The organism is Enterobacter sp. DVT3837 (assembly GCF_056238685.1).
Genome location: NZ_JBWDLA010000001.1, coordinates 2301125 through 2356975, shown reverse-complemented (window position 1 = coordinate 2356975; position 55851 = coordinate 2301125). Strand labels below are relative to the sequence as shown.

The following is a 55851-nucleotide window of genomic DNA, read 5'->3' as shown; positions in this document are numbered from 1 at the left end:
CCAGCAACAGCATTGGTCTGGTCGTCTCAACCTTCGATGGTTTTTACTTTGGTCGCCTTCTGCAACAGGCATCACGGCAGACCGAAACCCACGGGAAACAGCTGATCGTCACGGATGGACACGACGCACCAGAGCAGGAAGAACAGGCAGTGCAGATGCTGGCCGATCGCAAATGTGATGCCATTGTGCTGTACACGCGCTATATGAGCGAAAAAGCGATTATCAAACTGATGAATACCGTGCAAACCCCGCTGGTGGTCATCAACCGTGAAGTCAGCCAGGCGCCGGATCGCTGTGTGTTCTTCGAACAACAGGATGCTGCCTTTAAGGCAGTGGATTACCTGATCAATCAGGGTCACCGGGAGATCGCCTGTATCACCGTCCCGATCCATACCCCAACCGGGAAAGCGAGACTGATGGGCTACCGTAAGGCGCTGGAAAAGCACGGCATTCGTCTGGACGAACGCCGGGTAAAGTATGGCGATGCGGGAATGACGCGGGGATACGAGCTGTGTAAAGAGCTCATTGCCGATGGCGTGTCGTTTAGCGCCCTGTTTGCCTGTAACGATGATATGGCGCTGGGTGCATCCAAAGCGTTACACCAGGCGGGGCTTAAGATCCCGCAGGATATTTCGCTGTTCGGTTTTGACGATGCCCCAAGCGCGAAATGGCTGGAACCTGCACTTTCATCGGTTTATCTGCCTATCGACAATATGATTGTCACCGCTATCGATCAGGCCATCAGGCTGGCAAAAAACCAGCCTGTCGATGCGATCCCGCCGTTTACCGGCACGCTGGTACTTCGCGATTCGGTCACCACGGGGCCGTACTTTAATCAAATGAGTTCCAGTGCCAGCAGTTCCTGAATGGTCTGCCGACGGCGGATCAGCCGTGCCTTGCCGTGATCAAACAGCACTTCCGGCAGCAGCGGGCGACTATTGTAGTTAGATGACATAGAAGCCCCGTAGGCACCGGTATCATGCAGTACAAGATAATCGCCCGGTTTGACCTCTGGCAGTGCACGTGTTTCCACTTTGCCACCTTCCTGTTGAGTGAACACGTCACCCGATTCACACAGCGGCCCCGCAACGACCGTCTCACGGCGCGGAGCGTGCGTTAAATCGCGTCCATCGGCAGCCAGGGCCGTTATGTGATGATAGCTGCCGTACATGGACGGACGCATCAGGTCGTTAAAACCGGCATCAATCAACACGAAATGGCGTGAGCCCATCTCTTTCACACTGCGAACCTGCGCCACCAGCACGCCGGCTTCGGCAACCAGGAAACGCCCCGGCTCAATTTCCAGCTTCACAGCGTGGCCCAGATGCGCAGCGATTTGGTCACGCGCGGCGCTCCACAGACCGTAATAGTGATCGGTATCGATCGCCTCTTCACCTTCACGGTAAGGAATAGAAAGCCCGCCACCTGCGGAGATCGCCTCCAGGTCCTGACCAAAATCGACAACCTGACGCACCATCGCCCCGCAGACCTGCTCAAGATGCGCATAATCCACGCCAGAGCCAATGTGCATATGAATGCCGACCAGCTTCAGGTTATAACGCTGCAACACGTCAAGCGCGGCTGGCATATCGGCATACCAGATACCGTGTTTGCTGTTTTCGCCGCCGGTATTGGTTTTTTGGCTATGACCATGACCAAAACCCGGGTTCACGCGTAACCAGACGCGATGACCTGGTGAAACCTGGCCTAGCTGCTCAAGCATATCCACAGACCCGGCATTCACCGGTACCTGCAATTCATGTACGCGCGCAAGCGTCGCTTCATCGATCACATCGGCAGTGAAGACGATCGCATCTGGATCGGTTTTCGGATCAAACCCGGCCACCAGCGCACGCTCTATTTCGCCCAGTGAAACGGAATCCACTTTGACGCCCTGCTCACGCATCAGGCGCAGAATGTGAATATTGGAGCATGCCTTTTGAGCAAAGCGCACCACGTCAAACTTATGCAGAGCGGCGATCTTCTCGCGAACGATCTGTGCGTCGTAGACCCAAACCGGGCAGCCAAACTCGGCTGGCAAGCGCAGCAGGTTTTCAGCGTTCAAATCGGTATCAGTCTGGTTGAGTGGGCGTGGCATGGTCTTCTCCGGATAAATTCATTTTTTATGATTACGCCACAGCGGAAAAAGAATAAAAAATATCGTTTTATCGCAAGTCCATGCAAAAATGATATGGATACTTCTCTGCTTTCAGGTGCCCTATGCCCGCCGTCAACTTACGCCATATCGAGATTTTTCACGCTGTGATGACCACCGGCAATCTCACCGAAGCCGCGCAGATGCTGCATACCTCACAGCCGACGGTGAGCCGGGAACTGGCACGCTTCGAGCAGGTGCTTGGGTTGAAGCTGTTTGAACGCACCCGCGGCAGGTTACACCCAACGGTGCAAGGGTTGCGTCTGTTCGAGGAAGTTCAGCGCTCCTGGTACGGGCTGGACCGAATTGTCAGCGCGGCGGAGAGCTTACGTGAATTTCGCCAGGGCGAGTTGTCGATTGTCTGTCTGCCCGTGTTTTCGCAGTCGTTTCTGCCGATGCTGATACAGCCTTTTCTGGCCCGTTATCCCGAGGTGAATCTGACCATCGTCCCGCAGGAGTCACCGCTGCTTGAAGAGTGGCTTTCGGCGCAGCGTCATGACCTGGGATTAACCGAAACCCTCGCTACGCCGGCGGGAACGCAGCGCACAGAATTACTGGCGCTAGATGAGGTCTGCGTCCTGCCTGCTGGCCATCCCCTTGCCAAAAAAAGCGTACTGACCCCTGCGGATTTCCACGGCGAGAACTACATCAGCCTGTCACAGACGGACAGCTACCGGCAGCTGCTGGATACGCTCTTTACCGAGCATCAGGTGAAACGAAGAATGGTGGTCGAAACGCACAGTGCCGCATCTATTTGCGCAATGGTTCGTGCCGGCGTGGGCGTCGCGGTGGTTAATCCGCTCACGGCGCTGGATTATGCGGAAAGTGGAGTTGTGGTTCGACAGTTTAGCGTTTCAGTCCCCTTTACCGTCAGCCTGATCCGCCCGATGCATCGTCCGGCCTCTGCGCTGGTAGACGCGTTCAGCGGACATCTGCAAAGTGGGTTAAGCACGCTAACCGCACAACTGAAGAAGGTACTGGAAAAGACGCCCGACTAAGTCAGCGGGCGTCCTCTGACTCAGTTAAAACGCTTAGCCACAGCGGCAACACGCTCACCGAATTTTACTGCCGTTTGCAGATCGCCGCTGGCAATCGCGCCCGCATCCGCATCTGACGGAGACTGTACCAGCAGCCCGACAGAGCCACCGAGGTTGTTGATATCCTGACGCGTTGCAGCCTGCGTATTCGATGGCGGCAGACCCAGACTCACCCAAATCCCACCATGCTGCGATGCCAGCGTTTGCAGGTATTGCAGGGAAACTTGCTTGTCACCGTTCAGGCTCGCACTGTTACTGAAGCCCGCGAATACTTTGTCCTGCCAGCTGCGAACGAACCAGGCTTTAGAGGTGGCATCAGCAAATTTCTTAAACTGCCACGGCACACCGCCCATGTAAGTTGGCGCCCCAAAAATAATCGCCTTTGCCTCGTTCAATTTTTGCCAGTCGCTTTCCTGAATTTCACCATTGCTGTCGATGGCGATCAGTTCAGCCTGCGCGCCCTCTGCAACTGTTTCAGCAACACGTTGAGTGTGGCCGTAGCCTGAATAATAGATAACTACAACGCTCATAATAGATCTCCTGATGCAATATTGCCTTGTGAGTCAAAAGATTAAGACGGTTTTAAAATTGCTCTGCGAGCAGTTGCCATTTTCGGTTCCCTGGTATCAAATAGAAACCTTACGTCGTTTTATACACGCAAATATTCGCGGGCGTAAGAAGGCACTTTTACCTCACCTGGTTACCTCGAGGGAACCACCATGACTGAGTCTGTCGTACTGAAAGAGGAGATGCCTCCTTATAACGTGTTCGATGAGCGCTGCCCTACCCGCGACGTGCTGGCGCGTATCGCCGACAAATGGGCGCTGCTGATCCTCGCGCGTCTTGAAAACGGGCCAATGCGCTTTAACAAGCTGCAACGTGATATTCAGCGGATCACCAAAAAGGTACTGACCCAGGCATTACGCAAGCTGGAACGCGATGGGCTGGTTTCACGTGAGGTTTTCGCGACCGTTCCGGTGACGGTGGAGTACAGTCTGACGCCGCTGGGACAGGCGTTAACCGAAACAGTGACCGTGCTGGCACACTGGGTGGAAAGTAATATGGATGCGATTGTGGCGGCGCAATCCGCTTATGACGCCGCCAATGCACAGACCTGAGCCGGGACGTTCCCGGCGCAAGCCCGCTCAGGAGAGCATAAACTCCACGGCATCGGCAGCATGGATCGCTGTGGTATCAAACACCGGGATTGGACTGCGCGCTACCGGAACCAGTAAGCCGATCTCAGTACAGCCAAAGATCACACCTTCTGCCCCCTTCTGTGCAAGCTTCTCGATCACGCTGACGTAATACGCGCGGGAAGGTTCACTGAATGTCCCCAGGCAAAGCTCATCAAAGATAATCTGATTGATGCGTTTCCGGTCAGCCTCATCCGGGATCAGGCTTTCAATCCCAAACTCACTACTCAAGCGACCGCGATAGAAATCCTGCTCCATGGTATAGCGCGTACCCAGCAGTGCCACACGCGACATTCCGGATGCAGCAATTTTACGCCCGGTCGCATCGGCGATATGCAGGAAGGGTAACGAGCAACGCTCTTCTATCCGGGAAGCAACTTTATGCATGGTGTTCGTACAGAGCAAAATTCCCTCTGCTCCCGCACGCTCCAGCCCCAGCGCCGCCTGTGCCAGGATCTCCCCGGCTTTATCCCATTCACCGCTCGACTGGCAGGCCTCGATTTCATGGAAATCAACACTGTGCAGCAGCAGGCTTGCGGAGTGCAGGCCGCCCAGACGCTGCTTTACCCCTTCATTAATCAGGCGGTAATACGGGATTGTTGATTCCCAGCTCATTCCACCTAACAGACCGATTGTTTTCATCACCCCTCCTTATCTCTTGTCTCTCTTTTAACACAACCGACGCCAATAAAAAAAGGCGCTGTATTCAGCGCCTTGTTAACCTGCAGAGTTTATTCCGTCACCAGCTCCGGCAGCGGATTACGGGTGAGCATCGCTTCGCGCAATAAAACGCTACCGCAGGCAAACAGCCCCCCCAGAAGCGCCGCCAGAACGACAATCAATGCCTTACCCGGGCCATCTTTTTTCACCGGCATGGAGGGGGAAAGCTGGTATCTAAATGGCTCAAGTTTGACATCGGCAAAGGATAGTTTTTTCAGCTGCGCCAGGTGGTATTCGCGGTTCTGGAAATCCGCATTCAGCTCGGTCACGTCCTTCAGATTTTTTTCAATCTGCAGCTTTTGTGCGATCCCGTCAGCGCCGAGCGAAACAGAGTAGTCCGGGTCATCTTTTACCGCCTGTCCGTTGCTGTAGACCGGCTTCTTGATGCCTGCTGCATTCGCCACTTCCAGCGAATAATTCAGTCGCTGCAGGTTAGTATTGTGAATATTGGTCAGGCGGACGCGATCCAGTTCCAGCTGCTGCTCAACAACGTTCTTTTTGAGGGCGATCTGGTTACGGATATTCTGCACCGTCTCTTTCTCGACAATAGCCGTAATATAGTCGATATATCCCTCCAGGACGGATTGAGCATCACCCGCTGTCGGCGCGGTGAAGCTTAATGTCCAGGAGACAAATGGCGCTTTGTCCGCGTCTTTTCCCTGGGCGTCATTCACCGCTTTCATTCTATCTGAGATATTGACTATCGCCCGATGCAGTTCAAGCGGATCCACCTCGGAGTCTTTAAGCTGCGACATCACGTAAGGAGAGGATTTCAGATACTCTTCAAGCAATGACTGCGACTGAAACTTTTTAATGAACAGGTCAAAGACTTCCGGACGGGTAATCTTCACGTCTACATCAAGCACCTGTAATGCCACCATCATCTGGCGCAGCGGGTTCCACTGCGATTGTTCTGCCGGGGTAATCACCGCTTTACTGGTCCACTTCTGCGGCAGTAAAAATGAAACGGCCAACCCCACCAGTGCAAAAACAAGGGTAATGGTGACAATACGCTTTTTCGCTGCCACAAGAACTGCTACCAGGCCGAGAAGATCTATCTCTTTAGCGTGTACGGCCGGGGGGGCATAATGGGGAAAATCAAGATCGGTGCTTTTTTTGATATCCATCTCAGACATATGAAATATTTTTAGGATGCAGTGCATCTTTGCTCAAACGTTAGCGGTGGTCCGATGATACCGCAACTTAAGAATTATCTTAAAATGAAATCTTTTGATTTATCTGTCCCCTGCCAAAATTAGTAGTGAATTTCACCACCTGATTATTGTGATTAAGCGCCCCCTTTATGCCCTTCCGGCATACGTTGTAAGCGCTTAAACAGGCAATACGATCACACGCCTATATTACGCAGTTTCTCTCCCGCCATCAGCTTGCGTTCAATATGTTCCAGCGTGACGCCTTTTGTTTCTGGAATTAACCAGAACGTGACGCCAATAAACGCCACGTTCAGCACCGTATAGAGCCAGAACGTTCCCGCCGCGCCAATGGCGTCCAGCAGCGTCAGGAATGTCGCGCCGATGATCATATTCGATACCCAGTTGGTGGTCGTGGAACAGGTGATGCCAAAGTCACGGCATTTGAGCGGCTGAATTTCGGAGCACAAGATCCACACCACAGGCGCGGCACTCATCGCATACCCGGCAATACACATCATGGTCATACCGACAGAGAGCCAGGAAAGACCACTTGAGGCCGTACCGTTATCAAACTGCATCAGGCAGTATCCGAGGATCAGCGTACCGAGCGCCATTACGCTGAAACCAATTTTCAGCGCCGGCTTGCGTCCGGCTTTATCCACGGTGAACACCGCAATAAAAGTGGCGAACATAAAGGTAAGCCCCACCACCAGGGTGGCCATCATCTGCTGTTCCGTGGTAGTGAATCCCGCCATTTTGAATATGCGCGGCGCGTAGTACATGATGATATTCATCCCGGTGAACTGCTGCATTGCCTGCAGCAACATGCCGAGGAACACCGCGCGGCGCACGTTGCGGTTGATCTTAAATAACGCCCAGCCTCCCTGCTTCAGCTTCAGGCTTTCACGGATCTCGTTCAGCTCTTCCCGTGCTTTTTCCGAGGTATCGCGCAACATGCGCAGCACCTCTTCGGCCTCCACATGACGTCCTTTTTGCGCCAGCCAGCGCGGACTGTTTGGCAGGAAAACCACCAGTACAATCAGCACCAGTGCCGGTAAAGCCAGCACGCCGAGCATCGCGCGCCAGTTGCCGCTGTAGCTGAAGTAGGTATCGGACAGGAACGCCAAAACAATACCCAGCGTCACCATCAGTTGATACATGCTGATCATCCTGCCACGCACGTTTTCACTCGCCATTTCGGAGAGGTAGAGCGGTGCCGTATAAGAAGCAATCCCGACCGCCACACCGAGCAGCACACGGGAAAGCAGCAACACTTCAACGTTCGTGGCAAACGCGGAACCAATGGAGCCGGCAACAAACAGAATCGCCCCGACCATCAGGCTGTACTTACGCCCCAGGCGGAACGAGAGCCAGCCATTAAACAGTGCGCCGATGGCCGCGCCGAGCATCATGCTGCTCACCACCCACTCCTGCAGACGGCTACTCAGGGTAAAGTGATCGGTTATAAACGGTAATGCACCGGCAATCACGCCGATATCCAGTCCAAATAATAAGCCCGCTACCGCGGCCGCAATGGAAACAAACTGATTCATGCGGCGGGTATCACGCAGCGCAGCGGGCATAAGGGTAGAGTCATTTATAGATGTCATATTTTTCCTGCCTCAACAGCAAAATTCGTTAACTGAAATTACGAGAAAGCGAGGAAAAGTGTCAGGTCGGAAATCGCGAAGTTATGGATTATTCCGCTACGGCATACGGTTCTGTGATGGACATTACAATTTCAACTCGTGGCGAATAATCACGTATTTTTACTAATCAATTAATATCTAAGAAATAAAAGTGTGATTTCCGTCATTTATGATTTTTCAGTATGGATTTTTCATCTTTACCGATATGGACTAAGCCAATTTTACGTAAAAAAAACCTCCGCCCATGGGCAGAGGTGCTTAATACAGATGGAATTAACGCGCCAGCCAGCCACCGTCTACAGCCACGGTGTAACCGTTGATGTAATCTGATGCCGGGGAGGCCAGGAAGACAATCGGCCCCATAAGATCGCCCGGCAGCCCCCAACGGCCAGCAGGAATACGCTCAAGGATTTCCGCGCTACGCTGTTCATCCGCACGCAGCTGCTGCGTGTTGTTGGTCGCCATGTAGCCCGGTGCAATCGCATTGACGTTGATATTATGTTTCGCCCATTCGTTTGCAAGCAGGCGGGTCACGCCCATTACAGCGCTTTTGGACGCGGTGTAAGACGGCACGCGGATACCGCCCTGGAAAGAGAGCATCGAGGCAATATTAATGATCTTGCCGCCTTTCCCTTGTGCGATGAAGTGCTTCGCCGCTGCCTGGGACATAAAGAACACGCTCTTGATGTTCAGATCCATCACATCGTCCCAGTCGCGTTCAGTGAAGCTAATCGCATCTTCACGACGAATCAGTCCGGCATTGTTTACCAGAATGTCGATATGCCCGAATTCCGCGACAGCACGTTCCAGCAGTTCAGGAATGGCGTCGATTTTACGCAGATCGGCAGTCAGGCTCAGGAAACGGCGACCCAGTGCCGTCACGCGTTCAATGGTTTCAGTCGGTTCAACAATATTAATCCCCACAATATCGCAACCCGCTTCCGCCAGACCTAACGCCATCCCCTGACCCAGTCCGGTGTCACACCCGGAAACCACAGCCACTTTCCCCTGAAGAGAGAATGCATCCAGAATCATGTTTATTCCTTACTCTTTCAACGCCTGTCACTCACAGGCAGGTTTATGCTTCACTGCCTGCGACTAGCGCAGATCGCTGACCGCAATATGGTCCATATCATCGAAGACCTGGTTTTCGCCCACCATTCCCCAGATAAAGGTGTAGGCTTTCGTCCCTACGCCGGAGTGAATGGACCAGCTCGGTGAAATCACCGCCTGCTCGTTATGCATTACGATATGGCGCGTTTCCTGCGGCTGTCCCATCATGTGGAACACGCAGGCGTCCTCGTCCATGTTGAAATAGAAGTAGACTTCCATGCGGCGCTCGTGGGTGTGGCACGGCATGGTGTTCCACAGGTTACCCGGCGCGAGTTCGGTCAGCCCCATGCTGAGCTGGCAGGTCTCCAGCACATCCGGCACGAAGTATTTATTGATGGTGCGGCGGTTGCTGGTGAGATTGTCGCCAAGCGTCACAGGGGCAACGTCTGCCGGAGTGACCTTCCTGGTTGGGTAAGTGGAGTGAGCCGGGGCGCAGTTGTAGTAAAACTTCGCAGGCTTGCTGCCGTCGATGCTGGCGAAGATCACATCTTTCGCCCCTTTACCCACGTAAAGCGCCTCGCGATGGCCAATCTCATAGCACTGTCCGTCTACGGTGATGGTACCCGGCCCGCCGATGTTAATCACACCCAGCTCGCGACGCTCGAGGAAATAGCTCACGCCCAGCTGTTTACCGACCTCACCGCCCACGGAGACGCTGCTCGTGACGGGCATAATCCCGCCCACAATAATGCGGTCGATATGGCTGTAGACCAGGGTGTACTTGTCGGCCTCGAACACCTGCTCGACTAAAAACTCATTGCGCAGCCCTTGAGTGTCCAGCATTTTGGCGTGCGCACTGTGGATGCTTTGTCTGATGTCCACGATAACCTCCAGATGTGGTCATGCCCGAAGGCAGAAAATAAACGAAACAGCGTTCCGTTTTCTTGATGAGCACATACTATCGGCATAAAGTGGGCTTTTCAATTATATTTAAAACAACGTTTCATTTTTATTTTTGTTTGTATCGGAAATGACGTTCGGATCACGATAAATGGGGATTGAGAAACACAGCACCATAAAAAAACCTCCCGCAGGAGGTTTTTTAGAATGAGAAGAGGTTAACGTTCGATGGCCAGCGCCACCCCCTGCCCGCCACCTATACAGAGTGTGGCAATGCCTTTACGGGCGTTCCGCTTTTTCATTTCGTGGACCAGCGATACCAGGATCCGGCAGCCGGACGCACCAATAGGATGTCCCAGCGCGATCGCCCCGCCGTTGACGTTTACCCGCAGGGGATCCCACTCCAGCATTTTGCCGACCGAGATCGCCTGCGCGGCAAAGGCTTCGTTTACTTCGATCAGATCCACATCTGAGAGCTGCCACCCCGCACGATCCAGGCAGCGACGGGTAGCATACACTGGCGCGATCCCCATTAACGCAGGATCAACACCTACGCTGGCAAACGCCTTGATGCGGGCCATTACGGGGAGATCCAGCTCAAGGGCTTTGCTTTCGCTCATCATCATGACGGCCGCTGCGCCATCATTAATGGAGGAAGCATTTCCCGCCGTAACCGACCCCTGCATTTCAAAAGCAGGGTTAAGCCTCGCCAGACCTTCAGCGCTGGCGTCGGTACGCGGCTGCTCATCGGTATCCACCACGACAACCTCGCCGTTCTGACGCTGCGTGCTGACAGGGACAATTTCATCGCGAAAACGGCCGGAATCAATCGCCGCGCGCGCCTTTTGCTGCGAGCTTAAGGCATAAGCATCCTGCAGCTCACGACTGATGCCGTATTCGCGCGCCAGGTTTTCCGCCGTCACACCCATATGATAATCATTGAATGCATCCCAGAGCCCGTCATGCACCAGGCTATCAAGCAACTGGCTGTTGCCTAACTGTGCGCCGGTACGGCTGTCGGTCAATACGTGTGGCGCGCGGCTCATGTTCTCTTGTCCGCCCGCAATGACCACATCCGCTTCACCGCACTGAATGGCTTGCGTTGCAAGATGTAGCGCTTTTAGTCCTGATCCACAGACGTCGTTAATGGTGATTGCGGAGACGGTATTGGGCAACCCACCTTTCAGCGCCGCCTGTCGCGCAGGGTTTTGCCCGGCTCCGGCAGTCAGAACCTGTCCCAGGATCACCTCATCAATTTCATGGGCTGCGATCCCGCTACGTTCCACCAGCGCTTTTACTACCACGCTACCCAAGTCAACCGCCGAGTGACGCGCAAGCGCTCCCTGAAAACAGCCGATAGCTGTACGCAACGCACCCACTATTACGACATCTTTCATCACGACCTCTGTGTTAAATGACATGACGATAGTAGAGGATTGTTACTGGCAATTATCTTAATTGTTTAAAAATAGTGAGTTTAATCACAAGGATCAGCGCGCATCCTGCAGATACTGCCGCAGCCAGCTTCCGGCAATACCTGGTGGGGATCGTTTATTCCATAGCAGATCGATCCCTGTCGCCCGCGGCCAGCCGGGGACATTTAGCTGTACCAACGATTTCGCGGCGGCAAATTCATCCACTAGTGCGCACGGCAACACGCACCAGCCAAATCCCTGTACTGCCATACTCAAGAGTAACAGGTAATTCGGCGCTGACCAGACGGGCCCGCGCGCGAGCGCCGCCTCGCGCTCAAGATAGGTGCTGAGCCGCAACTCTCGCCAGCCGTGCAGTTCGTCGGCCTGAATTTCAGGTTGACCGGTCAGAGGATGCGTGGTCGCAACATATATTGCCATGCGGGTCTGCATCGGCAGCCGTGTGAAGCCGATATCCGTAGGATAACTGTCCCGCGCTTCCGTCAGGCCAATCTGCGCTCGCTCCTTTTGCAGCAGATCGATGACGTCCTCTTCTTCGCCAATCAGGCATTCGAATTCCGTATGAGGAAAGCGCCGGTCAAACTGGTTCATGAGATCTTCCAGCACATCCGGATTGAGGGTATCGGAAAGGACAAATGTCAGACGCGCCTCCGTTTGTGCCGTTAATGATACTGCCAGCTCATCAAGCCGCGTGCTGGCGGCGAGGATGGCCTGCACATAGCCCAGCACCTGCTCCCCTTGAGCCGTCAACACCGGCTGGCGCGCCGAGCGGTCAAAAAGCTCGAAACCCAGATCGGCTTCAAGATTGGCAATGGACGTGCTGATCGTCGACTGGCTTTTACGCAACCGGCGTGCGGCAGCAGAAAAAGAACCCGCCGCGACGGTTTCAACAAACGCAGTAAGGGCTTCGGGGGAATAGCGCATGATCTATCTACTTTTACGATGGATACCATCTTTAATATATCAGCTTTAACGATAAAAATAGGCCCCATCAACGCCCATACTGGCGAATTAACGAGGTCTATGACTATGCAACACCAGGATGCACTCCAACGTAAACTGCCGGAGCGGATCTTTCATGCTGTCTGTTTTGAAGGGATTGCCACGGCGATCCTCGCCCCTACGGCGGCGTGGCTCATGCAGCGTTCCGTAGTTGAGATGGGCGGGTTAACCATTATTCTGGCCACCACCGCCATGCTGTGGAACATTATTTATAACTTCGGCTTCGACCGTTTCTGGCCAGTTCAGCGCGTCAAACGTACGGCAAAAGTCCGTGCGCTGCATGCCCTGGGGTTCGAATGCGGGTTCATCGTGATCGGCCTGTCGATTGTCGCCGCCGTGCTGGGCGTCACGCTGCAAGAGGCATTCACGCTGGAAATAGGTTTCTTCCTGTTCTTCCTGCCTTACACCATGTTCTACAACTGGGCATATGACACGTTACGTGAAAAATTCATTAAGCGTCGTCAGCAAAGACGCGCCCTGGCAGGCTAACTCCCCCCTGGCCGGACGACTGGTCCGGCCAAACTCCGTCGAAGCAACTGCGCTCTCTACGCATAACTATGGTAAATTGCACTCCATTCCGATGGTTTGATAGTTGATACGTTGCTCTAATGTCGAAAATTTGGTCAAAAGATGAGACTCTCTGGAGTTTCGCTCTCTACGGCACGGCCGTGGGCGCAGGAACGCTGTTCTTGCCCATTCAGCTGGGCTCCGCAGGCGCTATCGTCCTGTTTATTACCGCCCTTGTGGCTTATCCGTTAACCTACTGGCCGCACCGAGCGCTGGCACAATTTATCCTGTCGTCGAAAACCAAAGGCAATGAAGGGATCACCGGCGCCGTATCGCACTATTACGGCAGGAAGATTGGCAACCTGATCACCACGCTCTATTTCATCGCCTTCTTTGTGGTGGTGCAGATTTATGCGGTGGCCATCACCAACTCGCTCACGGAGCAACTGGCAAAACACCTGACGGTGGATACCGCCGTTCGCGTACTGGTCAGCCTGGGGGTGGTACTGGTTCTTAATCTGATCTTCCTGATGGGACGACATATCACGATAAAAGTGATGGGCTTCCTGGTGTTTCCGTTGATTGCCTATTTCCTGTTTGTCTCGCTGTATCTGACGGGAAGCTGGCAGCCGTCGCTGCTCACCAGTCAGATGGCATTTGATCAACATACCCTGCATCAGGTATGGATTTCGATTCCGGTGATGGTTTTTGCTTTCAGCCATACCCCGATTATCTCAACGTTTGCCGTTGACCGTCGTGAGAAGTTTGCTGACGGTGCTATGGATAAATGCAAGAAAATCATGAAGGTGGCGTACCTCATTATCTGCCTGAGCGTGCTGTTCTTTGTCTTCAGCTGCCTGCTCTCTATTCCACCGTCTTATATTGTGACCGCCAAAGAGCAAGGGGTTACGATCCTGTCCGCGCTGTCGATGATGCCTTCCTCTCCGGCATGGCTGGGTATTTCCGGGATTATCGTGGCGATTATTGCGATGTCGAAATCGTTCCTCGGCACCTATTTTGGCGTAATTGAAGGGGCGACGGAGATCGTGAAGTCGTCGCTGAATCAGGTGGGCGTGAAAAAGAGCCGCGCCTTTAACCGTGCAGTTTCCATTATCGGGGTGTCGTTAATCACCTTTGCGGTCTGCTGCATTAACCCGAATGCCATTTCGATGATTTATGCCATCAGCGGTCCGCTTATCGCCATGATCCTGTTTATCATGCCGACGCTGTCGACGTATCTGATCCCGTCCCTGAAACAGTACCGTTCCATTGGCAACCTGCTGACGCTGATCGTCGGCGTGCTGTGCGTGTCGGTGATGTTTGTCGGCTAATCCCTTTCGTGCCCGGCGCACTGCCGGGCACGCCATTCAGTCTCGTCCTGTCGTATCCAGCGGAAAAGGCCTGTCCTGCACGACCGTTTTCATGACAAGCGTCGAGCGAAGATGCTGCACGCCCGGCATCGCTGAGAGTTTCTCGTCATAGAGTTTTTGAAATGCAGACAGGTCACGCGTCACAACGTGCATCAAATAATCGGGATCGCCAAATAAACGCTGTGCCAGCACGATTTGCGGTATCTCTTCCACCGCATCTTCAAAGGCGCTAACCGCTTTTCTGTCACCCTCTTTAAGCGTCGCAAATACTATCGCCAGGAAGTTAAATCCCATTTTGGCGGGATCGAGGCTGGCGCGGTATCCCGTTATGGCTCCGCTTTGCTCCAGCGCCCGCACGCGACGATGGCACGGCGAGAGGCTCAGATTCACCCGCTCTGCCAGCTCCGTAAGTGATAAACGACCGTCAGATTGCAGCTCCGCAAGAATTTTTCTATCAATGCTATCCATGTGGAAGATTTTCTCAGTTTTACCGTGTTATGAGCATAACATTGAAAGCCTATTTCGCAGGGTTAGCGATATTCTTTTTCTCAACGTTTGACGCACTGCGGGGGGCTTCAGGACGATGGAAATGAGTATTGTGGCCGGCTTTTGGGTGGTTTCTTTTCTGCTTATCATGACGCCGGGGGCGGACTGGGCCTATGCCATTAGCGCCGGGATTAACGGTCGACGCGTGGTCCCGGCTGTGATGGGGCTGATGTCCGGTCATCTGCTGGCTACGATGATAGTGGTTGCGGGCGTGGGCGTTTTAATTGCTCAACATCCACTGGCGTTAGCCGGGCTGACCGTGGCGGGAGCCCTGTATCTCCTGTGGCTTGGCATAACGTTATTGCGTCACCCAGCCGCACCGGAAAAGGACACCCGCCATACGGGAAACTGGACACAGTGGGCGGTGAAAGGACTCTGTATTAGCGGCCTAAACCCGAAAGTTTTTTTGCTGTTCCTGGCCCTGCTTCCGCAATTTACAGACCCAACCGGAAGTTGGTCGATAGCGATGCAGATGTCTGCGCTTGGGATGATGCATCTTATCACCTGTACGCTGGTCTACCTGCTGGTGGGGTATGGCTCGAAAGCCGTGCTGGCGACCCGGCCACAGGCGGCGCGTCTGGTGAGCAGAGCATCGGGAGGGTTGATGGTGCTGATAGCGATGGTATTGCTGTTTGAGCAGGTAAGATAAAAAACACCGGCCATCGCCGGTGTTACTTACGCCCGAATATCGTCATATTCCCGCGTATTATCAAACTCATGTTTAGCAAACGGGCACAGCGGAATAATTTTACGGTTCTCACCGCGCATCTTCTCCACCACTTTCGCCACCAGCTGTTTGCCAACGCCCTGCCCTTTCAGGCTCGGATCGACGTCGGTGTGCTCAATAATGCTCAGGTGCTCGCCGGTCGGTACGAAAACAATCTCCGCGACCTGATTTCCGTGAGCATCGTTCACGTAAAACTTGTTATGGCCTTCCAGAATATCCATGGTTCCTCGCTTATTTTTGGCGATACTTCAACGCACCGCTCGGGCAGGTATCAATCACACGTACAACCGTTTCAACGTCCACTTCATCGGGAATGATCCACGGTTTACGTTTCAGGTTAAACAGCTTAGCGCTTCCGCGTACGCAGTTACCTGAGTGTTTACAGATCCCGGTATTGAAGTAAACATCAATTTTCTCGCCGGTATAGGCCCGGTAACCTGCATCCAGTAGTTCTTTATCCATGACATTGCCTCTGTAATTATTCTGGTATGAAATGAAGCATAGCCTTACGCGATCCCGATGGCTATTACACCGAAAACGAAAATCCAGGTCACAACTCTTTTCATGCCGGATTGCGCGCCCCTGATGTGCATGTCAGGCTCCGCAAATCTCTCACTTTTAAATGGTTACCGCAGGTTGAATGAAACGCAGACTCTCTTTTCAGGTAAAGCTTTTTTTAGCGCTGGTGTGCTTCTCCTGCCTGCTGTTAGTTCTGCTGGGAACGATCCTGTTTCATTTTATTGACAGACAGCTCCATCACGATCTTGGCCAGCGCGCCAGGGTTCAGGCCAGTCAGATCGCGCTGATGCCGGGTCTGGCGGCAATGGTTGCGGCCAGAGATATCCCCGGCATTGCCCGGTTAATTCAGCCGCTGCGTGCCGAAAGCGATGCCAGCTATATTGTGATTGGCGATCCCCAGGAACAGCACCTTTATCATTCTGAATCCCCGGAGCGGATTAATTTACCGATGATCGGTGGGGATAATGCCGAGGTGTTAAAAGGCAAAACCATTATTTCCGTGCGCCGGGGCGGAATCGGGGTTTCACTGCGCAGCAAAGCCCCCATCTTTAACGCGCAGCACCAGGTGATTGGCATTGTCTCCGTCGGCTATCTGACCTCATATATCGCCAATATTAATGCCCGCATTCTCTGGCAATCCGGGTTGTACGGTGCAGGTCTTCTGCTGCTGCTGTTTATTTTCTCCTGGCTGTTTACCCGCAATCTTAAAAAGCAGATGTTCCGGCTTGAACCAAAGGATATTGCTCAACTGGTTTTGCAGCAAAGAGCGTTGCTGGAAGCCATGTATGAAGGGATATTCGCCATTAATAAAGAGAAGCAGTTGATTCTCATTAACCGTGCGGCACGAGAGATGCTGGATATTCGGCAAAGTGAGAAAGACCTTATCGGCAAACCGCTGGAAGATGTTCTGCAAACCTCCCCGGGATTCCTGTCTCAGCGCTACGCTTCGGTGAGCAGCGGCAACCACGACCAGATTGCGGTGCTTAATCAGCGAGAGGTGATCGTTAACCGCGTGGCGATCGAGGTTGAACCGGGTGTCGAGAGTGGTTGGGTATATAGCTTTCGCGACAAAAACGACATTAACACGCTTAGCAGCCAGCTCAGTCAGATCAAACGCTATGCGGATAACCTGCGCATTATGCGCCACGAACAGCTGAACTGGACCGCCACGCTGGTGGGGTTGCTGCAAATGAAACACTATGATGAGGCAATCCGTTACATCCAGGTGCAGTCAGAAGGGGCGCAGCGCGTGCTGGACTTTGTCTCTGCCCGTTTTGTTTCTCCGGCGTTGTGTGGGCTGCTGTTAGGAAAATATGTCAGCGCACGCGAAAAAGGCATTGAACTGCTGTTTGATCCCGCCTGTCAGCTCACCCGCATGCCAGCCACCCTCAATGAAACGGAGCTGATGTCCATTATTGGTAATCTGCTGGATAACGCCGTGGATGCAACCCTGAAAGCGCCGGTGCCTGCACCTGTTGAGCTCTACATTTCTGACCGCAATCAGGAGTTATTGATAGAGGTGGCTGACCGTGGCTGTGGGGTGGATGATACGATGAAACCGCATATCTTCCGCCAGGGGTTCAGCAGTAAACCAGACAGTGAGAACGACATTGTCGGCACCGAGCACGGTATTGGTCTGTTTCTGGTGGCAGGATATATCGATAAGGCTGGCGGCAGTATTGAGATTGCCGACAACACGCCACAGGGCACTATTTTTTCTGTGTTTATTCCGAATGGGCAACAGCATGACCCGACCACTTGATGTTGTGATAGTTGAAGGGCTTTGTTGAATAAATCGAACTTTTGCTGAGTTGAAGGATCAGATCACGCATCCTCCCGACAACACAGACCATTCCGTGGCAAAGCAAAAGTTCAGAATCACCAACTGGTCCACCTACAACAAAGCTCTCATCAACCGTGGCTCCCTCACTTTCTGGCTGGATGATGAGGCGATTCAGGCCTGGTATGAGTCGGCAACGCCTTCATCACGAGGAAGGCCCCAGCGCTATTCTGATCTCGCCATCACCACCGTTCTGGTGATTAAACGCGTATTCCGGCTGACCCTGCGGGCTGCGCAGGGTTTTATTGATTCCATTTTTGCCCTGATGAACGTTCCGTTGCGCTGCCCGGATTACACCAGTGTCAGTAAGCGGGCAAAGTCGGTTAATGTCAGTTTCAAAACGTCCACCCGGGGTGAAATCGCACACCTGGTGATTGATTCCACCGGGCTGAAGGTCTTTGGTGAAGGCGAATGGAAAGTCAGAAAGCACGGCAAAGAGCGCCGTCGTATCTGGCGAAAGTTGCATCTTGCTGTTGACAGCAACACACATGAAGTTGTCTGTGCAGACCTGTCGCTGAATAACGTCACGGACTCAGAAGCCTTCCCGGGCCTTATCCGGCAGACTCACAGAAAAATCAGGGCAGCCGCGGCAGACGGGGCTTACGATACCCGGCTCTGTCACGATGAACTGCGCCGCAAAAAAATCAGCGCGCTTATTCCTCCCCGAAAAGGAGCAGGTTACTGGCCCGGTGAGTACGCAGACCGCAACCGTGCCGTTGCTAATCAGCGGCTGAGCGGAAGCAATGCACGGTGGAAATGGACAACGGAATATAACCGTCGCTCGATAGCGGAAACGGCAATGTACAGAATGAAGCAGTTGTTGGGAGATTCACTGACGCTGCGTGACTACGATGGTCAGGTAGCGGAAGCTATGGCCATGGTGCGTGCGTTGAACAGGATGACAAAGGCTGGGATGCCAGAAAGCGTGCGTATTGCCTGAAAATCCAGCCAGCTACAGGGTCGTTCGCACGAAATCTTATTTATTCAACAAAGCCTAGTTGAAGATGAACCGCACCTGGCGGAGCTGCATCGCGAGTATATCGAGCAAAATTTCCTTTTGCGCGTGGTGGGCATCGCCGCGTCCATTGAGCAGGCCTGTAGCCTGATTCGTCAGCATCAGCCGCGGCTAATTTTGCTGGATAACTATCTTCCGGACGGTAAAGGCGTGGAGTTAATCGACAACCCACTGCTAAAAAGCTACGAATGCTCGGTGATCTTTATCACCGCCGCCAGCGATATGCAAACCTGCAGCCATGCCATGCGCAGCGGTGCGTTCGACTATCTGATTAAGCCCGTCTTTTTCCAGCGTCTGCACGCCTCTCTTGAGCGGTTTATGCGCTTCATCCATACCGTGCAGCAGGTGAAGGTGGTCGACCAGCATGCGCTGGATCGCCTGTTTAACCTGCCTGCCGCGGAATCGTCCGTTACACCGTCAACGAAAGGGATTGAGCCCCAAACGCTGGAACGGATGAAACAATTTTTCGCCGACAATCCCGACAGGGCGATGTCGGTGGAAGAGGTAGTGGAGAACGTCGGGATCAGTAAAACCACGGGGCGTCGCTATCTTGAATACTGCGTGGAGAGCGGGTTAATCAGCATCGAAATGCTGTATGGCAATATTGGTCATCCGCGAAGGTTGTACCGCAAAGCCGCCGATCAACCGTAATCCGAAACCGTTCACAGGCTAACGTTCGCGGATTTTATGGTGTTAATTGCTGAAACGACGGCAACAATCACACTTCGGAATCATTGCCCGCTTCACCCTATTGTGGGTGGAGCCCACTGCGCTATGTTGACAATTAGTTCCTCAAATGTAACTAAAAGGTTAACTATAATGTCGAACACGTTCCGAATTTCTCTGCTTACCGCTACTGTACTGTTCTCTGCTTCTGCACTGTCTGCCCTGCCGCAGGGCTATCCTGCTGAGTATCAAAAAGTTGTTGATGCCGCAACGAAAGAGGGCAAGGTTGTTATCTACTCCACCACCGACATCAAAGCTGCCGGGCCGCTGATCCAGGGCTTCGAAAAAACCTACCCGGGCATCAAAGTTGAATACAACGATATGAACAGCACCGAGCTGTACAACCGTTTCATCAGCGAACAGGCCTCAGGTGGTGTGAGCGGCGACGTGGTCTGGAGCTCATCCATGGACACCGGTCTGAAGCTCGCCACCGACTACGCCATGGAGTACAAATCTCCGGAGCAAAGCCAGCTGCCGAAATGGGCGGTCTGGAAAGATAAGGCATACGGTACCACCTATGAGCCGGTGGTCTTTATCTACAACAAGCGTCTGATCCCGCCCGGCGACGTGCCGGACTCTCACACCGCGCTGGCGAAGCTGATTGCCAGCCAGACGGACAAATTCAAGGGCAAAGTCACCACCTACGACATCGAAAAATCGGGTCTGGGCTTTATGCTTTCAGTCCAGGATCACAATGCCGACCCTAATTACTTCAAAACCCTGGCAGACGTTGCCAAAGGTGGTTTATCGGTACAGTCCTCTACCGGTACCATGATGGAGCGCGTCTCCTCCGGTGAAAACCTGATCGGCTTTAATATCCTCGGATCTTATGCGGAAGCACGTGCGAAGAACGATCCGTCGCTCGGCATTTCCTATCCAAAAGATTACACCCTGGTGCTGTCGCGCGTGTCGTTCATCAGCCAGCAATCGCAAAACAGCAATGCGGCAAAACTGTGGCTGGACTATGTGCTGTCTGAACAAGGGCAAAACATTCTGGCAAACCAGGCTGACATTCCGTCCATTCGTAACGATATCGAAGGGAAAAATGATATCGACGGCCTGACCAAAATCCTCGGCAACGCGCTGAAGCCGATCCCGGTTGATGAAACGCTTCTGGAATACCTGCAGCCGAAAAAACGCCTGGAGTACATCAAAGAGTGGCGTACCGCCGCCGGCAAATAAGCGTCTGAGCGCGGCGCAGGCCGCCGCGCTCCCTTATCGACTGAGTTCGTTTTTCTGGGCTGCAACACCAGGGATACCCCATGAATACATTACGCAGAAAGTGGCAAAGCCTGCCGCGAGGCATCGTCGTGCTGATAACCGCCCTGGTTATCTACACGCCGCTGTCGTTTATCGTGATACAGAGCTTCCTGTCCGCCCCGTTCTTTTCGCCGTCAAAAGAGTGGAGCTTTGAATCATTTGAGTTTATTTTCACCGACCCTGATTTTTATAAAGCCCTGAAAAGTGGTTTTATTCTTGCTTTCGGGCTGGTCTTTATCTCTATTCCGTTGGGCGGCGTGCTGGCGTTTCTGATGGTGCGTACCGACCTGCCCGGTCGCCGGCTGATTGAGCCGCTGATCCTGGTCCCGATTTTCGTTTCACCGATGGTACTGGGCTTCGGCTACGTGGTGGCCGCGGGTCCGGTAGGCTTTCTCTCCCAGTGGGCTGAGGCGCTGATTGGCTTTGTGCCGTGGAATATCTACGACATGTCGAGCATTGTGGTCATCGCCGGTCTGACGCACGTCCCGCATGCCTATCTGTATATCTCGTCAGCGCTGCGCAGCGTGGGTTCCGATGTGGAAGAGGCCGCGCGCACCGCGGGGGCGTCGCCCTGGCAGGTGATGACCTCCGTTAGCCTGCCGATGGTGCGCCCTTCCATTCTGTACGCCACCGTGCTGCTGTTCTTCCTGGGGCTGGAAGTGTTCGGCCTGATGCTGGTCCTCGGCGACCCGGAAGGCAACATGGTGCTGGCGACCTATCTCTATAAGCTGACGAACAAGATGGGTACCCCATCCTATAACCTGATGGCGGCGGTTGCGGTGGTGCTGATCTGCATCACCATCCCGCTGGTGATGCTCCAGCGTCGCCTGATGCGCACCGCCAACCGCTTCGTCACCATGAAGGGAAAAGCCTCTCAGGCCCGCGCGCTACCGTTGGGTAAATGGCGCTGGGTTGCTGGCGCGGTGATTGCCTTCTGGCTCACCGTCACCATCGGCGTTCCGCTGCTCGGCGTGGTATTGCGCGCGTTTATCTCCAACTGGGGCGTGGGCGTTTCGCTGTGGGATGAGCTCTCTCTGAACACCTTCCGCACAATCTGGGCGCAGCCCAACCTGCTGCGCGCCATCGTCAACTCCATGGCGATTGGCGTGATTGGCGGCGCGCTGGCGGTGGTCTGCTACCTGTTTGTCGGCATTGCCATGCACCGTAAACCGGACAACACCACGCGTTTCCTGGACTACAGCGTGCTGGTACCGCGCGCCGTGCCTGGCCTGCTGGCGGGTCTGGCATTCCTGTGGGTGTTCCTGTTCCTGCCGATGTGGCTGGATAACGCGCTGAAATCCGGCTGGCTTTCCGGGTTTGCCTGGACGGACTGGATGCGCGAAAACGTCATCGTCTGGCTGCGTTCGCTGCGCAGCACCATTTTCAGCGTCTGGCTGGCCTATACCGTGGTGTGGATGGCTTACGGGCTGAGGCTCATCTCTTCCACGCTGCTGCAGGTGGGGCCGGAGCTTGAAGAAGCGGCGCGCAGCACCGGGGCAACGCGTGGCCAGATCACCCGTCACGTTACCATTCCGCTTTCCCGCTACGGTCTTATTGGTTCGTGGCTGCTGATGTTCCTGATCTTTGAACGCGAATACTCAACGGGTGTGTACCTGCTTTCGCCCGGCACGGAAACCATCGGCTCGATGCTGGTTTCCCTCTGGGCTGCGGGTGCCATTGATATCGTGGCGGCGCTCTCTTTCATTAACATCCTGCTGGTCGTGGTAGGTCTGGGCATTGCCCTTCGTTTCGGAGTCAAAATACATGATTGAATTAGCGGTTGACGATCTGCACTTAACCTACGGCGACAATCCTGTTTTAAAAGGTGTCTCCATGAACCTCAAGCGCGGCGAAGTGGTCTCCCTGTTAGGCCCTTCCGGCAGCGGCAAAACCACCCTGCTTCGTGCAGTAGCGGGCCTGGAGAAACCCACCCAGGGTTCGATTATTATTGGCAAAAACAAAGTTTACGACGGCACGCCGCGCAGTGAGGTCCCTGCGGAAGAGCGTAACCTGGGGCTGGTGTTCCAGTCATATGCCCTGTGGCCGCACAAAACCGTTTTTGAAAACGTGGCTTACCCGCTCAAACTGCGTAAAGTCCCGGCCAAAGAGATCCAGCAGCGCGTGCAGGATGTGCTGGATCAGCTTGGTCTGGGGCATCTTGGCAAACGTCACCCGCACCAGCTCTCCGGCGGACAGCAGCAGCGCGTGGCGATTGGCCGGGCGCTGGTCTACAACCCACCGGTGATTTTGCTGGACGAGCCGCTTTCTAACCTCGACGCCAAGCTGCGCGAAGAGGCCCGCGTGTTCTTGCGCGAGCTGATTATCAAGCTCGGGTTATCGGCACTGATGGTGACGCACGACCAGAATGAAGCAATGTCCATTTCTGACCGCATCCTGCTGCTCAACAACGGTAAAATTGAGCAACAGGGCACGCCGCAGGAGATGTATGGCTCGCCGAAAACGCTGTTTACCGCCGAGTTTATGGGCAGTAACAACCGCCTGCACGGCAAGGTCACCGAAGTACGCGACGGCAAAGCGCGCATCGAGGGGAAAGGCTGGGTGCTATGGGGCCAGGCGGGCGAAGGGGTGCAAAGCGGTGATGAAGCCACGGCGGTGATCCGCGTCGAGCGCGTGGCGGTGGTCGAGGGACCTGGGGAAAATCAGCTTGAGCTACCGCTGCTCACCAGCATGTATCTTGGCGACCGCTGGGAGTACCTGTTCCGCACGGCGGGGGATGATTTTGTAATCCGCGCGTATGGACATGAGGTTCGCGACCCGCAGCACTGCCATCTTTCGCTGCCTGAGAAGCATGTTTGGGTGTTCCCGAAAGGGTGAATGGAAAAAGAAAAGGCTGCGGGATGCGGCCTTTTCTGTTTGTGTATGTGTCTTGGCTGTTGCGCCGTCGGGATAAGTTCCGCGCTGAGTATTCCGATAAGTTCTCAGGCAAGGATACCAATCGACCAGGGTTGGCAGCTTGCCTGGCATTTCTGCATAAAGGTGACACTCTCCACGTCCACAGCCTCGACCGCTTAGGTTGTAATACGCTGAACATTCTGGAGTTGGTCAAACAATTGAATGATCGAGGGGTGGCAGTTCGCTTTCATAAGGAGGGGATCACGGCAGACATTACCAGCACAATAGGAAAGATGATGCTCACTATGCTGTCAGCAGTTGCCACTTGTAAGCGTGAGTTGATGTTGGAACGTAAGCGAGAGGCGAAAGCAGTGAACCCTGCAAAGCGTGGTAAAGGTAAAGCAGTAGACCGTGCAGGTATTGTCTCAGCGCTTGCGGCTGGCGGCTCTGTGCGCAATGTAGCGAAGGATTTCAACGTCAACACATCCACTGTGAAGCGCATTAAAGCAGAGCAAGAGGCGTGATAATCCCTGATACTTGCCGTTTTCTGGCATCAGAATGGGGTGGCCTTCAATCAGGTCGTTCAATCCCTCTCGCAATGGCGCAAGTAAAAAACGAACATGCAAAAACAGCTTAGTGTTTACGCTGGCACTACTTCCAACCTTGGTCCAAGCAGGAAAATGAATTTTATTAATCACCGCCATAAGCCAACCATTCGTCATAAGTAAGTCTGAACGTTAAAGATGTTGGCTCGTTGTCGGTTTTCTCGGATCTCTCAACGAATCTCATCCCAACCTTTTCAAGTACTCTCTTAGACGCGAGATTATCCTCCCAAAGGAAAGCTGAAATGTCTTTTAAACCTACTTCATCAAACCCATAGCTAATAGCTCTTCTGGAAAGCTCAGTAGCATACCCTTTGCCCCATTCATTAGGCTCGAATCTGTAACCGAGATTGTTAATCAGCTTCCCATCGGTATCACTTACAAAAAAACCACCAAAACCAATGATTTTATTTGGGTTGTCTTTAGTCATTATCGCCCAATCATTAAAGCCGTAGAGAGTTGTATTTGTTATCCGTTTTTCCAGAGAATTTCTGGACTGCTGAATATCGCGATGTGGGCCAGCCGGGTTACAAACATTTGTTTCTGGATTGGCGTAAATACGAAACAAGTCCTCCAAATCTGACATCACAGCATGCCTGTATAGCAGCCTTTCCGATTCCCAGAACATTTTACCTCCTCAGTAGTCTTTTGAGGTGGCAGGGGTCGCCAACCACCAGGAAGCCAGCTTCATTTGCTTATGATGTGGTTACAGGCTTTGAGAGAATAATGCGAGGAGGCGCCCCCCCTTCCCTTAGTGTTGCTTAACTCAAATTTAACCACGCTTACACGCTGATTTTGTTACATTTGCTCATTTACTCGCCAGAGCCAAAAGACTACACTTTCCGCATGGACTTACAAGTAACATAAGGATAAGGATGAATGGCCGTTGGTCACTTTTTATTCAGAGGTGATAAGACAGTTTGCGGTGGTAGGATTCTCGAAGGATTCCCTGACCATCAATTTTTCGGTAAAGACATGGCATGTGAAGGCCATCAAGTAACCTGTGGTAAACATCCAGGCCGTTACCGTATCTGTGGCGGTCTTGATACCGATGATATACATGGAAAAAGGATAGCCGGAACACTGCACAGCCGTAGCTCCTGCCCCTGCAAATCACGTTTTATTCCTTCCATCTTTGACACTTACGAGTTATCTACGGGACAAACGGAAACCAACGCTGCTCAATCCCACAACGTTGAATTTCCCGTTCTCCCCGGCCCGATAGCAGGTCCTGAAACTGATAATTTTGCTGACACCTGCAAGCCAGAAGATAATCAGCTATTGAACGGCGTTTACATCTGGACTGAAACCACGGATGCAGGACACGCTTTCGTATCCGTACATCAGAATAATTCAATCTACGTTTACACCTACGGGCGCTTTGATCGAAAAGGCCCCGCCACACTTACAGGTGATGGGATTCTTAACTTCCTAACTGGTGATGATGCTCGCCTTTACTATCGTGAAGAACTCTACAAAGTTCGGGCAAGAGTATTCCAGATCGATGACGTTACACCCGAAGAAACCCGCAGAATTTTTGAATCTCTATGGAACTCAGGTACGACTCCCGTATTCACAAATTCAATGGGGGAACGCACCAAACGAAACGGAAAAGTGATAGACGTTTACGATCTCACCGGGAGCAACTGCACCACTCATACAGTGAAAGCTATCAGAAAGGCAGGGACCAATATCTTCGATACCAGCTACACATCAACAACGACACAGCTTCGTATCGACAATGAAGAAGATTTCACTATCCCTGTATCATTACAGCGTTACTTGACGGAGAAGAGCGACTCTCTGTCCTCAATGAACGTTATAGAAGTTACCAGCAAATTCAGGGAGCAGTATCCGAATATCGACCACTTCAAGCCAAATTCTGAGAGCCTGACAGGTCGAGTGGAGGAAGGGCTTGCTAATAGTGCATCAACGGTTGGATCATCTTCGGGTTATTCTGGCGGAACTATTGGCGGCGTTTTAGGTGGTTCGTATGGCATTGACGAATAGAGCAAAGGCTATCCTTCGATGGGGAGGCATTGCTTTAGTATTCGCCATCTACTCTATCACCTTGATGATACCAGTGCTTGATTTTGGGCTAACCCGGAAATACAACGGCCCCCCTTCAACTGGTCAGATGGAAGCTCGTTTATGTGAAGCGATCATAGATGACTTATCGCGGTCAGTGGATAACCTCTTAATTACTGCATTTGTCGGTAGTGCCATTTGTATTGTTTTGATCTTGCTCATCTTCAAGAAAGTAAGATGACCGCCAAAGGCTGGAAGTCTCCAGCCTTTCCCCTTCTCCCTGGTTATAGACAATAGAGGCCATAAAGCCCCGTTAGTGGTAAGAAGACAAGCGGAGCGTAGCGACTTCATCAGATTGTCAGAAGGATCACACCTTATCAGGGTGCTCGTGTACCGTTAGGAGCGTAAGCGAAGCGCTAGCAGAGCCGGATCTGTAGCTACCGGGGCATTACCACTATTCACCTGTTTACGTGGCTCATGGGGCCACGCATCGGGCTTAAAATGCGTGTGATCATTCTGTTCGGGAGTTATGCCAGGTATTGGGCTTTTTGTTCCATATTTTGCTGTCGTGGTAAGAACCAGGAACCACCGCCAGCGTGATGATATGCTCCCTTGTACCACAGACCAATTACGCGACAGGTGCGGGCGTAGAACAATGGGTAGTTTAAGTTGTACCTGCTTAAGCAGGGCAACGTAACTAACTGATAAATCATAACCAGTTGATTTATCATAAGATTGGAGCGGGCGAAGGGAATCGAACAAAAATCCATTCCACTTCTGTAACCTACTGACAGATAACGATATTGCGATCAGCATAGGTAACTGATTACGTGATAATAGAGGATCATTATCGTGTCAATCAAGGGCCAGGCTTACCTTTACAAGCGAAAAGATGGAATCTGGATGTTTCAGATCTTCGTCCCGAAGTACCTCAGATTTTTATACCCGTGCCGGATGTGGCGTAAAACCACCTCAACCCGCGATCTTAATGAGGCTCGACGGTTCAGAAACCACCTGTTATTAGAATGGGAAGAGCTTAAGCGGAAGTACAATCCGAGCAACCCCGATCAGTGGTTGCAGCAGTCAATAGCCGCCTTGCACACGGAAGGGAAAAAGAACAAGAGCCGCCCTCAGCCTGTAGCGCGATCCTGTTCTATTCCCACTCTGTGCCTCTTACGGGACGAATACGCCGAAAGCTATAAAGACCGCCGCTCTTATTCCACCTTGAGCAAATCGGCGCGAGCCGTTGAGCTATTTCTTGAGAGCGCCAATCAACCGGACATTGCCTTAGAAAGGATAGGTCGCCGCCTGGTGACTGAGTTCCTCGATACGCAAAAGGAGAAAGGAGCCGCCGATCAATCTCGTCAAAACTGGCTAACGTGTTTAGGGAGTCTCTACGAGTTTGCAAAGCGCCGCTACGATGGCATACCAGACCGCAACCCTTTTCACGGTCATAACCTCGAAGCACGTCGCACGATAGAGAGTTATCAGCCGTTTGAGCCTGACCAGATGCAAAAGCTACTGGATGCAGCAGAGCCGGAGATCAAGAACATCATACTTATGGGGCTGTTTTCAGGATGCCGCCTTGATGAACTGGCAAGCCTCAAGAAGTCAGAGATCCAAACGGTGGAAGGTGTACGCTGTTTCTACATTTCGAAATCAAAGACCAAGGCGGGGGTACGGTACGTCCCTATTCATTCCCGAATAGCTGAAATTGTCGATGAATACCTAAGCCACAGCTACGGAGAATACCTATTCCCACAGGCTAACAAGATTAACCGCGCTGACGGTAAGAAAGGCCCGTTCTATTCTCAAGCGTTCACCAGGCTTCGCCGTCGTGTTTTGCCTACAGCTACAGATCGCCAATGCTTCCACAGCTTACGAGGGATGTTCATAACCTGCCTGGACCGTACCAGATGCCCCGAACAACGCATAGGGGCTATCACCGGACACACAGAGCAAAAAGCCAAAACAGAAGCGTTCCGCACCTATTCCCAGGGGGCGAGCTTGGAAGAGTTAGCGGGGTATGTTGAGATGGTGGATTATGAACAAATACCGACCAACAAAACCAGTTTTATCCTCTACTCATAGCGTAAATGAACCCAAAAGAACAGCATAAAATACCGCACGAATTACCAACTGTGAATTTAACCAGTGAACTGGGTTTTCATCGTTGCAAAGCGAAGCGGTGAGGATTACCATAATACTATATGTTGTGTTTATTGATGTAGATAATACAACATGTGCAATAATTCACTTCATGAATAGGTGTTGATAATGGCTAATAATCCAAAGCAAACATCAAGCAAAGTCGCATCAGTGGCAGCACAAACCTTGAACAACCCTAACGCATCTGGAATCCAAAAGAGTCTTGCTGGTTCAGCACTGTCTCAAAAGGGTTCTTCAAACCAAACAAGCGGTGCAATGGAACATAAAGCATCTGCTGCCCTCAACAACCCTCGCTCAAGTGAATTGACCAAAGAACTTGCCGCCTCTGTTCTGGCTCAGTCCAACAAAGGGCGTAAATGAAAAAAGGGGCGCAAGCCCCTTATTTTTTAAACTCCGTAGTAACAGTGTCACCCTCGGTTTTCTTAGGTGCATTGTTCACTACCTTCTGTTTCACCGTACCGCCTACAGATTTATTTCCCTGCGTTTTAGTTGCAATCACATTAACTGTAGCTTTACTGACAAGCCTGATCTGTTCAAATTCAAGATCGAATTGCATCGCGTATTCAGATTTATAATCGTAGGAAATGCCGGAGAGAATAACATTCTCGTACACTTTGTGCTCTGTCACTAATGTGATGGGCTGGCGACTGTCAAACATCTTATCGAGGTATTCGATAGCTTGACTGATACGAGTGCCATTCACACCAGCGCTGTATAACAAATCCTTTTCCAGCCTCACCGGAGTTTCGGAAATAATCCCCGATAGCTTGAATATATTATTCTTAATCTGAACGTGATCGCTCACCTCTGCCCCGCTCTCAACGGGATAACTGGTAATGTCAGCCTGTCTACGGACTCCCGTGTCCGTCACAGCATCAAACACTATCGCCTGATAGTTCTGGATATAGCTATCTGAGGACGAATTATATACAGATGCAAGGATAGTGAATCCATTTTCACCTTTGGTGCGGGTAGCACTGCTGTTATTACTATTCGAGGTGGAATTCACACCTTCCGAGGTGTTTCCGATAGTTAAACTACCTGGTGTTGCCATTTAGCCCCCCGTCCCTTGTCCAGATGAAACAGCCAGCACCATACGCTGATTGTTGTCATTGATACGCTGATCAACGGTAGCATTGAGCATGTTTCCAAACGTTGGATCAGGAGAAATAGTTAGATGGATAAGCCCTTCCGGTAGCTGATTCTGCAACACTACAGGCTGCATGATCGGTGCATTGGCTGGCTTAACTGGCGCTGCTGCACTCTGTTTCAACATCGAAACAGGAGAGTAATCTCCGTTGGTGCTCTGCGCGTAGCTGCTCACGTCTTTAGCGTCGCTTGTCCCGTTCCACCAATCATGGAATGTATCGAACACATTAGGCTGGTGTGTGCCGTCTGCTTTCGGCTGGCTGGCTCCATAGGCGTTAGCCACAGGGTTACTTCCAGGCTGTGCAGGTGCTGACGTAGTGCCGTAGTGCTGGCTAACAGCTTCTTTAGAGGTGTTATCCCCATTGAGGAGGTTTAGCTTGCCTGTGATCCAGTTGGTTAGCTTCATCAGACCATCCACCACATCGCCCGCAGCCCGTCCGACACCCTGAAAGAAGGGTAACGCCTCCTGCATAGCGTCCTTAAACTCTCGCATGGTTTCAGGGTCAATCTCTGACATAAACCCTTCGAAGAATGCCAGCTTCTGGCTATCGGAGAGAATGCTAAGCTCCTGGTTAAACTTACGGTAGGCGACAAGCTGATCCTGCTGCTCCTGGTTCAACCATTGCCCGTTACGCTTGAGCACGTCCACCTGATCAGTGAGTGCCTTACCTTGATTGCGGAAAGCCCCCACATACAAACCCATGTCATCACCAAGCTGTTCCAAAGATGCGAGGATTTGCTCTGAGGATTTCCCTTGTTTTTCCAAGGTGTTAACATAAGCAGAGGTAAAGCCCATCGGGTTTGTTTGGTATCGGCGTAAATCGTCCATCGTGAATCCGGCAGTGTTCACTGCTGACAGAATCCCCTGATCGCCACCTTTCCACTCTCCAGATTTCTTATCGTATTTAGCCTCATTGAGAGTTTGACCGATGCGGTCCTGGATGTCTTTGTAGTTGTCCAATAGCTTACGCTGGCCTTGAATACCCATTCCCGAATCAATCCCGTTAGCGGTAGCGTATTGGCTCTGTGCGGCTAATGCGTGAACGTCAACGTTCCCTAATCTGGCACGTTGCACAATTTCGCTACGCTCTTCCTGTGCTGTAACAGCCTCTTTCCCCCATGAATAAGCGCCATAAGCCGCCGCCCCGATACCAGCGCCAGCCAGCGCACCAGTGCCTAAACCCATTAGAGAACCAGAGATTGCCCCTGTAGCCTTACCACCGCCACCAAGAGCGTTAGCCCCTCCCGCCTTTGCTGCTGCCCTACGCTCTGCGTTAATGCGTCTGTAGCTCTGCTGTAGTCGTTTGATCTCGCTGTTTTGGCGTTGTAATGAGATAGTACCTGCTGCATATGCTTTAGTGATCCGTGACGCTGCAAGCGCGGCCTGTGTAAGCTCAACATTGGTAAGGTGCTGCATACTCTTAAAGCTGCTGGCTGTATCTAAGAGCCGCAATTCAGCCCGTTCACGACGAGCCGCCGAACGTGCGGCCTCTTTCGCTGCCTGAGCCTCTACACGGGCTTGCGCCTTAGCTGCCCTTGCCTTTTCTCGTTCATCGCTATTACGTGGCTTAGAGGCTTTCTTATTCAGCTTGTCTAATTCTCTTTCAGCAGATTTAAGCCCTTGGCTGAATCTCTTCATGTTCAACGTAGGGTCTTTAATGCCTTTGGCTTTCTTCTGAATTTGATCGAAAGCGTCCATAGCTTCTTTCATTGAATTACGATCAACGCTAAATGTGACGGTAGATTTTATTTGTGCGACGTTGATATCAAGCATGATTATTCACACCCTTTCTTTTCGTTCACAAGATAATTAAGTGCATCTGATACACTCATTCCTTTGAAAATAAGTTGTCTTAAATGTGAATAGCTCACATCAAGTGCTCTCGATACGGCTGCTAAATTCAGTAGTTGCTCTGCATTTGTATCATTTAGTTGTAAATGCAAGCCTCGACTCTTTAGGATAAGTTCCAATTTCATCTTTCCTCTTATTCTGGAAATAAAAAAGGGCGGGAACACTGGGGAGATGTTCCCAACGTTCACACGCCCTATTCAAATAGTTCTTCTTTATTTCAGACGGTTAGAACTACCGTCTACGCTCGTTAAGCGCTCAAGCTACCGAATACAATCGACTGTGCCACCACTTGTGGGATGAACGGCAGGAATGAAGACTCGGAACAGATAGAAGGGAAACCAAATTGCTGATCAACCACAACGTATTGATGAACCAGATCAGCACCCTTGCCCTGTGTAGCGTGGCGAGTACCTACACCGCTATGCAGAGTGAAAGCATTGTTATCAAGCAGTGGGATCGCTACGAAACCATCAGCGCCAATGCGGGAGGCAATGGAAGGGATTCCGGTAACATCGATCACGGTAACGCCGTTTAACTGCCAGGACTCAAGCCCAGGGTTATCGGTCTGCACTTTGGTAAAGAAGTTATCAGGATTATTAACGCTCAGGGTGTAGGTCATAAACTGCGAAATGCTTGAATGGTAACGGAGGGCGCTTGCGGCCTTTCCTGCTGCCAGAATCACCATACCACGGCGTTGTTTTGCCAGCCCTTCACCCAGAGTTACCGACTGAATACGGTTAATCTGCGTTAGCTGTTCAAAGATATTCGCTGTGTCGCTTGCATCAAGCGTGAACTGCGTTTTAGCACCACCTGCAAGGAAATCTAAGTTTCCCTGATCGGCGTAGTCGCTGTCCTGTTTCAGATCCAACAGGGCTTCACAAAGTGCAAGCTCGATACTGTTTTGAATCTGACTGTATTGGGCGGCAGAGAAATCAGCCAGTGCCAGCGTAATCTGATCGCCTACATCTGGAATTTGACGGCTGCGGTACTGTTCCAGATCACGCGAGGTTACGGAGTTTAAAGAGTTCACGTAGCGAAGACCATAAAGCTGAGTGCTGAACTCTGGACGGCGTGCCGTACCCCAGGCGCTTTGTGCGTAGGCTGGCTGTTCCGGTGCAGTCAGATTATCAGAGATAATGCTGGTATCAATTGCAATGCGGTTTAGCTGGTGATGTTCAATCTTAAATAGATTTAAATTCGAGATGACATTATTGGGGGCAACGCTGATCTCGAAGGGAGAGGCGAAATCATACATTTTCCCAGAAAATAGATCGGTGTAAGACATTATGTTGTTATTCCTTATTATTCTTATGTGGTACGCAGTGCAACAGTGCCATAATCGGCAAAGACATAGCCTTTAGCTAAAAGGGTCGCCACGACAGAAGCGTGATCGAGAGATGTTTCCAGAGCTTCCGCATTCAGAACCACCATTACCGGATTGGCAACAATCAGATATTTATCCCCTGCTTTCGCTGGTTCTACGAGTACATACGCAATTGAGCCAGTGCTTGCGGCTGATTCGCCGTCTTCGTCCACCACAGCCCCGACAGGGAGATCGGTAGAGATACCAGCATCCAGTTTGATTAAAGAATCCTGCAAAATACCATCTGCTGCGTAGCAAACCACTGATGCTCGGATTAGGTCGTTAAATGACATTGTGTTATCAGTCCTTATTCTTTGCCGCTAATGCTGATAACTTGTCTTTCAATCCGTAGGATGTATCTTTATTAGCTGCTTTGGTTTTAAATAAACGTTCAGTTTCTTTGATTAGCTCTTCTTTAGAAATATTAAGTAGCTTAGAAACTGCCGTAATAGTTTCATCAGAGAGTGTCAAACTCTCACCTTTATTCATCAGAAACATTGTTGTTTCCTCGTATTTATAACGTTTTTGTTACTGTGGGTAAAAAGAAAGCGGCAATAAAGCCGCTTCTTTGGGATAGCTGGAAATCTTATAAACCAGCCTGGGGATCATTCCGTGTCGTTGCAAAACACGCTTAGGATGAATGTTCCCCTATTGGAATTTCTTATCACTACCAAGCCTTTCGGCTTAATAATTAATAAGGAGACAATACAACTCGACTAAAGAAAAAATGTTCCAGTGTCTGAATTCTCTGTATTGTCTGACAACCACGCTTATGATTAGAATGGTTATGAAGAGCCGGATTGCTCTTCTATAAAATCACTCGTTGTGAATGGCTACCTTTAGAATGAAGGGCGCACCTTAAAAAGGTGCTCTCCACCGGATATCCCCTATTCATTGAGAAGAGGCAATAAATAAGGCAGTGGAGATCCCTTGTTAGAAACAAACGAAACGTAGCAATAAAGGACACAACCAAAAATCACAGAAGGAATGATTTTAGAGAAGAGGGCTACCCTACAAGGGAGGAGTAGCCATCTATGGGAGAAGTGATTCGAATACTTACCCTATAACTTATATTAACATAAAAGTTATGCACCTGTCAAGGTATTTATGCAATAATGGTGAATATTTATTCACACTGAATCATGCCATAAACCTTGGCAATCTCGATGCTAAGCTCTCCGAGTTCAACGGTGAGATGTTGCATAGCGAGGGCAAGCTCCTCCATATCATTTGCAATGCGCCACGCCTGATCCACGGTGACGGTATCCCCGTTCAACTGCACCAGGTGCTCTACAGCAGCGTTCCAGTGTTCAAGCGCGGTGATTGCCTGTTCAATGTATTGTACCGCTTCCAGGAGCGCGGAGGGCGTTCTCTCACGCCACGCCTTATTAACAAGCTGTAAGGCTGGTAAATGCCAGATATCGTGGAAAGAGTTAATTAGGATGTTCACGGTGTCCATAGTTTTATTATTCATTGTTGTTTTCCTTGTCGTCAAAGAGAATGTCAAAATCTTGTATGTGGTGAGATAAGCCGTTAGTTTGGGAATACCCTACCCAGTCAATATAGTTTTCTGCGTATAGCTGCCACTTCTTGAGATTCGATGAATCAACACGGTATTCACGGCGGCGGCGTGGTTTATAGAAGACATTATCCGAAGATGCTAAAACATCCTGCAATAGTTCAAACTCTGCCCCTACAGGCACCGTTGCAGGGTGTTCTATTATTTCGGTGATCCATTCTCCTGGAATAGACTCTCGTGCGAGGTCTTGTAGAGAATTGGTGTATTTACGTTTGCTGGCGCGAGTGGCTTTTTCGATTCTAACAATGTTACTTCGTTCTTTTCGTCCCATTCATTCCTCGTAGAGGGGGAAACTCCGTGTTTTCTCGTTAATGTCCATACTGCGTAAAATGCAAATAACCAATACATAGCGATGATCATAAAAGTTTCCCGATTGTTGTTATTTAGTCGTTCGAATAAATGATCTCATAATCCGAGATCATAGATTTTATTGTTATGTCGAAATGTCCAGCTTCCTTAAAAGCGATCACACCGAAAGATTTAAGAGAATGTAGCCAGAACATCACACCACCTTGCGAACATCCAGAACGTTCGATAATGTCACCGTAGCTGATCTTTGTCGGTTTGGATTTATAGAAGTAATGCAGGGTTTCTAACACACGCTTTCCAGCGTCATTAATCTGAATACGGTCAACGCCGTATTTCACTAAGTATTGGATCATAATCCTCCTGGTTAAAATGGCTACAAGCGCCCTATTGTTTCGAAGAGATTCCTCTTCATTTTCAAATGTTCTATTGCGGCTGGGTTGGTTAGTTTCCCCTGACTTTCGAATAACACGAGGTATGGCAGATCGTAATCCTGGAAAACTAAGAAGCGATCAGATGCGTCGTTTAACCTTTCAAAGGCTAACCCATCAAAACGTTCGTCTCGTGGCGTTTTAAACTCGAATGGGGAAACGGTTTGCTGTTTGGCGGGTGCTTTCCTTGCCGCTGGTTTCTTCGTGGGCTTCACTTTTTCCGGCGCTGGCGCTTCTTCTTCCGGTGCTTCCTCAAGTTCGCACATCGGATCGGCTTTCGCCTCTTCGCGTTGCACCTCTAATTGCACCTCTGGAGTTACGTCTTCATTAGATTTGCCAAACACTGGATGTTTTAGACAATCTACCCACACTGGATCGGCTGTTGTTCCCGCGTTGCGTTCAAGCAAGAAAGAATCCGGTGTAATGTTGGCTACAGTCCATTGATTAGATCGGCCTGACAGAGTGGCAACCACTAAACCAACTTGTTTTAACACCCTCAAACATCGTAGCGCTGTACTCTTCGAGAGATTAGCACTATCTTTCAACTCTTCAATGTTGTCATGGTAAATCCCTTTATTGCCGCCAGCGCTGGACGTGGTAAAGAAGTGATAACGCTTGCGCATACGCGAGTATAAAATTTTTGCATCATTGGAGAGTTCCACGCGCTCGCCTGTTTTAAGGTTGGTAATGTGGCTTGCTTCGATTAATGCTTCTTCTGTACCAAAGTATCTGTAAATGTCTCCGTTTATAATGTCGGTCATGTTAGGGTGTATCCTTATTTGGTAGAACGTTCTCCGTTCTTAATTGATGTGGAAAGTGTGGTTGCAGCGTCAATTAACATCTCCTGCACTGTTACGCCTCTCGCTCGCGCCTCTTTGAACAAAGTGCTAAACACTTCATCAGGCAGTTTTACGAATGTTCCGGCTGGTTTCTTCTTCTGGATTTCGCTCATTTGGTTTCTCCTTCTGGTTTATTCGTTAGTTTCTTTCTGTTCTGCTCGGATTAGATCGAAACGGCGAAGCACTTCATTAAAGAACTCTTCACGATCTTTATAACCTTGTCTGCGGTTGGTGTTGCGGATTGCTTTAATCTGAAAGCGAGTGACCTCGCCATTTACAAGCTGTGACACCGTAGTGTCAATGTCAAAATACTTAATTTTGGTTCTCCTTGCGTGAGATAAAAGAAAACACCATCCAGGGAGAACGTTAATAACGTTGCCTGATAGTGCGGTGTAATTTAGATTGTTTAAGAGGCTGAACACCTCAGAGATAGAAGGTAAGAATCTTTTTCTTAGCTCTTAATACTACTCTAACACAAAAAAGCCATTCTGTCAATTATTATTTTTACCCATTTTAGATCATAACACGCTTTCCAGTTGGGATCAACCTCTACCATTCACCATAAAACGCGCTGTATCGCGTCATGCGAGGTTTGCATACACATGCACTACATCGGTATTCCCTGCACCGTTTAAAGCGCTCTATGGGCTTCCTGTTAAGCGTGGCGGCATACGGGCGCACCTCTGGCACTTACCGAAACCAATAGCACCACTACAGAGGGATAACGGTAGTTATCATGATAGTAGGTGATGGTATTGGATTGAGGCTGGCTGAACCGTAGCACGGTGAAGCCTTAGCCGTGGGCTAACTTTGCATGGATGAAATGCGGAGCATGGAAGACAGGCAGAAGTTATGCCGAAAGACATTGCGCACACGGCGCATAGCTTCTGTGCCTCGTTTCACGAGGGCGAAGCCCTGGCACAATCACAGACAGATGCGCTGATCGCTGCGTCGTGAGCGGCTGACCGAGTAGCCACCCAAAGGCGAATCAGGTCACTTGCCAGGCGACACACGCCAGCAAAGCGAATCTTTCACAAGATCTTCTAAAAGCTCTCTTTTAGAGATCGCTTTTTGAATCTCTTTGTATAGAGTGCCAAATTGACACCAATCACAGCTCAATCGGTGCCAAATTGACACCTGTTATTCCCGAATAGGTGCCATTTTGACACCTATCCATGAGTGCCATTATGTCAATCGGTGCCAAATTGACACCATTTAGGGTTATCCAAAGTGCCGTTTCGTTACTTCACCCAACGGTAGGCTGTCGCCCTGCTCACTACGAATCGTCCATGCTTCAACCCTAAGATTAATCTTAGATAATTCCCATCAAACAGGCGTCTAATCAGCAGGTAAATGGCAGGTAAAGAATGCCGTTGTTACAGTGGTAAAGTTGCCATAGCTATTAAGATAGTAACAATTGAAACTATCACTTACTTTGCGTAAAGCCTTGCGCCATGCGACTCACAGCGATCATTGTCCACAATGAGCACTTCCATATTCGGTGCAATGTGCTGAACGAGTTTTCTCATTTTATTGTTATAAAGTAACAATTCGATTTTTCCATGCCAAACCCGTCAATTAGTTAGCATTCTAATCATTTCATGATGCAATCAGTTTCAAGTGCATAAACTCCGCATAATCTGTGCATACAGGCAGGTTAGCGACGCCCTCGCCCAACGAACAGACATTCATCCCCATTAAATCAATGAGATAGGCAACAACCACACACAACCACCTGTAGTGTGATGTTCTGGTGTTCCCGCTCTTCTTCGAGCCGATCTGATGGTTTGGCAACGTTCAAACACATGTTTACAAATGCCAACACTATGATTTTGTTGAAGATATTTCAAAATCATGCAGATTTCGATCTGGGTGTGCCTGATCTTCGCGTTCAGCAGTGGACACAACCGCGCCATTTACCACACATAATCAAGATCAATTTTTGATCATTTTTATTGCAACCCACTGAAAATGATCATAATATTTATTTCATTAGTTTAGATATGTGTCCTTAAAGGAGGGTAAATTGAACAGAGCAGTCGTGTTAGACGAGCAGCAAGCAAAAGCGATCAGGGAGTGGCTAAACGCTCATAACAAAAGCCTGATAGCTGACGTTACGTTAATGATGCAAGCCGCCGTATTGCGTGTGGGGGATGCCGTAGCTTTGCGCTTCGACGAAGTGATCAACGGAGAGATAGACATAGAAGAACAGAAGACTGGGAAGCGTAAAGCCCTCACCCTTCCGGCTCCAGTGGTGCAGATGATAGCTCGTCGCCGTGCTGAGTATCCGCATGATGTGCATGTGTTCAGGAGCCAGCGTAACCGATCAATGAACAAGCAAGCGCCTGTACGACGCGAAGAAGTGAGCAAGCAGATCGCAGAGGCCGCTAAAGCTATCGGTATTCATGGCACTGTATCGGCTCACAGTTTCCGTAAAGCTGGCGGGAATGCCATCTACAAGCGTTCAGCAAACAACATCGCTTTAGCTATGACCGTGCTCAATCATAGCAACATCACCGACACCAGGCGCTATCTGGATTTAGACAAGCAAGCCGTTAGCCGGATTATCAATGAAATGGATTTATGAGAATCGAACACTCAATTTGCAGACACTACAGTACCAAGCGTTTTGACCCCTCGTGACAGCAAACTGTTGCATGTGTCTTTTGATATTGCCTGTTTCATAACAATGAGGACAAAATGGAACTTCATCTCCAGCTTTCCAATAAACATTATCCTTGAAGATAAATGTCGATTTATCTTTCAGCTGATCTTCAAGCTGCTTATTTTTCTGTTCCGCGTCGAAAAGTAGAGTTTGTGTTGTTACCGCTTCAATCTTGGCGTTAGCAAGTTCGACCATTAGATTGGCTAACTCAAGTTTGAGCGTAGCCTTGTCCAGTTCATCACTGTTATTTGCCAGCTTCTGAGTGATGCTTACTGCTTTATCAAGAATCCCTATAGCTGCCACCGTGCTTGATAATACTCCTGCCATACTGACTAACCTCCTATTATTAAAAATTCATACGGAATAATCGCACTCTTTACTGGCAATGCTTGTCAAACCACTGGCGGACTTCATCAGTGCTGATGCTCTCATCATGTTTGGCCACAGCCCAAGAAGCAAAGTTACTCTGGTACTTATCGTAAAAACCGCCGACAGGGTATTCGATCCTTTTTTTCAAGAAAGCCGTTACAAATTTTTGCTCTGCTACTTCCTTCTGACGGTTTGAAAAATCCACAGAGTAGCGAGGCGCGTTAGCAATAAAATGGCAATAAACCGCGCTAAGTATGTCAGTATCATTTAGCATTGGGGAAGTCTGACAAGCCCAAACTTCTTGAATAGTGGATGTGTTGCCAGCAGTCGTCTTATAGAGAGTCGCCTCCTTCCCTTTGCTCCTGCAAAAGTCTCCAACCAGTGACATAACGATTTCTGCATTTTCTGAATCCCGATAACGAGCAGTCACTAACCACCCCAGGGCTTGATCGTAGCTCTCCGAGTAAGTCGGCACATCTAAGTGCTCTTGCCGCTGCGAGTACCCACTACAACCAACGCAAACGGCACAGAAGAACAGAGATAATCCCTTAATACGCATGATCCACCGACAATAGTTTGTTTTTCAAGCTATCTTAGCGGTCAGATTGTTCCTGGACAAGGGTAGTTAACTATCGGCGTTCTCGTATTGGCAGCGCTGATTATGGAAACAATCTCACATCCGCTAAAAAAGAATCATAGGCTAAAGGTTTGAAGTATCGCTTGCCACCCTACTGTTTGGAATATACCGAACAATTGTCTGTGCCATAATCCCATTAATGACCATCTGACTTAACTCAACCGTTGTGTCAGGAAGTTTCCAGGTTACTTTACTTGGATCAGAAAATTCAGGCTTTCCATACTTCTGAGTTAGTAATTGATTTAATGTGCCAAATTGACGTGCTGCGATGCCTTCATTTTTCTTCTCATTGCTGGCTACGTTCGTTTGGACAAGACGATCAGCGCTGTCGAACAAAAATGTCACTGTATAGAGACCGCTACCAATCGATACATTATCAATCCGCACTTTCCCAAAGTTATCCTTATATTTTTCTGGTGAGATGAGATGTGCACCATTGCCCTGAGCAGCAACAACTTCTGATGGATTCATGTCCCATTTAGTGTTTCCGTAACCAATACCTTTAGCGAACGAGAGCAGAGGTAAAGTTAGAATCACGAAAGCCATTAGTAATTTTTTCATTCCATCCCCACGAATTGAGTTTATTAATTATGAACCAGTTTACAATGATCCCATTGCTCAGTGCTTCTTGCGATGCGGTCACTAATTGCAAAGTTTCCCAGCGACGGATCATAGGCGTACACCTTGCTTTTATCATCTGCCATCATCAACTTACCGTTAGCTTTCAGCTTTGGTGAGAGCAGGTACGTACCATTTAAACGGTTAGCTTTGAAGCTATCGACATACAACGTTACCTCGGCACTACCCAACACACGTAAAGCACCGATTCTTCCATTCTGTATCGCTGCAATAGCATACTGACAGAGATACGTTTTAGCAGTTGAAGACGTATTTTTTCCGTCAACCTTAGCTGATGAGGAAGGGGAAGAGGATTTAGGGATTGAACTATGAAGAGAAGATGACGGGTAAGAGTATGAATAATTTTTATACGTAGATGAGGTGCCTGATCCAATCCGGCACGTTTTTCCAACCGCAATGCACGAATTACCGCATGGAATACCTTTCTTGCAGTTCTTAGCGTGTGCAGAGAATGACAACCCAGCCAATAGAAATGTACCAATGGTTATCCTAACCAACGAAGACCAGCCCATAAACCACCCTTCTTTTAAGATTTCCTCTACATGATACCATATTTAAATTAAGGGAATAGAAGCCATAAAGCCCCATTAGTGGTACAAGCAACAAGCGGAGCGTAGCGACTTCATCAGATTGTCAGAGGGATCACACCTTATCAGGGTGCTCGTGTACCGTAAGGAGCGTGAGCGAAGCGCTGGCAGAGCCTGCATATCGTGTGCAGGTACGTTTACCACTATTCACCTGTTTACGCAGCCACAAGGCCGCACATCGGGCTTAAAATGCGTATGATCAGTCTGTCGATGACATAACGATGCCTGGGTGGGCTTTTTCTTCACGTTTTACTGTCGCGGTGTGAGGATGCAACTGCCGCCAACGCTGAGTTATACTGTCATCTCACCATGTAACTTAGCGTGACAGTTACCAGGGGCGGATCACAATGGTAGAACCCATAGGCGACTAAAATAGGTAACTATTTAAGTTGCTGATAGAGAAGGCTTTCAAGGCTTCTCCACAAGGGGAGAGATCTGGAGCGGGCGAAGGGAATCGAACCCTCGTATAGAGCTTGGGAAGCTCTCGTTCTACCATTGAACTACGCCCGCTTTGAGGTGCGTATGGCATTATAGACCTTACGCACCTTCATACAAGCCTCTTCACAACTAAATGGCGATAAAATAATCACTTAGCACTTCGGTTTGCTACCAGGAGCCGGAAGATAACGCTGCGGATCGATGGCCGTCGCCTTATAGCGGATCTGGAAGTGCAACTTAACCGAATCCGTACCGGTGCTGCCCATGGTGGCAATCTTCTGCCCTGCTTTGACGTTCTGCCCGTTGTTAACCAGCATCGTGTCGTTGTGAGCATAGGCCGTGATGTAATCTTCACCATGCTTAATCATGATCAGATTACCGTAACCGCGCAGTTGGTTACCGACGTAAACCACCTTCCCTGCCCCGGAGGCATAAACCGGCGTACCGCGTGTAGCGGCAATATCAATACCCTTGTTGCCACCTTCAGAGAGTGAGTAAGGGGCGACCACTTTACCGCTGGCAGGCCAAATCCAGCAGCGCTGTCCAACCGGTGGCCATGACGATTGAGGCACCTGATAGGATGGCGTCACTTTGGCAGTTTTGCCCTTCGACGAGGATTTTTTACCAGAAGACGTTCCACCGCTAACCTTCAGTTGCTGACCCACCTCGATGGTGTATGGCGGAGAGAGATTATTTAACCGCGCCAGATCCTTCACGCTGGTCCCCGTTGCGCGCGAAATTCGATACAGGGTGTCCCCGCGCTTAACGGTATAGACCGAACCGGAATAGCTACCCATATCCGAAGATTTGCTCCCTGAACAACCTGCCAGCAATAGCGTTAGCATCAGGTAAATAATGGCGGTGATGGGATTTCTCGTCAGGCTTCCTGCAAACAAAACAGATCCTCGGTCAGCGTGAATGGCGCTCTATGATAACAGTCCGGATAGATATGGGTCAGCCCTTTTCCGCTCTGTGGGATAAACCGTTCGTATAAGAATGCCGTATAATGCCCCGGCTGATGGTGCTGAACCACTCGGCATTTTGGCACTGGAGCATGAATGAGTATTCAAGAACACGTTATTTTGGTAAATGACCAGGGAATGGTGATTGGCACTCAGGAAAAGTACGCCGCTCACACCTCGCATACCCCGCTGCATCTGGCTTTCTCCACCTGGCTGTTTAATGCCAAAGGCGAATGTCTGGTGACCCGACGCGCGTTAAGCAAAAAAGCCTGGCCGGGTGTCTGGACTAACTCCGTGTGCGGACATCCGCAATCGGGTGAAGAGACGGAGCAGGCTATAATCCGACGCTGCCGCTATGAGGTAGGCGCCGAAATTACCGATATCACCCCTGTCGCATCAGATTTTCGCTACCGCGAAATCGACCCTTCCGGGATAGTAGAAAACGAAATTTGCCCGGTATTTGCTGCCCGCATCACCAATAAAGTGACGATAAACGAAGGTGAAGTGATGGAGTATCAGTGGGTTGAACTGGACACGTTATTCAGCGCGCTGGACGCGACGCCCTGGGCGTTTAGCCCGTGGATGGTCATGGAAGCGACGACCGCCCGCGAAAAACTCAAAGCCTTCGCAGCACAATAAAAAAGCCCCTTTCGGGGCTTTTTTTACATCTTAACGCCTTATTTCACCGGTCGCATCGCCGGGAACAGGATTACGTCACGGATGGTGTGGCTGTTAGTGAACAGCATCACCATACGGTCGATACCAATACCCAGACCTGCAGTTGGTGGCAGGCCGTGCTCCAGCGCAGTCACATAGTCTTCGTCGTAGAACATCGCTTCGTCATCGCCTGCCGCTTTCGCGTCAACCTGATCCTGGAAGCGCTGAGCCTGATCTTCCGCATCGTTCAGCTCGCTAAAGCCGTTGCCGATTTCACGGCCACCGATGAAGAACTCGAAACGGTCAGTGATTTCCGGGTTCACGTCATTACGACGCGCCAGCGGAGAAACTTCTGCCGGGTATTCGGTGATGAAGGTCGGCTGAATCAGGTGCGCTTCGGCCACTTCTTCGAAGATCTCGGTCACGATACGGCCCAGACCCCAGCTCTTCTCAACCTTGATACCGATGCTTTCAGCGATCGCTTTCGCAGAGTCGAAGTTATCCAGATCGGCCATGTTGGTTTCCGGACGGTATTTCTTGATCGCTTCGCGCATAGTCAGTTTTTCAAACGGCTTGCCGAAGTCGAACACTTCTTCACCGTAAGGGACCTGCGTGGTGCCCAGAATATCCTGTGCCAGGGTACGGAACAGAGATTCTGTCAGCTCGATCAGATCTTTGTAATCCGCATACGCCATATAGAGTTCCATCATGGTGAACTCTGGGTTATGACGAACGGAGATACCTTCGTTACGGAAGTTACGGTTGATTTCAAACACGCGGTCGAACCCCCCCACCACCAGACGCTTCAGGTACAGTTCCGGCGCGATACGCAGGTACATGTCCAGGTCCAGGGCGTTGTGATGGGTGATGAACGGACGTGCAGACGCACCGCCAGGGATCACCTGCATCATTGGGGTTTCCACTTCCATAAAGTCGCGGTTAACCATGAACTGGCGGATACCGGCCATGATCCGGGAGCGAATTTTGAAGGTATTGCGGGATTCATCGTTAGAGATGAGATCCAGGTAACGCTGACGATAACGCGCTTCCTGATCCTGCAGGCCGTGGAATTTGTCCGGCAGCGGGCGCAGGGCTTTGGTCAGCAGACGCAGTTCGGTGCAGTGGATAGACAGTTCACCGGTCTTAGTTTTGAACAGTTTACCTTTCGCGCCCAGGATATCGCCCAGGTCCCATTTCTTGAACTGCTCGTTGTAGATGCCTTCTGGCAGATCGTCACGGGAAACGTACAACTGAATACGGCCGCCAACGTCCTGCAAGGTCACGAAAGAGGCTTTACCCATGATACGACGGGTCATCATACGGCCTGCCACTGACACTTCTACGTTCAGAGCTTCCAGCTCTTCGTTCTCTTTACCGTCGAAATCAGCGTGCAGTTGGTCTGAGGTATGGTCACGACGAAAATCGTTCGGGAACGGCACGCCCTGCTCACGCAGTGCTGCCAGCTTCTCGCGGCGGGTTTTCAGTTCGTTGTTAAGATCGACTACCGCGTCAGCGCCCTGTGCTTGTTGTTCAGACATGTTGGTTCCTCATAACCCTGCTTTCAAACTTGCTTCGATAAATTGGTCCAGGCTGCCATCCAGCACCGCCTGCGTGTTGCGGGTTTCAACCCCGGTACGCAAGTCTTTGATGCGGGAGTCATCGAGGACATAAGAACGGATCTGGCTGCCCCAACCGATGTCAGACTTGTTATCTTCCATCGCCTGTTTCTCAGCATTTTTCTTCTGCATTTCCAGTTCATAAAGCTTCGCTTTCATCTGCTTCATGGCCTGGTCTTTGTTTTTATGCTGGGAACGGTCATTCTGGCATTGCGTTACCAGCCCGGTTGGAATGTGGGTGATACGCACCGCAGATTCTGTACGGTTAACGTGCTGACCACCCGCGCCAGATGCGCGGTAAACGTCAATACGCAGGTCAGCCGGGTTAATTTCGATATCAATATCTTCGTCAACTTCCGGGTAAACGAATGCAGAACTAAAGGAGGTATGACGACGTCCACCGGAGTCGAACGGGCTCTTACGTACCAGGCGGTGAACGCCGGTTTCAGTACGCAACCAGCCGTAGGCGTAATCGCCAATAATTTTGATGGTCACGGATTTCAGACCCGCAACTTCACCTTCAGATTCTTCGATAATTTCGGTTTTGAAGCCGCGTGCTTCTGCCCAACGCAGATACATACGCGTCAGCATACTGGCCCAGTCCTGCGCTTCAGTACCGCCAGAACCGGCCTGAATATCGAGATAGCAGTCAGCGCTGTCATATTCGCCGGAGAACATGCGACGGAACTCAAGCTGCGCCAGCTTCTCTTCCAGAACGTCGAGTTCTGCCACGGCTTCGTTAAAGGTTTCTTCGTCGTCGGCTTCAACAGCCAGCTCCAGTAAACCGGAAACATCTTCCAGCCCCTGAGCCATTTGATCCAGCGTATCTACGATAGCTTCGAGAGAGGAACGCTCTTTACCCAGCGCCTGTGCGCGCTCAGGTTCGTTCCAGACGTCAGGCTGTTCCAGCTCGGCGTTTACTTCTTCAAGACGCTCTTTCTTGGCATCGTAGTCAAAGATACCCCCTAAGAACGTCAGAGCGCTCCGTGAGGTCCTGAATACGGTTTTTTACCGGATTAATTTCAAACATGGTCTGTTTTCTTTTATGGACTTGTCAAAATGCGGTGATAAGAGCGGGATTGTACCGAATCCACGCCCTTTTTTATAGAGATTACTGCCGCTAAATTGGCCAGATATTGTCGATGATGATCTGGAGGCTGCGGTTACCGCGAAACTCGTTGATGTCCAGTTTGTACGCCAGCTCAACCTCGCGCACGCCGTTGTCCGGCCATATCGCCGTGTCAACATTGAAGGCAATACCATCCAGCAACGGACCACCGCCCACGGGTTCAACCATCACTTTCAGATGGCGTTCGCCGACAATACGCTGTTGCAACAGACGGAAACGGCCGTCAAACAACGGCTCCGGGAACATCTGCCCCCATGGACCGGCATCGCGGAGCATTTGTGCCACATCCATCGTCATCTCAGCGGGGGCAAGCTCGCCATCAGATACTACTTCCCCTTGCAACAGGGCCGGGTCGATCCAGTCGGTCACCAGCTCGCCAAACAGACGCTGGAACTCATCGAATTTCGCCTCTTCCAGCGACAAGCCTGCCGCCATCGCGTGGCCACCAAACTTGATCATGAGATTCGGGTAAAGCGTATCAAGACGCTCCAGCGCATCGCGCATGTGCAGGCCCTGAATCGATCGACCAGAGCCTTTCAGCGTGCCGTCACCTGCCGGGGCAAACGCGATCACCGGACGGTGGAAACGCTCTTTAATGCGCGACGCCAGAATCCCGACCACCCCCTGATGCCACTCGGGGTGATACATCGCCAGACCGCCAGGCAGCGTATCGCCACTCCGTTCAAGTTTTTCGCACAAGGTCAGCGCTTCTGCCTGCATTCCCTGCTCAATCTCTTTACGGGTCTGGTTCAGAGCGTCCAGTTCATTGGCAAGGACACGCGCTTCACCAATATTGTCGCAAAGCAGCAGAGCGACACCAACGGACATATCGTCCAGCCTTCCGGCTGCGTTCAGACGCGGTCCGATGGCAAAGCCCAAATCACTGGCCGCCAGTTTGAGCGGGTCACGGTTGGCAATCTCCAGCAAGGCCTTAATTCCCGGACGGCATTTGCCCGCCCGAATGCGGCTTAAACCCTGCCAGGTCAAAATACGATTATTGGCATCAAGCGGCACCACGTCCGCGACTGTTCCCAGCGCCACCAGGTCAAGATACTCGGCGAGATTGGGTACGGCAATCCCGCGGGAGTCGAACCAGCCTTTATCACGCAACAGCGTACGCAGCGCCAGCATCAGATAAAACGCCACCCCCACACCCGCCAGTGATTTCGACGGAAAATCGCAGTCGCGCAGGTTTGGGTTGATGATCGCTTCCGCCGCAGGGAGTGTGTCACCCGGCAGGTGGTGATCGGTGACCAGTACCGAGATCCCAAGCTTATGGGCATGATCGACGCCCGCATGGGAGGAGATTCCATTGTCCACGGTCATGATCATCTGTGCGCCGCGGGCATGAGCCTGATCGACTACTTCCGGGCTGAGGCCGTAGCCGTCTTCAAACCGGTTCGGCACCAGATAGGTCACGTTATCGCAGCCCAGCGCGCGCAGGCTGAGTACACTTAATGCAGTGCTGGTTGCTCCGTCTGCATCGAAATCCCCCACCACCACGATTCGCGTTCCTTCCAGAAACGCGTTGTAGAGCATTTCCACGGCTTTTTCGATGCCATTCAGCTGTTGCCAGGGCAGCATCCCTTTCACGCTCCGCTCAAGATCTTCAGCGGTACGCACGCCACGGCTGGCGTAGAGCCGTTTCAGCAGTGGTGGAAGATCGTCTGGCAAATCAATCTGCTCGGCCACCTCGCGGCGGCGCAATTTTATTGGGGCTTTCACGCGGATTATTTACCACCAAACTGTTTCTGGTGCGCGTCGAGGAACTCTTTCATCTCTTTTGGTCCCTGGTAACCTGGAACAACATAGCCGTTGCTCAGGACAATCGCTGGCGTACCGCTCACGCCAAATTGCACGCCCAGTGCATAGTGGTTGGCAATGTCAATGTCGCAGGATGCAGGTGTAACAGCTTTACCGTTCATCGCATCATCAAACGCTTTGTTGCGGTCTTTTGCACACCAAATAGCTTTCATATCCTGCTCTGGCTGGCTCTGCACGCCTGCACGTGGGAAAGCCAGGTAACGCACGGTAATGCCCAGCGCGTTGTAGTCTTTCATCTCTTCATGCAGTTTGTGGCAGTAGCCACAGGTGATGTCTGTGAAGACGGTAATAACATGTTTTTCCTGCGCCGCTTTGTAGACAATCATCTCTTTTTCGAGCGCGTTCAGGTTTTTCATCAGCAGCTGGTTGGTGACGTTTACCGGCTGCGCGCCGCTCACATCGTACATTGGCCCCTGAATAATGTGTTTGCCGTCTTCGGTGACATACAGCACGCCGCTGCTCGTCAGCACCGTTTTCATGCCAGCAACCGGTGCTGGCTGAATATCGCTACCCGTGACGCCAAGCTTAGCCAGCGACTGTTTGATTGCGGCGTCATCCGCATGGGCGAAACCGGTAAATGAGGCTGCCAGCAGGGTGAACAGCGCAAAAGACTTTTTCATATTTGATCCTGTTACAATTCGTCGGCACTCACGCACGAGGGTGGTGCTGTTGGTGTAGCTGCCGCAGGCGTTCCGTCGCGACATGAGTATAAATTTGCGTCGTGGAAAGGTCGCTATGCCCCAGCAACATCTGCACCACGCGTAAATCAGCGCCGTGGTTTAACAGATGCGTCGCGAAAGCATGACGCAATACGTGCGGCGAAAGCTTTTCACTGTCGATACCCGCCAGTGTGGCGTAATGCTTGATGCGATGCCAGAACGTTTGCCGTGTCATCTGCTGCGCGCGCTGGCTCGGGAACAGAACATCGATAGAAGCACCATTGAGCAACCACGGACGGCCATGCTCAAGATACGTTTCCAGCCAGTAAACCGCCTCTTCTCCCAGCGGTACCAGCCTTTCCTTGTTTCCTTTACCGATTACACGAACCACACCCTGACGCAGGCTTATGTCGCTCATCGTCAGGCCAACCAGTTCAGAAACGCGCAAGCCGGTAGCATACAATAGCTCAAGCATGGCTTTATCGCGTAACTCCAGCGGCAGGTCAACTGCGGGTGACTGTAATAATCTCTCAACTTGTGCTTCGCTAAGATCTTTCGGCAGCCGCTGCGGAAGTTTCGGGGATGCCAGCAGCGCGCTGGGATCGTCTTCGCGGATCTTCTCACGGTAGAGATGCTGGAACAGCCGACGCATGGCGCTGAGCAAGCGCGCAGAGCTGGTCGCTTTGTATCCCCCTTCCACGCGTTCACCGAGCAGTGCCTGAAGGTCGTCGCTTTGCGCGCTCGCCAGCGAGAGCTGCCGACGGGCCAGCCACTCAACCAGCATGGTGAGATCGCGCCGGTACGCACTGAGCGTATTCTCAGCCAGGTTTTTCTCCAGCCACAGCGCGTCGAGAAACTGTTCGATCAGTGCGAGATCCTTTTCCACATCAGCCCCTTTGATTCTGCAGTCAGGCCATTATGCCTGATTGCTACAGGTTTCTGGTACACTACGCGCAAAGTCAAAGCAAGAATTGAGATAGTTACGCGATGAATATTGGTCTGTTCTATGGTTCCAGCACCTGCTACACCGAAATGGCGGCAGAGAAAATTCGCGACATCATTGGCCCGGAACTGGTGACGTTGCATAACCTGAAAGACGACGCGCTCACACTGATGGAGCAGTACGACGTGTTGATCCTCGGTATCCCAACCTGGGATTTCGGTGAGATACAGGAAGACTGGGAAGCTATCTGGGACCAGCTTGATACGCTCAACCTCAGCGGCAAAATTATCGCCATGTACGGCATGGGTGATCAATTAGGTTACGGAGAATGGTTCCTGGATGCACTCGGTATGCTGCACGATAAACTGGTACCGAAAGGCGTTACGTTTATCGGCTACTGGCCAACCGAAGGGTATGAGTTCACCAGTAAAAAGCCGATTATTGCCGATGGCGAGCTGTTTGTTGGACTCGCGCTGGATGAAACCAACCAGTACGATCTCAGCGATGATCGCCTGCAAACCTGGTGCGAGCAGATTCTGGGCGAAATGGCAGAACAGTTTAGCTAACGCACTTTACTCCTGCGTCGACTGTTGCAATAACATCCGGCGCAGGTCTCGCCACTCTGAAGCATCCATACTGTCAGCCGCCAACCACAGATGCTGACAACGCCCACCGTCCACATTGCGTAACCGTAACATCATGCCGGAGTTGAGCATCCAGGGCATCCCGAGAATATCCCACTCTTTACCCTGCCAGCGCAGGCGAGAATCCATCAGGAGTTTAATTTCTCCCTGACGGGCATTAATGCGACGCTGGCTGCGTACGCTGTCAAAAACGACAAATGACAGTAACAGCAGCCACAGAGGCGTATAGCTCAACGGCCATGGCATCAGTAATACAATGGCCGCAACCAGGCCGTGGAGCAATAAAGACATCCACTGAGAACGCCACGAGACGCGAAGATCAGATTGCCACAGGACCACGTTCCCGATTCCGTGTTTGAATTAATTGCACCATCCGTTGCAACTCGGTGTCGGCGGGTTTGCCGTGGTTCATCAGCCAGTTGAATAAATCTGGATCGTCAGACTCAAGCAGGCGAACAAACAGACGCTTATCATCATCGCTTAAGCTGTCATACTCATATTCGAAGAAAGGCATGATGGAAATATCAAGTTCACGCATGCCCCGACGGCATGCCCAGTGAATACGGGCCTTGTTGTTAATATCCATGTTCTGTTTCCTGCATTACGTTTGGCACAGTCGGTACCCCGTTCAGTGTTCTTGATTTCGCTACGGGGACACCAGCTAGTGTAACGTGTTTTTGACCGTTTCTTTACTGGAATCTTGCGATCTACAAGCAGGCTTCCAGAATAAACCCCACGAAGACAGCGGATTACACTATTTTGCGTGGCGTTACGCAGAACCGGTTTATGGCACAAATGGTCTGCTGAAAGCGCTTGCATTGCCAGCAGGCTCTTTTACCATTAGGCATTATCAAAGCGTTAAGCAATTCAGGATATCGTTATGGCATTTACACCATTTTCTCCTCGCCAGCCCGCCGCCTCTGCGCGTCTGCCGCTGACGCTTATTTCTCTTGATGACTGGGCGCTGGCAACACTCACCGGTGCCGATGCCGAAAAATACCTGCAGGGTCAGGTGACCGCCGATGTCAGCCAGATGACTGAACACCAGCACCTGCTGGCCGCACATTGCGACCCTAAAGGCAAAATGTGGAGCAACCTGCGTCTCTTCCGCCGTCAGGACGGCTTTGCCTTTATTGAGCGCCGTAGCCTGCAAGACGCCCAACTCAAAGAGCTGAAAAAGTACGCCGTCTTTTCCAAAGTCACGATTGCCCCGGACGACGCACATATCCTGCTGGGTGTGGCGGGTTTTCAGGCGCGTGCCGCGCTGAAAAATCTGTTCAGCGAATTGCCCGATGCAGAAAAACAGGTGGTCAGCGAAGGTGCTAGCTCTATCCTGTGGTTCGAACACCCGGAGGAGCGTTTCCTGTTAGTGACGGATGCCGCCACAGCAGAGCGCGTGACTGAGGCGCTACGCGGTGAGGCCCAGTTCAACAACAGTCAGCAGTGGTTGGCACTGAACATTGAAGCAGGTCTGCCGGTGATTGACGCAGCAAACAGCGCGCAGTTTATTCCTCAGGCAACCAACCTCCAGGCTCTGGGTGGTATCAGCTTTAAGAAAGGCTGTTACACCGGCCAGGAAATGGTGGCTCGTGCAAAATTCCGCGGGGCAAACAAACGTGCGCTGTGGACACTGGCAGGTCATGCCAGCCGTGTACCTGAAGCGGGTGAAGATTTAGAGCTGAAGATGGGTGATAACTGGCGCCGCACCGGCACCGTGTTAGCAGCCGTACAGCTGGAAGATGGCCGTCTTCTTGTTCAGGCCGTTATGAATAATGACATGGAAGCCAATAGCGTGTTTCGCGTGCGTGACGATGCCAATACATTAAGTATTGAGCCACTACCGTATTCGCTGGAAGAGTAATTCTGTATCGCCCGGTGGCGCTGCTCTTACCGGGCCTACAGATCCCGTAGGTCGGGTAAGGCGCAGCCGCCACCCGACAAAAACTACACCTGCCCCACGTACAAATAAATCGCCAGGAAGTGACACACGCTGCCGCCCAGTACAAAACCGTGCCAGATAGCGTGGTTGTAAGGGATACGCTTGCAAACGTAGAAAATCACGCCCAGCGAATAAACCACCCCGCCAACAGCCAGCAATGTTACCCCACCCGCAGCCAGTTTGATTGCCAACTGATAAACCACAATCAGCGACAGCCAGCCCATCGTCAGATAGGTCACCAGTGACAATATCTTAAACCGGTGGGCAATCGTCAGCTTAAACAGGATCCCCAGCAGTGCCAGGCTCCAGATAACAATCATCAGGCCGCGGGCGAGCGGTGAATCGAGCCCCACCAGCAGAAAAGGCGTATAGGTACCGGCAATAAGAAGATAGATGGCACAGTGGTCAAATTTCTTAAGCCACATCTTGGCCCGTTGATGCGGAATTGCGTGATACAGCGTAGAGGCCAGAAACAGCAGGATCATACTCCCGCCATACAGGCTATAGCTGGTAATGGCCATCGCGCTGGCATTGGTGTCTACCGCCTGCACCAGCAATAATACTAAACCGACAATCCCAAACACCAGGCCAATGCCGTGGCTGATGCTGTTGGCTATTTCCTCAGCCAGCGAATATCCCTGTGCGATTAATGGTCTGCTCGCCATACAAAACTCCGGGAAAACAAAAGATGATTATGCATCGCAAGACTATGCTAACTGAGAATGATTCCAGTGAACACCTGTTAGCTAAAATATTTTCATCATGATTTTTTGTATATAAAAATCATATACATAAATAATTTATTCACCTAACATTTGTTCACATAAAAATTTAATCATTATGAATCAATAGCATAAAATTGGATCCTGCAATCTGGCTGCATGTTATGATGGACGGATGAGGTCTGAATGAGAGTTTTGCCATTGTGACTATGTTCACCCACACCGCCATTGCCAGTCTCAATAATCTGGAGATGATGGTCTACAACTATGTCATTAAAAATCGTGACAAAGTCATGTACATGACCATCCGCGAGCTGGCGGACGCGGCTGGTGTCTCAACCACTACGATCCTGCGCTTTTGCCGCAAGCTCAACTGCGAAGGTTATTCTGAATTTCGCGTACGCTTCAAACTCTATCTGGAGCAAAACGAGCCCCAGCAGGCAAACTTCGGTACCAGCGAAATTATCAGCTTCTTTAAAAGCGTGAATAATGAAGAGTTCGATGCGTTATTAGATAACGCGGTAGATATTATTTTGTCTTCTGAGCGAATTATATTTGTCGGCGCGGGTACGTCAGGCTCTCTGGCAAAATATGGCGCACGTTTCTTTTCAAATATTGGTAAATTCAGCAACCATATCGACGATCCTTATTTCCCGGTCACCAATGATATGGCGAAAAATGCGCTGGCGATTGTGCTTTCTGTCTCCGGTGAGACTGAGGAGATCCTGCGTTTCGCCAGCCAGTTCAGCCTGCATCACTGCAAGGTGCTCTCCATTACCAGCCACGAACACTCGCGTCTGGCAAAGCTGGCAGACTTTAATCTCTCATGGCATGTCCCCCAGACGCGTATTGGGGGCGTTTATGATATCACCACGCAAATCCCCGTTATCTATATTCTGGAATCTCTCGGCCGCAAACTGGCGAAGAAATTGACAGAATAAAACACCCTGTTTTTTTGATGTGACAAATCACATTTCACACAAATTGTTATATCGTGACATTTAATTTCACTTTGCTAGACTCGAAATCAATAAGCCATATATTGAGAATAGTAATGATGAAAAAATTGACCTTACCAAAAGATTTTTTATGGGGTGGCGCAGTTGCCGCTCACCAGGTTGAAGGCGGCTGGAACAAAGGCGGTAAAGGGCCAAGCATCTGCGACGTATTGACCGGTGGCGCACACGGCGTTCCGCGCGAAATCACCCGGGAAGTGGTGCCGGGTAAATACTACCCAAACCATGAAGCGATTGATTTCCACGGTCACTACAAAGAAGACATCAAGCTGTTTGCGGAAATGGGCTTCAAGTGCTTCCGTACCTCTATCGCCTGGACCCACATCTTCCCGAAAGGGGATGAGACACAGCCAAACGAAGAAGGACTGAAGTTCTACGACGACATGTTCGACGAGCTGCTCAAATACAACATCGAGCCGGTCATCACCCTCTCCCACTTCGAAATGCCGCTGCATCTGGTTCAGGAGTATGGCAGCTGGACTAACCGTAAAGTGGTCGATTTCTTTGTGCGCTTCGCGGAAGTGGTATTTGAGCGCTACAAAAACAAGGTCAAATACTGGATGACCTTTAACGAAATCAACAACCAGCGCAACTGGCGCGCGCCGCTGTTCGGCTACTGCTGCTCTGGGGTGGTCTATACCGAGCACGACAACCCGGAAGAAACCATGTATCAGGTGCTGCACCACCAGTTCGTGGCCAGCGCTCTGGCGGTAAAAGCCGCCCGTCGTATTAACCCAGAGATGAAAGTCGGCTGCATGCTGGCGATGGTTGCACTCTATCCATTCTCCTGCAAACCAGAAGATGTGATGTTTGCTCAGGAATCCATGCGCGAGCGCTATGTCTTTACCGACGTCCAGCTGCGTGGTTACTACCCATCTTATGTGCTGAACGAGTGGGAACGCCGTGGTTTCTCCATCAAAATGGAAGCGGGTGACGAAGAGATCCTGCGTGAAGGAACCTGTGACTATTTAGGTTTCAGCTATTACATGACCAACGCCGTGAAAGCAGAAGGCGGCACCGGTGATGCCATTTCCGGCTTTGAGGGCAGCGTACCGAACCCACATGTGAAAGCGTCTGACTGGGGCTGGCAGATTGATCCGGTTGGCCTGCGCTATTCCCTGTGTGAGCTGTACGAGCGTTATCAGAAACCGCTGTTTATCGTAGAAAACGGTTTTGGCGCATACGACAAAGTAGAAGAAGACGGCAGCATCAACGATGACTATCGCATCGACTATCTGCGTGCTCATGTGGAAGAAATGATGAAGGCGGTCACGCACGATGGTGTGGATCTTATGGGGTATACCCCGTGGGGCTGCATCGACTGCGTGTCGTTCACCACCGGCCAGTACAGCAAGCGCTACGGCTTTATCTATGTGAACAAACACGACGACGGTACTGGCGACATGTCGCGTTCCCGTAAGAAAAGCTTCGAGTGGTATAAAGGCGTGATTGCCAGCAACGGCGAGGCGCTGTAATTTTTTCCGGGTGGCATGACGCAACCCGGCATTTATTTTCCGCCAGCCAGCTCTATAAAACTGCCCGTGACGTACGACGCCTTCTCGCTCAGCAGCCAGACAATCGCCTGCGCCACCTCTTCCGGCTGGCCGCCGCGCTGCATCGGCAGCAACGATTTCACGCGATCCACGCGCCCCGGTTCCCCGCCTGAGGCGTGGATATCGGTATAGATCAGTCCCGGTCGCACGCAGTTTACGCGAATGCCCTGCGCCGCTACCTCGAGCGCTAACCCGGTTGTCAGCGAATCCACCGCCCCCTTGGACGCGGCATAATCCACATATTCTCCCGGCGCGCCCAGGCGCGACGCCGCGGAAGAGACATTCACGATCGCCCCACCCTTGCCGCCATGTTTGAAGGACATGCGCTTCACCGCTTCCCGGCAGCAGAGGAAGTAGCCCGTGACGTTGGTCGCCAGGACGCGGTTAATGCGCTCAGCGGAGAGATTCTCGATAGTGGATTGCTCAAACAGAATCCCCGCATTATTGACCAGCGCACAAAGCGGCTCACCTTCACGATCGAGGCTGTCGAACATCGCCATCACCTGGGCTTCATCGCTGATATCTGCGCGGACGGCAAAGGCTTTACCGCCCGCTTCAACGATCTGCCTGATGACGTCCGTCGCGGCTTTAATGTTGTGATGATAATTCACCGCTACGGTATAGCCTTCGCATGCCAGCTGCAGCGCGGTGGCTTTCCCGATGCCGCGGCTGGCGCCTGTTACAAGTGCAATGCCCATACGCTTCTCCCAATAAAAAAGCCGGGTGGCGGCTACGCCTTACCCGGCCTGGGTTACTACACCAACGCGATTACTGGTATTCGCTCATCGGCACGCAGGAGCAGAACAGGTTACGGTCGCCGTAGACGTCATCAAGACGCTTCACGGTCGGCCAGTATTTGTTAGCCACACCTG

The 55851-nt window shown here is 51.2% G+C and carries 62 protein-coding genes and 1 tRNA gene (2 of these 63 only partly in view); 23 read left to right on the top strand and 40 right to left on the bottom strand.

The features are described 5' to 3' along the window. A protein-coding gene (locus tag AC0XWG_RS11590) for a LacI family DNA-binding transcriptional regulator (RefSeq protein WP_049006174.1) crosses the window boundary here: on the top strand, positions 1-866 show its 3' portion. Its footprint begins 172 nt before the window's first position; the window shows 866 of its 1038 coding nt (coding positions 173-1038); its start codon lies beyond the left edge, outside the window; its stop codon occupies positions 864-866. On the opposite strand, the gene lysA is transcribed toward AC0XWG_RS11590, so the two are convergent. Beyond that, complete coding sequence (gene lysA, locus AC0XWG_RS11585) at positions 836-2098, bottom strand: diaminopimelate decarboxylase (RefSeq protein ID WP_128347301.1); 1263 nt, start codon at positions 2096-2098, stop codon at positions 836-838. The genes AC0XWG_RS11590 and lysA overlap by 31 nt on opposite strands. 122 nt (positions 2099-2220) lie before the next feature. Between lysA and AC0XWG_RS11580 the strand changes: the two genes are divergently transcribed. Continuing rightward, positions 2221-3153 (top strand): LysR family transcriptional regulator, encoded by a 933-nt coding sequence (locus AC0XWG_RS11580; protein ID WP_128347300.1) that lies wholly within the window; start codon positions 2221-2223, stop codon positions 3151-3153. Between the two features lie 20 nt (positions 3154-3173). Here the strand turns inward: AC0XWG_RS11580 and AC0XWG_RS11575 are convergent, their stop codons facing one another. Further along, positions 3174-3722: a flavodoxin family protein gene (locus AC0XWG_RS11575; protein WP_028016925.1), complete on the bottom strand. Its 549-nt coding sequence runs from the start codon at positions 3720-3722 to the stop codon at positions 3174-3176. Between the two features lie 189 nt (positions 3723-3911). On the opposite strand from AC0XWG_RS11575, the gene AC0XWG_RS11570 reads away from it, so the two are divergent. Beyond that, positions 3912-4310 carry a winged helix-turn-helix transcriptional regulator gene (locus AC0XWG_RS11570; RefSeq protein ID WP_080282775.1) on the top strand — a complete coding sequence of 133 codons (399 nt, stop codon included), beginning with the start codon at positions 3912-3914 and terminating at the stop codon, positions 4308-4310. Between the two features lie 27 nt (positions 4311-4337). Here AC0XWG_RS11570 and AC0XWG_RS11565 read toward each other — a convergent pair whose 3' ends face one another. The 7 genes from AC0XWG_RS11565 to AC0XWG_RS11535 all read right to left on the bottom strand — a co-directional run bounded on the left by AC0XWG_RS11565 (position 4338) and on the right by AC0XWG_RS11535 (position 12221). Further along, a complete protein-coding gene (locus AC0XWG_RS11565) occupies positions 4338-5030 on the bottom strand; it encodes an aspartate/glutamate racemase (RefSeq protein ID WP_028016927.1) in 693 nt (230 codons plus the stop codon). 89 nt (positions 5031-5119) lie between these two features. Then, positions 5120-6244, bottom strand: coding sequence for an LPS O-antigen length regulator Wzz(fepE) (wzz(fepE), locus tag AC0XWG_RS11560; RefSeq protein WP_128347299.1), 1125 nt, complete (start codon positions 6242-6244; stop codon positions 5120-5122). Between the two features lie 212 nt (positions 6245-6456). Continuing rightward, the gene (araE, locus tag AC0XWG_RS11555) at positions 6457-7872 is read right to left on the bottom strand and encodes an arabinose-proton symporter AraE (protein WP_108090399.1); all 1416 of its coding nucleotides are present in this window, start codon (positions 7870-7872) and stop codon (positions 6457-6459) included. Between the two features lie 312 nt (positions 7873-8184). After that, a complete protein-coding gene (gene kduD / locus AC0XWG_RS11550; RefSeq protein ID WP_028016930.1) occupies positions 8185-8946 on the bottom strand; it encodes a 2-dehydro-3-deoxy-D-gluconate 5-dehydrogenase KduD in 762 nt (253 codons plus the stop codon). Positions 8947-9009: 63 nt separating this feature from the next. Next, positions 9010-9846, bottom strand: coding sequence for a 5-dehydro-4-deoxy-D-glucuronate isomerase (gene kduI, locus AC0XWG_RS11545; RefSeq protein ID WP_128347298.1), 837 nt, complete (start codon positions 9844-9846; stop codon positions 9010-9012). 236 nt (positions 9847-10082) lie between these two features. Then, entirely contained in the window at positions 10083-11261 is a 1179-nt protein-coding gene (locus AC0XWG_RS11540) for an acetyl-CoA C-acetyltransferase (protein ID WP_028016932.1), read from the bottom strand. Between the two features lie 93 nt (positions 11262-11354). Then, on the bottom strand, positions 11355-12221 hold the full coding sequence (locus tag AC0XWG_RS11535) for a LysR family transcriptional regulator (RefSeq protein ID WP_049006162.1): 867 nt from the start codon (positions 12219-12221) through the stop codon (positions 11355-11357). A 105-nt stretch (positions 12222-12326) separates the two neighbouring features. On the opposite strand from AC0XWG_RS11535, the gene AC0XWG_RS11530 reads away from it, so the two are divergent. Continuing rightward, entirely contained in the window at positions 12327-12788 is a 462-nt protein-coding gene (locus tag AC0XWG_RS11530) for a multidrug/biocide efflux PACE transporter (RefSeq protein WP_049006161.1), read from the top strand. Positions 12789-12907: 119 nt separating this feature from the next. Further along, on the top strand, positions 12908-14137 hold the full coding sequence (locus AC0XWG_RS11525; protein ID WP_028016935.1) for an amino acid permease: 1230 nt from the start codon (positions 12908-12910) through the stop codon (positions 14135-14137). Positions 14138-14173: 36 nt separating this feature from the next. On the opposite strand, the gene AC0XWG_RS11520 is transcribed toward AC0XWG_RS11525, so the two are convergent. Next, a complete protein-coding gene (locus AC0XWG_RS11520) occupies positions 14174-14644 on the bottom strand; it encodes an Lrp/AsnC family transcriptional regulator (protein WP_028016936.1) in 471 nt (156 codons plus the stop codon). A gap of 115 nt (positions 14645-14759) precedes the next feature. Here AC0XWG_RS11520 and AC0XWG_RS11515 point away from each other — a divergent pair, with 115 nt between their 5' ends. Next, positions 14760-15371 (top strand): LysE family translocator, encoded by a 612-nt coding sequence (locus AC0XWG_RS11515; RefSeq protein WP_128347297.1) that lies wholly within the window; start codon positions 14760-14762, stop codon positions 15369-15371. A gap of 26 nt (positions 15372-15397) precedes the next feature. Here AC0XWG_RS11515 and AC0XWG_RS11510 read toward each other — a convergent pair whose 3' ends face one another. Then, complete coding sequence (locus AC0XWG_RS11510) at positions 15398-15670, bottom strand: GNAT family N-acetyltransferase (protein ID WP_028016938.1); 273 nt, start codon at positions 15668-15670, stop codon at positions 15398-15400. A 10-nt stretch (positions 15671-15680) separates the two neighbouring features. After that, positions 15681-15911 carry a 4Fe-4S mono-cluster protein YjdI gene (gene yjdI, locus AC0XWG_RS11505; protein ID WP_008499689.1) on the bottom strand — a complete coding sequence of 77 codons (231 nt, stop codon included), beginning with the start codon at positions 15909-15911 and terminating at the stop codon, positions 15681-15683. A gap of 178 nt (positions 15912-16089) precedes the next feature. Here yjdI and AC0XWG_RS11500 point away from each other — a divergent pair, with 178 nt between their 5' ends. The 7 genes from AC0XWG_RS11500 (at position 16090) to AC0XWG_RS11470 (ending at position 24186) form a co-directional block, all read left to right on the top strand. Next, the gene (locus AC0XWG_RS11500; protein WP_475680598.1) at positions 16090-17730 is read left to right on the top strand and encodes an ATP-binding protein; all 1641 of its coding nucleotides are present in this window, start codon (positions 16090-16092) and stop codon (positions 17728-17730) included. A 49-nt stretch (positions 17731-17779) separates the two neighbouring features. Beyond that, positions 17780-18748 carry an IS5 family transposase gene (locus tag AC0XWG_RS11495; protein WP_000654811.1) on the top strand — a complete coding sequence of 323 codons (969 nt, stop codon included), beginning with the start codon at positions 17780-17782 and terminating at the stop codon, positions 18746-18748. A 33-nt stretch (positions 18749-18781) separates the two neighbouring features. Next, positions 18782-19474: a response regulator gene (locus AC0XWG_RS11490; protein WP_475680777.1), complete on the top strand. Its 693-nt coding sequence runs from the start codon at positions 18782-18784 to the stop codon at positions 19472-19474. Positions 19475-19642: 168 nt separating this feature from the next. After that, positions 19643-20731, top strand: a complete 1089-nt coding sequence (locus AC0XWG_RS11485; protein ID WP_475680597.1) for an ABC transporter substrate-binding protein — start codon at positions 19643-19645, stop codon at positions 20729-20731. A gap of 80 nt (positions 20732-20811) precedes the next feature. Then, positions 20812-22581, top strand: coding sequence for an ABC transporter permease (locus tag AC0XWG_RS11480; RefSeq protein WP_028016942.1), 1770 nt, complete (start codon positions 20812-20814; stop codon positions 22579-22581). Next, the gene (locus AC0XWG_RS11475) at positions 22574-23644 is read left to right on the top strand and encodes an ABC transporter ATP-binding protein (RefSeq protein ID WP_128347295.1); all 1071 of its coding nucleotides are present in this window, start codon (positions 22574-22576) and stop codon (positions 23642-23644) included. Before AC0XWG_RS11480 ends, AC0XWG_RS11475 begins: the two co-directional genes overlap by 8 nt. Beyond that, positions 23623-24186: a recombinase family protein gene (locus AC0XWG_RS11470; RefSeq protein ID WP_241659965.1), complete on the top strand. Its 564-nt coding sequence runs from the start codon at positions 23623-23625 to the stop codon at positions 24184-24186. Before AC0XWG_RS11475 ends, AC0XWG_RS11470 begins: the two co-directional genes overlap by 22 nt. A 166-nt stretch (positions 24187-24352) precedes the next feature. Here AC0XWG_RS11470 and AC0XWG_RS11465 read toward each other — a convergent pair whose 3' ends face one another. Continuing rightward, positions 24353-24892, bottom strand: a complete 540-nt coding sequence (locus AC0XWG_RS11465; protein WP_108090407.1) for a GNAT family N-acetyltransferase — start codon at positions 24890-24892, stop codon at positions 24353-24355. 251 nt (positions 24893-25143) lie between these two features. Here AC0XWG_RS11465 and AC0XWG_RS11460 point away from each other — a divergent pair, with 251 nt between their 5' ends. From AC0XWG_RS11460 to AC0XWG_RS11445, 4 genes are all read left to right on the top strand, one after another. Continuing rightward, the gene (locus tag AC0XWG_RS11460) at positions 25144-26274 is read left to right on the top strand and encodes a PAAR domain-containing protein (RefSeq protein WP_475680596.1); all 1131 of its coding nucleotides are present in this window, start codon (positions 25144-25146) and stop codon (positions 26272-26274) included. Further along, positions 26258-26533 carry a hypothetical protein gene (locus AC0XWG_RS11455; RefSeq protein ID WP_475680595.1) on the top strand — a complete coding sequence of 92 codons (276 nt, stop codon included), beginning with the start codon at positions 26258-26260 and terminating at the stop codon, positions 26531-26533. Before AC0XWG_RS11460 ends, AC0XWG_RS11455 begins: the two co-directional genes overlap by 17 nt. A 611-nt stretch (positions 26534-27144) precedes the next feature. After that, on the top strand, positions 27145-28383 hold the full coding sequence (locus AC0XWG_RS11450) for a tyrosine-type recombinase/integrase (protein WP_475680594.1): 1239 nt from the start codon (positions 27145-27147) through the stop codon (positions 28381-28383). Between the two features lie 186 nt (positions 28384-28569). Then, positions 28570-28821, top strand: coding sequence for a hypothetical protein (locus AC0XWG_RS11445; protein WP_114506843.1), 252 nt, complete (start codon positions 28570-28572; stop codon positions 28819-28821). Positions 28822-28840: 19 nt separating this feature from the next. On the opposite strand, the gene AC0XWG_RS11440 is transcribed toward AC0XWG_RS11445, so the two are convergent. From AC0XWG_RS11440 to AC0XWG_RS11390, 11 genes are all read right to left on the bottom strand, one after another. Further along, entirely contained in the window at positions 28841-29515 is a 675-nt protein-coding gene (locus tag AC0XWG_RS11440) for a phage baseplate protein (RefSeq protein ID WP_475680593.1), read from the bottom strand. Beyond that, positions 29516-31384, bottom strand: a complete 1869-nt coding sequence (locus tag AC0XWG_RS11435; RefSeq protein ID WP_475680592.1) for a hypothetical protein — start codon at positions 31382-31384, stop codon at positions 29516-29518. It abuts the gene before it with no gap. A 2-nt stretch (positions 31385-31386) separates the two neighbouring features. Beyond that, complete coding sequence (locus AC0XWG_RS11430; protein ID WP_225561446.1) at positions 31387-31587, bottom strand: uL22 family ribosomal protein; 201 nt, start codon at positions 31585-31587, stop codon at positions 31387-31389. A 122-nt stretch (positions 31588-31709) separates the two neighbouring features. After that, positions 31710-32747 carry a major capsid protein E gene (locus AC0XWG_RS11425; RefSeq protein WP_058671553.1) on the bottom strand — a complete coding sequence of 346 codons (1038 nt, stop codon included), beginning with the start codon at positions 32745-32747 and terminating at the stop codon, positions 31710-31712. Positions 32748-32770: 23 nt separating this feature from the next. After that, entirely contained in the window at positions 32771-33118 is a 348-nt protein-coding gene (locus tag AC0XWG_RS11420; RefSeq protein ID WP_032625268.1) for a hypothetical protein, read from the bottom strand. 7 nt (positions 33119-33125) lie between these two features. Continuing rightward, positions 33126-33323, bottom strand: coding sequence for a hypothetical protein (locus AC0XWG_RS11415; protein ID WP_032625265.1), 198 nt, complete (start codon positions 33321-33323; stop codon positions 33126-33128). Positions 33324-33951: 628 nt separating this feature from the next. After that, on the bottom strand, positions 33952-34299 hold the full coding sequence (locus tag AC0XWG_RS11410; protein WP_475680591.1) for a hypothetical protein: 348 nt from the start codon (positions 34297-34299) through the stop codon (positions 33952-33954). Further along, complete coding sequence (locus tag AC0XWG_RS11405) at positions 34292-34675, bottom strand: hypothetical protein (protein ID WP_475680590.1); 384 nt, start codon at positions 34673-34675, stop codon at positions 34292-34294. The genes AC0XWG_RS11410 and AC0XWG_RS11405 overlap by 8 nt, the downstream gene beginning before the upstream one ends. 112 nt (positions 34676-34787) lie before the next feature. Beyond that, positions 34788-35066, bottom strand: a complete 279-nt coding sequence (locus AC0XWG_RS11400) for a hypothetical protein (protein ID WP_332934085.1) — start codon at positions 35064-35066, stop codon at positions 34788-34790. A 20-nt stretch (positions 35067-35086) separates the two neighbouring features. Then, positions 35087-35902, bottom strand: coding sequence for a DUF6945 domain-containing protein (locus tag AC0XWG_RS11395; protein WP_475680589.1), 816 nt, complete (start codon positions 35900-35902; stop codon positions 35087-35089). Between the two features lie 14 nt (positions 35903-35916). Next, positions 35917-36093 carry a hypothetical protein gene (locus AC0XWG_RS11390; RefSeq protein ID WP_023309089.1) on the bottom strand — a complete coding sequence of 59 codons (177 nt, stop codon included), beginning with the start codon at positions 36091-36093 and terminating at the stop codon, positions 35917-35919. A gap of 1913 nt (positions 36094-38006) precedes the next feature. On the opposite strand from AC0XWG_RS11390, the gene AC0XWG_RS11385 reads away from it, so the two are divergent. Beyond that, a complete protein-coding gene (locus AC0XWG_RS11385) occupies positions 38007-38567 on the top strand; it encodes a tyrosine-type recombinase/integrase (RefSeq protein WP_045148753.1) in 561 nt (186 codons plus the stop codon). Here the strand turns inward: AC0XWG_RS11385 and AC0XWG_RS11380 are convergent. From AC0XWG_RS11380 to actS, 6 genes are all read right to left on the bottom strand, one after another. Beyond that, complete coding sequence (locus tag AC0XWG_RS11380; RefSeq protein ID WP_114506849.1) at positions 38562-38972, bottom strand: hypothetical protein; 411 nt, start codon at positions 38970-38972, stop codon at positions 38562-38564. The genes AC0XWG_RS11385 and AC0XWG_RS11380 overlap by 6 nt on opposite strands. 49 nt (positions 38973-39021) lie before the next feature. Further along, positions 39022-39444 (bottom strand): hypothetical protein, encoded by a 423-nt coding sequence (locus tag AC0XWG_RS11375; protein WP_475680588.1) that lies wholly within the window; start codon positions 39442-39444, stop codon positions 39022-39024. Positions 39445-39714: 270 nt separating this feature from the next. Further along, on the bottom strand, positions 39715-40212 hold the full coding sequence (locus tag AC0XWG_RS11370; RefSeq protein ID WP_114506851.1) for a hypothetical protein: 498 nt from the start codon (positions 40210-40212) through the stop codon (positions 39715-39717). Between the two features lie 23 nt (positions 40213-40235). Continuing rightward, complete coding sequence (locus AC0XWG_RS11365) at positions 40236-40802, bottom strand: hypothetical protein (protein WP_114506852.1); 567 nt, start codon at positions 40800-40802, stop codon at positions 40236-40238. 511 nt (positions 40803-41313) lie between these two features. Beyond that, positions 41314-41387, bottom strand: a tRNA-Gly gene (locus AC0XWG_RS11360). Between the two features lie 80 nt (positions 41388-41467). After that, positions 41468-42211, bottom strand: a complete 744-nt coding sequence (gene actS / locus AC0XWG_RS11355) for an amidase activator ActS (RefSeq protein ID WP_108090410.1) — start codon at positions 42209-42211, stop codon at positions 41468-41470. Positions 42212-42373: 162 nt separating this feature from the next. Here actS and idi point away from each other — a divergent pair, with 162 nt between their 5' ends. After that, positions 42374-42916 (top strand): isopentenyl-diphosphate Delta-isomerase, encoded by a 543-nt coding sequence (gene idi / locus AC0XWG_RS11350; protein WP_128347292.1) that lies wholly within the window; start codon positions 42374-42376, stop codon positions 42914-42916. Positions 42917-42954: 38 nt separating this feature from the next. Here idi and lysS read toward each other — a convergent pair whose 3' ends face one another. From lysS to xerD, 5 genes are all read right to left on the bottom strand, one after another. After that, entirely contained in the window at positions 42955-44472 is a 1518-nt protein-coding gene (lysS, locus tag AC0XWG_RS11345; RefSeq protein WP_028016946.1) for a lysine--tRNA ligase, read from the bottom strand. Between the two features lie 9 nt (positions 44473-44481). Beyond that, positions 44482-45580, bottom strand: a protein-coding gene (gene prfB / locus AC0XWG_RS11340) for a peptide chain release factor 2 (RefSeq protein ID WP_096151315.1) whose coding sequence is annotated in 2 segments (ribosomal slippage) — positions 44482-45504 and positions 45506-45580 — 1098 coding nt in all. Because the reading frame shifts where the segments join, the coding sequence is not laid out codon by codon here. A 90-nt stretch (positions 45581-45670) separates the two neighbouring features. After that, entirely contained in the window at positions 45671-47404 is a 1734-nt protein-coding gene (gene recJ, locus AC0XWG_RS11335) for a single-stranded-DNA-specific exonuclease RecJ (RefSeq protein ID WP_475680587.1), read from the bottom strand. Between the two features lie 5 nt (positions 47405-47409). Then, positions 47410-48123 carry a bifunctional protein-disulfide isomerase/oxidoreductase DsbC gene (gene dsbC, locus AC0XWG_RS11330; RefSeq protein ID WP_028016948.1) on the bottom strand — a complete coding sequence of 238 codons (714 nt, stop codon included), beginning with the start codon at positions 48121-48123 and terminating at the stop codon, positions 47410-47412. 28 nt (positions 48124-48151) lie between these two features. Next, positions 48152-49048, bottom strand: a complete 897-nt coding sequence (xerD, locus tag AC0XWG_RS11325) for a site-specific tyrosine recombinase XerD (protein ID WP_024906583.1) — start codon at positions 49046-49048, stop codon at positions 48152-48154. 101 nt (positions 49049-49149) lie between these two features. Between xerD and fldB the strand changes: the two genes are divergently transcribed. After that, positions 49150-49671: a flavodoxin FldB gene (gene fldB / locus AC0XWG_RS11320; protein WP_028016950.1), complete on the top strand. Its 522-nt coding sequence runs from the start codon at positions 49150-49152 to the stop codon at positions 49669-49671. A 6-nt stretch (positions 49672-49677) separates the two neighbouring features. Here fldB and AC0XWG_RS11315 read toward each other — a convergent pair whose 3' ends face one another. After that, positions 49678-50088: a protein YgfX gene (locus AC0XWG_RS11315; RefSeq protein WP_028016951.1), complete on the bottom strand. Its 411-nt coding sequence runs from the start codon at positions 50086-50088 to the stop codon at positions 49678-49680. Further along, positions 50069-50335 (bottom strand): FAD assembly factor SdhE, encoded by a 267-nt coding sequence (sdhE, locus tag AC0XWG_RS11310; protein ID WP_010435322.1) that lies wholly within the window; start codon positions 50333-50335, stop codon positions 50069-50071. The genes AC0XWG_RS11315 and sdhE overlap by 20 nt, the downstream gene beginning before the upstream one ends. A gap of 294 nt (positions 50336-50629) precedes the next feature. Between sdhE and ygfZ the strand changes: the two genes are divergently transcribed. Continuing rightward, entirely contained in the window at positions 50630-51610 is a 981-nt protein-coding gene (gene ygfZ, locus AC0XWG_RS11305; protein ID WP_108090415.1) for a tRNA-modifying protein YgfZ, read from the top strand. Between the two features lie 83 nt (positions 51611-51693). On the opposite strand, the gene trhA is transcribed toward ygfZ, so the two are convergent. Next, positions 51694-52353 (bottom strand): PAQR family membrane homeostasis protein TrhA, encoded by a 660-nt coding sequence (gene trhA, locus AC0XWG_RS11300; protein WP_028016953.1) that lies wholly within the window; start codon positions 52351-52353, stop codon positions 51694-51696. 266 nt (positions 52354-52619) lie between these two features. Between trhA and AC0XWG_RS11295 the strand changes: the two genes are divergently transcribed. Together AC0XWG_RS11295 and bglA are read left to right on the top strand one after the other, a co-directional pair. Then, a complete protein-coding gene (locus tag AC0XWG_RS11295) occupies positions 52620-53351 on the top strand; it encodes a MurR/RpiR family transcriptional regulator (protein ID WP_028016954.1) in 732 nt (243 codons plus the stop codon). A gap of 116 nt (positions 53352-53467) precedes the next feature. After that, on the top strand, positions 53468-54901 hold the full coding sequence (gene bglA, locus AC0XWG_RS11290) for a 6-phospho-beta-glucosidase BglA (protein WP_475680776.1): 1434 nt from the start codon (positions 53468-53470) through the stop codon (positions 54899-54901). A gap of 32 nt (positions 54902-54933) precedes the next feature. On the opposite strand, the gene AC0XWG_RS11285 is transcribed toward bglA, so the two are convergent. Both AC0XWG_RS11285 and gcvP read right to left on the bottom strand, forming a co-directional pair. Beyond that, positions 54934-55677, bottom strand: coding sequence for an SDR family oxidoreductase (locus AC0XWG_RS11285; RefSeq protein ID WP_108090417.1), 744 nt, complete (start codon positions 55675-55677; stop codon positions 54934-54936). A gap of 70 nt (positions 55678-55747) precedes the next feature. Further along, positions 55748-55851 carry the end of an aminomethyl-transferring glycine dehydrogenase gene (gene gcvP, locus AC0XWG_RS11280; protein ID WP_028016957.1) on the bottom strand. Its footprint extends 2770 nt past the window's final position, so 104 of the gene's 2874 nt are visible here — the last part of the coding sequence; its start codon lies beyond the right edge, outside the window — the gene reads right to left on this strand; it ends in the stop codon at positions 55748-55750.

What these genes read in the sequence shown, in the direction of transcription:
- lysA (WP_128347301.1), bottom strand. Translation starts at nt 2,098, where the DNA reads ATGCCACGCCCACTCAACCAGACTGATACCGATTTGAACGCTGAAAAC.
- AC0XWG_RS11580 (WP_128347300.1), top strand. Translation starts at nt 2,221, where the DNA reads ATGCCCGCCGTCAACTTACGCCATATCGAGATTTTTCACGCTGTGATG.
- AC0XWG_RS11575 (WP_028016925.1), bottom strand. Translation starts at nt 3,722, where the DNA reads ATGAGCGTTGTAGTTATCTATTATTCAGGCTACGGCCACACTCAACGT.
- AC0XWG_RS11570 (WP_080282775.1), top strand. Translation starts at nt 3,912, where the DNA reads ATGACTGAGTCTGTCGTACTGAAAGAGGAGATGCCTCCTTATAACGTG.
- AC0XWG_RS11565 (WP_028016927.1), bottom strand. Translation starts at nt 5,030, where the DNA reads ATGAAAACAATCGGTCTGTTAGGTGGAATGAGCTGGGAATCAACAATC.
- araE (WP_108090399.1), bottom strand. Translation starts at nt 7,872, where the DNA reads ATGACATCTATAAATGACTCTACCCTTATGCCCGCTGCGCTGCGTGAT.
- kduD (WP_028016930.1), bottom strand. Translation starts at nt 8,946, where the DNA reads ATGATTCTGGATGCATTCTCTCTTCAGGGGAAAGTGGCTGTGGTTTCC.
- AC0XWG_RS11540 (WP_028016932.1), bottom strand. Translation starts at nt 11,261, where the DNA reads ATGAAAGATGTCGTAATAGTGGGTGCGTTGCGTACAGCTATCGGCTGT.
- AC0XWG_RS11535 (WP_049006162.1), bottom strand. Translation starts at nt 12,221, where the DNA reads ATGCGCTATTCCCCCGAAGCCCTTACTGCGTTTGTTGAAACCGTCGCG.
- AC0XWG_RS11530 (WP_049006161.1), top strand. Translation starts at nt 12,327, where the DNA reads ATGCAACACCAGGATGCACTCCAACGTAAACTGCCGGAGCGGATCTTT.
- AC0XWG_RS11525 (WP_028016935.1), top strand. Translation starts at nt 12,908, where the DNA reads ATGTCGAAAATTTGGTCAAAAGATGAGACTCTCTGGAGTTTCGCTCTC.
- AC0XWG_RS11520 (WP_028016936.1), bottom strand. Translation starts at nt 14,644, where the DNA reads ATGGATAGCATTGATAGAAAAATTCTTGCGGAGCTGCAATCTGACGGT.
- AC0XWG_RS11515 (WP_128347297.1), top strand. Translation starts at nt 14,760, where the DNA reads ATGGAAATGAGTATTGTGGCCGGCTTTTGGGTGGTTTCTTTTCTGCTT.
- AC0XWG_RS11510 (WP_028016938.1), bottom strand. Translation starts at nt 15,670, where the DNA reads ATGGATATTCTGGAAGGCCATAACAAGTTTTACGTGAACGATGCTCAC.
- yjdI (WP_008499689.1), bottom strand. Translation starts at nt 15,911, where the DNA reads ATGGATAAAGAACTACTGGATGCAGGTTACCGGGCCTATACCGGCGAG.
- AC0XWG_RS11500 (WP_475680598.1), top strand. Translation starts at nt 16,090, where the DNA reads ATGAAACGCAGACTCTCTTTTCAGGTAAAGCTTTTTTTAGCGCTGGTG.
- AC0XWG_RS11485 (WP_475680597.1), top strand. Translation starts at nt 19,643, where the DNA reads ATGTCGAACACGTTCCGAATTTCTCTGCTTACCGCTACTGTACTGTTC.
- AC0XWG_RS11480 (WP_028016942.1), top strand. Translation starts at nt 20,812, where the DNA reads ATGAATACATTACGCAGAAAGTGGCAAAGCCTGCCGCGAGGCATCGTC.
- AC0XWG_RS11475 (WP_128347295.1), top strand. Translation starts at nt 22,574, where the DNA reads ATGATTGAATTAGCGGTTGACGATCTGCACTTAACCTACGGCGACAAT.
- AC0XWG_RS11465 (WP_108090407.1), bottom strand. Translation starts at nt 24,892, where the DNA reads ATGTTCTGGGAATCGGAAAGGCTGCTATACAGGCATGCTGTGATGTCA.
- AC0XWG_RS11460 (WP_475680596.1), top strand. Translation starts at nt 25,144, where the DNA reads ATGGCCGTTGGTCACTTTTTATTCAGAGGTGATAAGACAGTTTGCGGT.
- AC0XWG_RS11455 (WP_475680595.1), top strand. Translation starts at nt 26,258, where the DNA reads ATGGCATTGACGAATAGAGCAAAGGCTATCCTTCGATGGGGAGGCATT.
- AC0XWG_RS11445 (WP_114506843.1), top strand. Translation starts at nt 28,570, where the DNA reads ATGGCTAATAATCCAAAGCAAACATCAAGCAAAGTCGCATCAGTGGCA.
- AC0XWG_RS11440 (WP_475680593.1), bottom strand. Translation starts at nt 29,515, where the DNA reads ATGGCAACACCAGGTAGTTTAACTATCGGAAACACCTCGGAAGGTGTG.
- AC0XWG_RS11435 (WP_475680592.1), bottom strand. Translation starts at nt 31,384, where the DNA reads ATGCTTGATATCAACGTCGCACAAATAAAATCTACCGTCACATTTAGC.
- AC0XWG_RS11430 (WP_225561446.1), bottom strand. Translation starts at nt 31,587, where the DNA reads ATGAAATTGGAACTTATCCTAAAGAGTCGAGGCTTGCATTTACAACTA.
- AC0XWG_RS11425 (WP_058671553.1), bottom strand. Translation starts at nt 32,747, where the DNA reads ATGTCTTACACCGATCTATTTTCTGGGAAAATGTATGATTTCGCCTCT.
- AC0XWG_RS11420 (WP_032625268.1), bottom strand. Translation starts at nt 33,118, where the DNA reads ATGTCATTTAACGACCTAATCCGAGCATCAGTGGTTTGCTACGCAGCA.
- AC0XWG_RS11415 (WP_032625265.1), bottom strand. Translation starts at nt 33,323, where the DNA reads ATGTTTCTGATGAATAAAGGTGAGAGTTTGACACTCTCTGATGAAACT.
- AC0XWG_RS11410 (WP_475680591.1), bottom strand. Translation starts at nt 34,299, where the DNA reads ATGAATAATAAAACTATGGACACCGTGAACATCCTAATTAACTCTTTC.
- AC0XWG_RS11405 (WP_475680590.1), bottom strand. Translation starts at nt 34,675, where the DNA reads ATGGGACGAAAAGAACGAAGTAACATTGTTAGAATCGAAAAAGCCACT.
- AC0XWG_RS11400 (WP_332934085.1), bottom strand. Translation starts at nt 35,066, where the DNA reads ATGATCCAATACTTAGTGAAATACGGCGTTGACCGTATTCAGATTAAT.
- AC0XWG_RS11395 (WP_475680589.1), bottom strand. Translation starts at nt 35,902, where the DNA reads ATGACCGACATTATAAACGGAGACATTTACAGATACTTTGGTACAGAA.
- AC0XWG_RS11390 (WP_023309089.1), bottom strand. Translation starts at nt 36,093, where the DNA reads ATGAGCGAAATCCAGAAGAAGAAACCAGCCGGAACATTCGTAAAACTG.
- AC0XWG_RS11380 (WP_114506849.1), bottom strand. Translation starts at nt 38,972, where the DNA reads ATGGCAGGAGTATTATCAAGCACGGTGGCAGCTATAGGGATTCTTGAT.
- AC0XWG_RS11370 (WP_114506851.1), bottom strand. Translation starts at nt 40,212, where the DNA reads ATGAAAAAATTACTAATGGCTTTCGTGATTCTAACTTTACCTCTGCTC.
- AC0XWG_RS11365 (WP_114506852.1), bottom strand. Translation starts at nt 40,802, where the DNA reads ATGGGCTGGTCTTCGTTGGTTAGGATAACCATTGGTACATTTCTATTG.
- idi (WP_128347292.1), top strand. Translation starts at nt 42,374, where the DNA reads ATGAGTATTCAAGAACACGTTATTTTGGTAAATGACCAGGGAATGGTG.
- lysS (WP_028016946.1), bottom strand. Translation starts at nt 44,472, where the DNA reads ATGTCTGAACAACAAGCACAGGGCGCTGACGCGGTAGTCGATCTTAAC.
- dsbC (WP_028016948.1), bottom strand. Translation starts at nt 48,123, where the DNA reads ATGAAAAAGTCTTTTGCGCTGTTCACCCTGCTGGCAGCCTCATTTACC.
- fldB (WP_028016950.1), top strand. Translation starts at nt 49,150, where the DNA reads ATGAATATTGGTCTGTTCTATGGTTCCAGCACCTGCTACACCGAAATG.
- sdhE (WP_010435322.1), bottom strand. Translation starts at nt 50,335, where the DNA reads ATGGATATTAACAACAAGGCCCGTATTCACTGGGCATGCCGTCGGGGC.
- ygfZ (WP_108090415.1), top strand. Translation starts at nt 50,630, where the DNA reads ATGGCATTTACACCATTTTCTCCTCGCCAGCCCGCCGCCTCTGCGCGT.
- trhA (WP_028016953.1), bottom strand. Translation starts at nt 52,353, where the DNA reads ATGGCGAGCAGACCATTAATCGCACAGGGATATTCGCTGGCTGAGGAA.
- AC0XWG_RS11295 (WP_028016954.1), top strand. Translation starts at nt 52,620, where the DNA reads ATGTTCACCCACACCGCCATTGCCAGTCTCAATAATCTGGAGATGATG.
- bglA (WP_475680776.1), top strand. Translation starts at nt 53,468, where the DNA reads ATGAAAAAATTGACCTTACCAAAAGATTTTTTATGGGGTGGCGCAGTT.
- AC0XWG_RS11285 (WP_108090417.1), bottom strand. Translation starts at nt 55,677, where the DNA reads ATGGGCATTGCACTTGTAACAGGCGCCAGCCGCGGCATCGGGAAAGCC.